Consider the following 57671-nt stretch of genomic DNA (forward strand, 5'->3'; position numbering starts at 1 on the left):
ACTTCAGACCTACGCCGTACGCCGCGCCTTCGGCCAGTACGGGCGATGGGAAGCCGTGCAGTTGACGATGCCGGATCTGCTCGCGCCCGATGCGTCGTATCAGGTGGTCACCGGCAATGGATTCGTTGTCGCCGCCGCCATGGGTGTCTCGGAGCTCTATCGGTACACCTGGAATCCGCGCTCGAAGCAGTGGGTGTCCAATCCGCTATATATCTCCACGGTACTCGCCGGCGAATGGACGCTCGGCGCGGCGAACAACTTCTTCACGGTCTGCCAGTATCAGCCCGGCGCACCGCTATCGTTGTCGTTCTACTACTACGACGTGGCGACGCTCGCATGGAACGACAATCTTCCTCCGCTCGACAGTCTTCCAACCTATGTCTGGCAGAAGGACCTGCCGAAGCTCTCGTGGAGCCTTTCCGATACCTTTGCGACTGCCACGTTCATCACGAGTGCGAACTCCGTTCAGGAGACCTTCAACTACGAAGTCCGCATCTATCCGTGGGACATCCGTTTTCAGGCTTTGCCGTCACCGAATCCGATCGTCGGCACGAATATTCCAGCGAGCACGCTGGAGCCGGTTGCGGTTTCGCTGGCCGACGGCAGCATGATTGGCAATGTGGGCAATCTGCGCCGGTTTGACGGCATCAGCTGGAATTCGGGCACGCTCGGGCAATTCGGTTCTGGCACGGACGTTGCGCAGTTTGCGTTTGGGGACGATCTGGCGGTCGGCATCAGCTCGGTGCGGGGCGTAATCGGCGTTTACAACTCCTACCAGGGCACGTTCACTCAAGTCTCGGTGGCCGCGGGATCAGGCGGGCCGGCTGCGCCGACCATCAACGCACCCTATGTGACGGTGCGCAACCTGATCTATCAGCAGATGCCAACCGGCGACCTCAGGCTGCTGAATGAGCAACTGCCGCTGGATGCCGTGTCGATCTCGAATCAGGCGCCGCTGTTTCTCGCCTATGGGCGGGCCGACGGCAGTTCGTTCGTGTGGACGATGAAGAACGGCGTGCTGGCTGCGAATCCTGTACAGGTGCAAGGCAGCATCTTCCCGAGCAACGATGGGGCGGGTACGGACCTGACCGGAGCCTTTGCCTTCGCCACGTTCACCGGCGTGTCATTCAACTCGCCCAGCAGCATTACGCTGCACCGGGTGTTGTTCCAGTCGTATCGCGGGCCGATGTACAGCTTCGTGGTGTCGTCGGTCGAAATGACGGATGGCATGGGTGTCACATCGGGGTCCGTATTCGATTACAACACCCCAGGGGCAACCGGAACAGTCAGTCCCTATGGCCTGTCGACACAGTTTTCCTGCGTGAAGGCGGCGATGGGCACGACGCAGGCAGGCACCGCCCCGTTTGGCTATTCGATATACCGCTACTTCGACGGCATGAGTCCGCATCCGGATTCGGATGCCACCCTGTATTCGATGCTGAACGGCCTGCTGCGGGAAGTCGACGGCTACGACAGTCGGGGCAATCAGGTGGCGCGTACCTGCAGAAGCTGGGACGTCGTCCGGACCGCCGTCAACGCTGCGACAGGAGCGACCGTCAATCTCATCGGCGGTTACGTACGGATGCGTCAGTCGATGGAAACCATTTTCGACGTCAATCCGATGTCATTGCCGGCGCAGCCGCCGCTGGATGTACCCACGACGCTCATCTATAACGACGCAAACGGCCAGCCGCGCACGAAGCAGACCCAATACTACGACGGGACGCTGGGCCAGCTTATCCAGGTTCAGGAGAGCTACACGTTTGCCTATGAGAAGTATCCGGCGCTGGCCGCGCCGGAAGTCAATCAGATTGCACCGTCGGTCCTCAAGACCGTCACCGTCGGCAACACGGTGACGCAGATCGAAGCGACGACGTGGAGTACTGCGAATCCGGGTTCGACCTGGGCGCCCTACCGGCGGTACCGCGCATTGTCGGCCAGCGCGACCTTCACGCCGGACAACTGGAACAACACCACCGACCCCGATCCCCTCGCATGGCGCAGGATGTGGCAGATCACCGCCCGAGACAGGCGGGGAGAGATTGCAGAATACATCGCGGCAGACGGGCGCTCCAACTCGGTGATCACCGATACCTCGCAGGAGCTGGTGCTCGCGGTGGCGGGCAACGCGAGCGTCACGAAACAGCAGGTTCTCTCTCTGGGATTCGAGGTCTATGAGGACTTGACCGGGTGGACGCTGGCAGGTAGCGCATCCAATCTGCCAGGCGCGATCCAGGCCGACGATTCGTTCACAGGATCCCGCGCCCTGGTCATGGGCGGGTCGGGTGTCGCCAACTCTTCGCCGCTGGCACGGACCCTGACCGTCACGGAAGCCGTGGGCCGTCAATATGTCCTCACCTGCTGGTTCAAGACGCCAGCCGGATTTGGAGAGCTTCCGGGTGTCGCCAACTGGACCATTACCGGCACGGCAGCGGGAACCGTGACGGCAGATGTCCCCGACACGGAAGGCGCATGGCAAGCGTTCTGCGTGCTGTTCGATCTGGCGGCCAATGTTTCGCCACAGAGCATCGCGCTGACGCTGACCAATACCAAAGCGGCAGCAGTCAAAGTCGACGATCTGCGCTTCTCGCCATCCCGCGCCGGATTTACAGCGAATGTCTATAGCCCGTCGTGGCTCGTGACGACAGCGTCCATGGAGAGCTCCAGCCGGACGACCCGAACCGTGCGTGGCGACTTTGAGGAGCTGCTTGCCTATGTTGACGCCGAGGAATCGATCGGCACGATCACGGATTCCTATCTCTCGCGCAGGGGAAACCTCGGCAGGTTCTCCGCCGTGGATCCGAACGCCAGGCTGACGATTACGCCGCGTGAGTTTGCCTTCTATCAGAGCTTCAACATCGGAGATATTTTCGAAGGGGACTGGAGCAGCACCGCGCAAGCCAAATGGGCAACGGGAAGCGGGAAGCTGATCCACAGCGCCGGCGCACGCGACAGCATCTCCTATACCGGCTATCCGGAAGCGGCGGCAGGCATCAATGCCTTCGGCGCTTCGATACGGGGAACGCCGTCAGGCGCGGTGACGGCTGCCACCGGAATCGAAATCAGCGCAGGGTTCCAGATTGCGTGGAGTCCGCAAGCGGCTGCGTGGACGTTGACGGATAGCGCGTCGAACACCACGGTGACGGCGAGCGTTCGCACCTTGCTCGATGTGTCGTTTGCCACGTACGCCGCCAATCTGAACGCCAGCGTGCTGCCAACTGATTTCCCGTCGCTTTTCTCGGCTGCCGGATTGCCGCTTGCACCGCTGTCCACCGTCACGGCGGTCGCGGCCAATGCCCAATGGCGCGTCAGTGACTCCGCGAGCGCGCTGATCTATTACCTGGTGCGTTCGCCATCGGACAACACGAAGATTCAGGTCGTGGCGTTTCCGCGGCAGTGGACCGTGGTGGTGGTGGACAAGAATATTGCGTTCTTCGCCGATGGCGGTCGCGTGTTGAGTTATCGCGCCCCGACCGCGCCGGAGCGCAGCTTCACGCTGTTCGCGACAGACGCGATTGGCTTCGATAACGCGCTCTTTTTCGCGGGTCACGAGGTGCAGCTCAGCTACCTGGATGGTGATGCCCGGGTCCGGCAGGAACTGGTCGTCTCGGGCACGCAGACGGCGCCAAACCAGTGGACCGCGAAGGCCACGATCTACGATGCGCTGGGACGCGACGCCATCCATACCCAGGGCGCGACGCTGACGCCGACTGCAGCGACCTGGGGCGGCTACGAAGCGGACCTTGCCAGCTTCGACTGGCCGTCGATGAGGATCACCGGACTGGTGAAGACGGACAACCCGCAGTCCGGCGACTATCCATACTGGCGCACGCGCTACGAAGACTCTCCGCTCGGACGCAAGGCGGAACTGGGCCTGCCCGGAAATGACTATGCGATCAATCCGGGCAACGTGCCCGCGCATACGGCGCGCTTCTATTACGGGCTAAACAACGGCACGCTGGGATACGCAGCGGGAAAATACACGCACGCCACGACGGTCGACCCGAATGGCACGACAGGCGTCGAGTTGACGGACGAGCGAAAGTCGACCGTCGCGAAGGCGGTGCTGACGAATCCGGGGGCCGCCAATCCGCAGTGGAGCGCCACCAAGCAACAATTCGATGCATTCGCCAATCTCGTCACCGCCACCAGTCCGATGGGGTGGAGCGATACCTTCACCTACGACTATCTCGGCAATGCAATCACAGCCAACCGGGCCAATGAAGGCCAGACGCGGTCGATGTATGACTCGGCGGGGCGCCTGCGATTCCAGATGGATGCACGGGGAGCGGCAGCATCTTCTCCCTATATCAAGTACTGGAAATACGATGCGCTCTCGCGCGTCTTCGAGGAAGGATGCAGCATACAGACGTGGCCCGGTACGCTGCCACAGCACGTAAACGACCAGGGCTTTCCGGCGGCGACACCGTCCAACCAGTATGGGTACGACTTCGAAGTCAACGAGGGGAATTCGCCTGCGTCGATGATCGCCGCTGGCAAACTGACGCAGATCGTCAGCGCCAATGAAGTGGCCGTGCCGGGGACGACAGATCCATTCTCGGCGACGGAATGCCTCTATTACGATATCTGGGCGGAGGTCATCCAGCATTCGATTTCGTTTGCCGGCAACGCGACCCCCTACATAACGAACTACTCGTTCAATTATCAAGGCGAAGTCATCGAGATTGCGTATCCGGGTCCAACCGCGATGGCGGTGCAGTATGAGCTGGATTCGATCGGGCGTGTCGCGTCGATCGGCGTCGATGGCAACCGGTGCGTCGCGTACACCTACGACCAGAACGGAAAGGCCGCCACGGAAACGATGTTTTCTTCCGCTGGTCAGCAAGTGGGGGCAACGCGAGCGCTGGAGTATGCGCCACCGGGATGGCTGTCAGACACCGCCGGCACGGCGTTCACGGAGACAACGGTTTATGCACCGGCGAACGAGGGGGCGCCCGGATACTTCGATGGCTCGCCGACCCAGATCATCACCGCACCGCGCGGTTCCCGCGGTCAAATCACGGCCAGCTACACCTACGATCCACAGGGACGTGTTCAATCGGCGCAGTTCAATGCAGGTACGGTAAACTCCTTCAACTACGACGCGAATGGCAATATCAAGCAGGTCGGGGCGGCCACCAACTCCTATCTGAGCGCGACGAAAGACCTGGTGCAGTCGACGCAGGCGCCTGGAAGCCAGCGGACGTACCGGTACGATCCCGCCGGCGAACTGAACGCCCGCATCTCCAGCGATACCCCGGCCGTCGGTCTTGCGCTCTCGTGGGATGGCTTCCGCGGCCTCCCGCTGCAAGCGGTGGTTGGCCCGGCTGGCACGCAATCGACCGTGAATGTCCGATATGGCCATCGCGGACGCCGTGTGCTGAAGACGGTCGCAGTGAACGGGAATGCGGCGAGCACGCTCTACTACCTGCGCGGTGCAGGCGACGATGCGCTGGTCGAAGTCAGTTCGTCGGGGGCAGTGAATCAGTATGTCGTGGGACCCGCCGGGCTGGTTCACTTCCGGCAGGACGGCACGGAGTTTTTTGTATCGAGGGACCGGCTCGGCTCGGTTCGAGCGGTGCTCGATCCGTCGGCTAATCTTGTCACCGGACGCGACTACCTGCCGTATGGATTGGACAATGGCGCCGCCCTCGGCACCAATCCGGACATCCTGCGCTATCGGTATCTGGCCCGCGAACTGGAGGAGACTGGACTCTATGACTTCCGCGCCCGACTGTATGACGCGCTGCAGGCGCGGTTCATGTCGCCCGATCCGCAGCGGCAGTACCTCAGCCCCTACCTCTATGCGGGCAACAATCCCTTGCTGCTGTCGGACCCGAACGGTAGCTTCGCGTTTATACCGCTGATACTGGCTTTCCTCGCGGAGGCTGCGGAAATCATCGAGGCGATGACGGTGATCGGTGCCGGCGTCGGGCTCGTGACCGGTGTCGTGCAGGGCGCGGAAGCGATCGCGCAGAACGATCTCAGTGGCGCGGAAGCAGCGGGGGTATTCTTTGGCTCCGTGGTGCTCAGTACCATCGGTGGCGGCCTGAGCGGTGGCGCGGGGGCGGTGACGGGTGCACTGGTTGAGGGCGTCACGCTGGCCTCGGCCGCGGCGATCGCCGCGGGCGTCGTGACACAGGCCGCGCTTGCCTCCGCCCAGTCGGCCGCGCAAGCGGCACTGGTGGGTGACGATCCTGGCGACGCAGCCTGGAAAAACGCTATCGCCGGCGGAACATCGTTCCTTGCCGGCAGCCTGGTGACCGCGGGTGTCAGCACCGCGCTTGAACGAGCCGCTTTCGCGGCAACCTGGAAGGGGACCACCAAGAGCGTGATCACCGGGGCGACGTCCGGGGCGGCGGGGGGCGTGGTCGGCAGCAGCGTGACATCGGCGCTCAACGATGCGGATGCCAACGTCGCACTCTCCGACGTGTTGCAGGGCATTGCCTTTGGCGTACTGGGAGGCGTCTTTCCGGAAGTGGTCGCCTACAAGCTTGAAAAGCGGAACTTCCTTATCCAGCAACGGACACAGGCCGCACAACGGCTGGAGTCCAACATCGACCTCTACCCATTATGATCAGCGCCTGCGAGGCTGCCATCGACAGTGGCGTCGCCTTCCTGCGCGGACGGCAGCGCGAGTGGGGCGAGTTTGCCTGCCACAAGTTCACCAATGCGCAATTGCGCGGGGAGGGTCGCCTCGATTCCTCGCCGTTCGCCACGACGCTGGTGCTGCACGCGTTGAGCTTCGTCAGGCACGCCTCGATTGACGAGATGCGATCGAAGGCGATCGGCTTCCTGCTCGATGAACGGGAAGAGCCGGGCGTCTGGCGCTACTGGTCCTCCCGTAACGGCGCACCCATCGACCCCGATCTCGATGACACCTGCTGCGCTTCCTTTGCACTGAGGCAGGCGGGCGTCGACGCGCAAGGGCTGACGTCCAATGTCCGCTGCATTCTTGACAACCGCCATGGCAGCGGCCTGTTCAAGACGTGGCTGCGCAACGCCGACGCCGACAACGATGTCGACGGCGCGGTGAATGCGAATGTCCTGCTGTATCTCGGCGAACGTCAGGAGACGATGGCGGCGCGCGATATCGTCATCGAAGCCATCCTTGCGGATCGCGAAGATGAGGCATCGTGGTACTACACCAGCCCCTTGGCCCTCTACTACATGGTGTCCAGGGCATGCTTCCACGGCGTGACGGGCTTCCGCACATGCCGTGATGCGGTGATTGAAAAGACAAGGGTCTACGCGCGCGGTGCCTCCCAACAGCCGATGTCCGTAGCGCTTGCACTCTGCATCCTGGCGAACTACGGCGTGCCGGACGGGGGTATCGCGGCAGGTATCGGATTGCTCCTCCGGCAGCAAGACAAGGAGGGCGCATGGGCGAGATCGGCATTCTACAGAGGGCCTGAACCACCGGTAGCGCATTCGGTCTGGTGGGGCTCGGAAGAACTCAGCACGGCGCTGTGCGTCGAGGCGCTTGCACGCTCGGCGGTGGCACGATGACACGCACGGTGATTGCGTTCTCGGGATGCACGCCAATTCGGCGGGAGCCGATGCGATCCCTGATGCAACGCGAAGCGCGCTTCGCCGAAACGCTCGCGCGGTGCGATTCGATTCTCGTGGAAGAAGCCGGTTGGAGCATGCGGAAACTGTGGGAGCGGGATGGCGAAGTGACTGACCTGCCGAGAAATTTTCCGCTGATGGTCGCTTTCCAGATCGGCCTGTTTGAATTGCTGGTGCATCACGGTATCCGGCCCGATGCGGTGATCGGCATGAGTTGCGGCGAGGTATCCGCTGCCTATGCCACGGGCGCGATCGGACTTCGCGACGCGCTGCGAATCGCCGTGCATGGCGGGAAGTCGATGGAGCCCGTGGCCACGCAATGCCGCATGGCCCTGGTCTGGCTGCCTGCCGCAGCGTGTCGCGCAATGACGGATCGAATCAGCATCGCGGCGATCATGGCGCCGGAACTCACGGTTATCTCCGGTTTGAAAGAGGACGTGATGTCTGTCAGTCATCGATTGGCGGAAAGACGTGTACCTGTCCATCCTCTTCCCCTGCCATGGGGCGTTCACACGCCGCTGCTACCGCAGCGGCATCCGCTGTTCGAGGCATCTGTAGGGAAACTCGCCCCCGGTCCCGCACGATGCCAGGCGTTTTCGACTTCGGGGGGAGATTGGACGTCATTTGATTTCGATGCCGCACGATGGTGGCGCATGTTTCGGGCGCCGGTGCTGTTCGCACCCGGAATTCGCGCGTTCGCCGAGCGAGGAATCACGACATTCATAGAAGCGGGGCCGTCTTCGACGCTCGATTCGCTGTTGCCGCGATTGGGGGCATCGGCGGTTTCATTCACGGACGCGTTGGCGGTGGGCTCATGATGACGGCGCAATCGCTTCGCACATTGCCCGCTCCTTACCGGGAGTACGCCAGGCTGCGGCGAGAGATGCCGGTCTTCCATGATGCTGAAGCCGACGTCTGGATCGTCAGCCGGTTTGATGATGTGCGGACCGTGCTGCGGGAACATCGGCATTTCAGCTCCTGTGTTCTCGGTCAGGACAGTTTTGAGATCCGGTCGCCAGCAGACGGCTCTATCCTGCCGAATGAGGAGACGCTCCTGGCATCCGATCCCCCTCGGCATGATGCATTGCGAATGCACGTCGGACGGCTGTTTGCACCGAACCGGATTGCGGCGTGCGAGGCGGCTGCTTGTCGTGAACTGGATTGCGTTGTCGGGAAGCTTGTGCAGGGCGATCGATTCGAGATAGTGCAGGATGTCTGCAAACCGGTTGTCGCTGCCGTGATGGCCTCGGTCTTCGGCCTCGACACGCGCTGGCGTGCATGCGTCGCACAATGGCTGCAAGTCAGCGGCCAGTGCAATGCGCGTTCCCGGCCCGCATCGCTCAAGGCAAGGTTTGACGCCATGCTCGACGAGATATGGCGCGCCGCGGTGCATTGTCCCGATGCCGGCCTGGGTACTTTCATGGCGGCCTGTCACCGTGGCGAAGTCGATGCTCGGCACGTACTGGACCTGACGGTTACGCTGTTGAAAGGCGGGGCGGATACGACGACTTACCTGGTCGGAAATGTTCTGGCGCTGCTGGCGGAGCAACCCTGCCTGGTGTCCGACATACGCCGCGATGCGGCGTTGATTCCCGCGCTGATCGAGGCATCGCTGCGGCGTGATTCGCCGGTGCAGCTGACGGTCCGGGTGACGACTGCCGAGGTTGAGCTGGCCGGACACCGCATTCCCGCAAACTCGCGCGTGATGCTGTTGCTCGGTTCCGCCAATCGCGACGAGGCAGTGTTCGGAAGCGAGGACGAAATTCATCTTGACCGGAGGGCGAAGTCCCATCTCGCCTTCGGGGCGGGTCCGCATCGATGCCCGGGCGTGGCGCTGGCAAGGATGCAGGGCAGGGTGATTGTTCAGGCGCTGATGACACGGCTACCCGCTTTCAGGTTGGTGCCGGAGAATGCCCGGGAGGTTGAGCTCAGAGCCCTACGTGGCTTCGACCGCATGGACGCGGAATTCCTGGCTTTGTCGCAGTAAGCCCTTACTGCGACACAACCCCTCTCACTATCGTCCCACGGCTGCCGGCGGTCTCGTCGACGTGCCGCCGGCCGGTTCATACTGCGGCTTTCCCACAGAGCCTGAATCTGTCTGCGTTCCCGGGCCAGGCCACAAATTGATGCTGAAGCCGACCGGCGCTGGACGCGGTTTCCACAGCCGCTGCTCGGCTTCGTCGGCCCAGCGCGACAGGACACGTGCGTCCACGCGCTGCGGCGCAGGCGGAGCGCGATTTCCTGTGGCTGAAAGCGCAAGGTTCTCTGTGAGCGCAACGGGCAACCATGCTCCACTGACACCCGGTGCACAGAGCACCCGACCTTGACGAACATAGACGGTGACGGCCCCGGGTGCCGCCGTCTGATAGCCGCCAATCCGGCGCACGCCGTATTCCGTGCCCTCTACTGATGCCGACACCTCGTTGGTCACCACTTGGCCGCCACCCTCCTTGAGTATGCTCTTGATCCTGGCAAAGAGTTCGCCAACAAACAGCGTGATGGAACCCAGCTGCACTCGCGTTGCGCGATTGAGCATGACAGTGCTGCCATCGTCGTAGTCGATGACCGCCTGGCCGCCAGCCGTGTCGATGCTGTCACCAGCGTAGACCTCCATGCCTGGCGTATTGGCGATCTTCCCTTGGCCCGGGCGTTCTACGGTGACTTCCGGATCGGCATAGAGCAGTATCCCGGTCCGCGGCAGTCCCAGGGCACAACCGGCAAGCAGGCTGACGGACAGCACGGTTGTGACGATAACAACAAGCGTGTTGGGACGCTGATCAGTTCCGGTCATGAGACCACCTCCGTTCCAGTGCCGCCAACGCCCACCAGGTCGCGACGAAGGCGGCGAGGTGATACAGGCTGTCCATCAGCAAGCGGAGCTTGCCATACAGCAACACCATGATGGCCAGGTAGGCGAGGCACGCCGCGGGCAGGACAAGCCAGTCAAGCCGCCGCGATTTGCCCACGCGCCACAGGCGATATGCAATGGCAGCGACGATCATCACGACCGACAACATCCATTGCACAAGGAATCCCACAGGCGTCACGATCGCGCCGGTCATGATGGCATTCACCGCATCGGCCTGGATCTCGAAGCCATAGCGCTCGGGCCCCTCCGGATCCAGGCGTGTTTGAAGCAGATCGAGCGAGTGCTCCGCGCCGACGACAATCACCTTGCCTCGCCACGTTCCGGCCGGGATCGGGGGATTTGCGAGCAAAGCCTCTGCGCGCACTCGCCTGCGCGGATCGCGCAGGCGTTCGCGATGTGACATGGGGAAATAGAAGCGCGCCATGACGGCATCAACCGGCTCGGCAGGGCACTCCTTGTCCGGGCGGTCGGATACCTCGCGCACTGAGAAGGGGACGGCTTTCTCGGCGTCGCCCACGCTCCACTGCAGCCACCTCTCCGAGGCAGGAATAGGTTCGATGCTCACTGCGCCATGGACGGCGTACAGTGCAAACGACCCGTAAACGCGCTTTCCCACCTGCATGGCGAGTGTGCCGAGGACGACCTTGTCGAGTTTCTGCCCGATACAGGTAAGCCCGAGCGCGGCGCCGGCGTCGCCGAGTCCCGGAAGTGTGACCGGACTCCCGTCGGGGGCGAGCGCGTTGAAGCCAAACACCACCCGCGTGCCACGCTCACGCGCGGCACGCACGGCTCCGATCAGTGCGGCATCGGCAGGGCTTGCATCTTCCAACGTGATATCGAAGGCGATTGCTTTGACCTTCTGCTCCGTTGCCATGGCGATCAGGCGCGCGTACGCGGCGCGGCGTTCGGTGGCGAGGCGCCTCGTTTCGCCGGGGAGCGGCGCGATGCCAACGAGTAACAGGTCGTCCGAAAGCGCCGGCTCAAACAACACGTCGCCCACGAGCATGGTCCAGCTTGCGGTCCGCGTATCCAGGCCAAGCAGATCAAACAGGCTGACCCAGCCGAGACCGAGCACCGCCGCGCCGATTGCCACGGTCAGACCCACGCTTGCCTTGAGAAGGCGGAGCTTTTGCTTGACACGACTGAGGAAGTTGACCAGGCCGTCACCTTCCACCGCAACGGCAATTGCGGCAATGTCCCGATCGCGGGTGTCGCGCATCAGCGGCATCGTCTGCAAACGCGCGAACTGCGTGAGGTCGGCGGGCAATTCGCTGGCCGGGGGGAGTTGCACCCCGTCGATCAGGATGGGGATGACGCGCTTGTTCTGGCGGAGCGCCTCGGTCACTTCCCACCGGACGAAGTCGCTATTGGCATTCTCCGCCCGCTGCCTGAGTATGGTGAGCCATGCAGGGCCGACAACGGCCAGCACCACATCGTATTCCCTGAGTCTCTCCGACAGGATCCTCTGCCAGTCGGCGCCTGCGGGTATGTCCTGGACGTCGAGGAACACACGGTCCCGAGGAAACAAGTCAGCGAGGCGAATGCGCAGGAGCTCGCTCGTTGCGGAGCTATCCTCGCGCCGGTAGCTGATGAAAATATCAGGCATGGGGCGCGAGCCGGCTCACGCCGCAGCCCTTCGGCAGAGAGAGTGACGGCGTCACCCCCAGGAGCGCTGCGACGCCGTTCGTCCAGGACCACGCATTACGATCAGCAAGGCTTGTCATCGAAGCTGCCCTTGGTACCCCCGATCAGTTTCGGTTCCTGGAAGGTTTTCCACTCGGCAGGCAGCGAGCTCTTGTACGGGGGCAGGTGTCCACGAGCCTCGCGAGCGTGCAGGGCATCGCCTCGCGCAAGGAATTCCGCCTGGAAGAAGCGCATGAACGCCGCGTTTTCCTGCAAGGCGATCTCGAATATCGCCTGCCGCGACAGCAGGGAATCGCGTAGCTCGGGATGAGCGGCCGCCAGCCGCCGGAGTTCCATCAGCCTGGCGCGTATGCGCCGTGCCAGCCGGTCCTTGAGGGCCTGCACCTGGTTGAAGCAGTCGACCATGTGGTGCATCTCGTGGTTGAACGTATCGCCGCCGGGGGCTTCGCTGGGCGTGAACATCACGAATGCCACAGGGAAGGTAGTGACCGACAGCGCCACCGGCGATTGGAACCTCACGCCGCCCAACTGCTGGCTGGTGAACTGCGGCGTGGCGCGGAAGGTGAACTCGTTGCGTGAGAACAGCCGCACACAGCCTTCAGTGCGCATCGTCGGGTCGACGCAGACCTGGTCGATGTTGACACCCGACACGGTGAAGTTGTAGCAGTACCGCTCCCGCTCCATGCTTACCTGCACATCGGGCCAGAACCCCGGGTCATAGTCGCCAGGATTGGTGCGCAACTGTTCCGCGCTGCGCTCCAGTTCCTGCCCTTCCCGTATCCGTGCCAGCAAGCCGATGCCATGTGACGGGGCAAAGGGGTTGGCGTCCCCCTGACTGGCGCGGCGGCGGCTGAAGGACGGCAGGGGGCGCAGCGCGGTCGGGATGCCCGCGCTGATGTCCGGCACGCCTGGTGCGGCCACCAGGTCGGGCCGCAGCCGAATGGTGAATTCCCGCCCCAGCTGCTCTCGTCCACCTTCGCCTACGCCTACGCGCTCATCGGCCGGCCCGGTCTCCTCGACCGTGGTGGCATGGCGGGCTGGCGTGTCCAGGATCAGGCGGCCGGAATTCCGATCGAAGCGCACCCGTACCATCAGCGGCCCGTCCAGGTGCAAGGCGATGCGCAAAGGCTCCAGTTCATCGGCTGCCTCACGCACGCGGCGGCGGATCTCTTCCAGGTCGGCCGCATTGGCGACGCTGCCGCGTGGGACCGGCGGCGACACACGCACCAGTCGCCAGGACGGGGGCATCTCGGCCGGTGTGGGGCCGGCGAGTTGCATCGGCGAGGCGTCGGTCAGCGGCGTGGTATCGATGTCGGACGCATAGCTGGCCTTGGCGCGGGTGCCGATCATGCCCAGGTCCATCGAGAATGTCACCTTGTGGCCCCGGATGAAATGCGTGGAGAAGCGATCCAGCGGCGCATCATCGCGGCGTGCGGCCACCCAGGTGTTGAAGGTGGTGCGCACCGTAGCCTGGGCCAGGTCGTTGCCCTGCTGGCGCAAATCCGTTCCCGGCGGCACCCGGCCACGCCGGCTGAAGTCGAGCAGCGTGAACGCCATCGAGGCGGCAGGAGAGTCCGACAGCCCGATCGTGGCCTGGCCGCTGCTGTCCAGCGTCGCCACCGTGGGCGGCATGAACCACGGTGGGGGTGCCAGGCCCCGCGGGGGACCGTCGCGTATCGGCGTGGGCACGGCAAGGTGGACAGCATCGCCGCTGACGTAGGTCACGACGGTCTCGTCTGCCACGATGGTTTGCAGGTAGCCAACCTGGTAGCGTGGGAACTGCGAGGCATCGCCGCTTGCCTGCACCGTTGCGTCAAGACGGAAGGCCCCCCGTGGCGAAGCGATCCGCACGACGTTCTGATCCGGGTCGACCTGCGCCTGGATCGGCGCGGCGCCACCTTCGGTGCGGCTGTCAGTGATGGCGAAGGTCAGCGGCACGGCGGGATGCGCCGGCTGGCGTTGCGGATCGATCGGGCCGGGCAAGGGCTGGTCAGGGCACCCGGTCGGGATATTGGCCAGCGGATCGCCCGTAGGCCGGCTCCACCAGGGCCGTGCCGGATCGACCATCTGGCTTGGGTCGAGCGGGTTGGGTGTACCAGGCGTCTCGCAGGGCGGAATGCCCGCCTGCTCGACGAAGAACAGCGCGGCCTGATGCAGGATTCCTGTGTTGCCCACCGGAACATTCAGGCTGTCATGGACGAAGTGATGGAAGCCGAGGTCGAGGATGCGTGCCATGGCGCATAGCACGGGGTCGCTCGATTCGGTGAACACGCCCGAGCCCAGCCAGATTTCGCGCAAGCCCTTGGGCACCGCCTGGCCCATGCGGTTCGGCTTGACGTCGTTGGGTGCCTCCCCTTGGAGCTTGATGGTCAGCCGGCTCACCATCTCGGCGGCATTGGGCATGCGGCCACAGGTCCAGCGCGACAGGTAGGCATCCGCGCCCAGCCGGTAATCACGCGCGGTGATCCGGGCCACGGCGCGGTCCACGATCGCGCGCGGCGTGGCCGGTGCGGGACCGCTTGGCGTGACCTGTCCGGCCGGCGCATAGGCCCCCACCAGCACAGTCTGGTTGTCGGCCGGATTGGGTCCGAAATCCGAGGTTTCACCCTGCGCCGCCAGTTCGATCTGCTGCGAAGGCACGCCCGCGTTCTGCAGTTCGCGCGCCGCCCGCTTCGCGCGATGACAGGACAGGTTGAGGTTGTAGCCGGCCTTGCCCACCGTGCTGGCATATCCATGCACCTTGAAGATGGAGTCGGCGCGCTGGCTGCGGGCGAAGCTGCGCAGGTTGTCGCTCTGCGCCTGGTCCTTGAAGACATCGGAGTCCAGGCAGAACTGGAAGTGCATACCGGCGATGCTTTCGGCGCTGGACGGGCAGGGCGGGTCCGGCTGCAGGTTGCCCAGGCCCGTCGGCACGGGCGGGCAGGCCGGTTCGCCGGTGCGCTCGCCGAACTCCGGTGGCGGCGTGGTCAGCGTGGTGGAGGGCTCGACCTGGCCGACATCGATATCGTCGTCGCTTTCACCCTCCATCTCGCCCTGCTGGCGCTGCACGATGTTCCTGCGCGCCACGCCGGCGCCCGCCGCGGACTGCTGCACCACATGGGTCAGTTCGTGGGCAAGCAGGTGCTGCCCCGCTGTGGTGCGCGGCGCGTACTGGCCACTGCCGAACACGATATCGCGGCCAACCGTGTAGGCCCTGGCGTTCACCTCGCGCGCCGAGCGATTGGCGGCGGCGTCGGCATGCACCCGTACCGTGGCAAAGTCCTGCCCGAAGCGCGGCTCGAAGAAGGCGCGCGCGCGGGCATCGAGCGCATGGCCGTGGGATCGCAGGACTTCGGCGACGCTTGCCGGCGCGTCCGCAGGCATGTTTAAGGCCCGACCGGCAGGCTTCCTTTGCACCTTCGCGTCGTCCTCGTCGATCTCCACGCCGCACCGTTCGCACTTGCGCTGCACGCTTGCGGCAGCTGGCCGGATGTTGCCCCGGGCAGGCTCCATGCGCATGACCCGATGCGCCATCTGGTCCGCCTCGCGCTCAAACACATCATCGGTGGGTCCGATCGTCAGGCCAGCAGCCTTTGCCTTGCAGCGCGGGCAGGAGCCGCCGCAGGCGCAGGCGGCCTTGCGCTGCAGCAGCGAGGCTGGCGCCTGGTGCGGCACCGGCACAGGTGCCGGCGCCGGCGCGGGTTTCCGCGTCGGTTGCCGGGACATTGCCGGCTTTGGTGCTGGATTTTGGCGGGCTGGCGCGAACATGAGCAGCACCTATGGCTTGTCGCTCCTTGTCTTCTTCCGCCGAGCTGCGGAAGGGGCAGGAGCGGTTTCAGGCCCGGTGCGCGCCACGGAGAAATCCGCCGGCACGATGCTTCTCGCCTGATCCAGCAGTTTCGCCGCCACGGCGCGGTCGCCGACAATCTCGGCCACCCTGGCCGGGTCGGCTTCGAGGATGCCTTCGACGTCGACAATGCCACCTTTGTCGAGTCGCTTGCGCGTGGTGGCATCGATCTCGAGCTTGTCCAGTGGTGTCCTGGGTGCTGAGGAGGCGGGGGGCGTTGGCGCCGGTCCTGCTCCTGCTCCTGCTCCTGGTGCTGGTGCTGGTGTTGGCGCCGGCGCAGCGACCGGGGGCGGCGTGGTGCACACGCCACCATCGCGCGCGCCCAGTACGATGATGCGGAAGTCGACCTGGCCAAGCACAGGATGCAACGGTACTGCCTCGACCTGCAGCGTCTTCTGCGCGGCATCCAGCACATGGATGCGTGCATTCAATTGCGCAGCAGTAGCGGCCCGGGTCGTCGGCTTCGCGTCCGTTTCCCCGGCGGCCGCCATGTTGACGGTAGTCCCGGTGCCATTCCGCTGCCCGCCCTGGTAGCGCAGCAGGAAATAGCCTTGCGCGTCGGTGCAGCCAAAGCCGATTTCGCGGATCCAGTTGCCCTTGTCGTCGTAGAGGGCAACAGTCAGGTCAGGCAAGCCCTTGCCCTGCCGGTCCCGCACGAAGCCGTGGAATACATAGCCGTCCTGGTCCACGGCCGGCACACCGGTGCCGGCGCGGGTCTGTTCGAAGCCGATGTCGCGCAGCAGTCCTGCGTTGCTCCTGATTCGGTCGGCCAGCGCGCCCACCCGCGGATTGTCGCTGCCGTACTTGAGTGCCAGCCGCCGCTGCTCGCGCGCGTAGCCGCTGGCGCGGGTGGTGCGCACGGTCTGCAGGCCGGCGAAGGCGGCAGCGCGCTGCGGGTCGAGGCTGGCGATCTGGCCTTCCAGCGATTTCTCCACCGTCTCGTCCGGGATGCCGCTGGCATCGCAGCTACGTGTGTTGTCAGCCATTGCTGATGACTCCAGTGGTCTTGCCGAAATTGGTCAGGATCCGCCCGTTGCCTTCGCACAGGCCGGTACCCAGCGGATCGACCAGCACGGTATTCGGACCGCCCTGCAGGTAGGCGGGGAAGAAGGCGCGCGCCAGTATGCAGTGCGTGGTCTGGTTGAAGGTGGTGGCGTTGAGCATGCCCAGCGTCACCGCGGAGAATTTCGCGCGCAGCAGCGACTCCTTGAGCCGGTTGTTGCAGGCTCGCAGCGAAAAGCCGAACAGGAGCGCATGCACCAGCACCACGTCGTCGAGCAGGTTGCAGTCGCACTGGTTGTCGGCAAAGGCAACGTCGTCGAGGCTGAAAACGGCGATCGAAGACAGCGACAACGTGGCACCGGTCTCGACCAGGTCCAGCAGGCACTGGTTGTCCGCGAACAGCACATTGCCGCCGGCCAGGTAGGCGCCCAGCCGCTCGTCGTCCAGTCCCGGCCGCGCGGAGAAGCCGGTGGTGGCCAGTGCCCCCTTTGCAATCGAGGAGAAGGCGAGGAACTGCAGGTACAGCTCGGCCGACATGCCGAGGTTCAGGATCGCCACCGTGGCCGCTGCGAAGGTCGCCCCCGCGCCGCGCACGATCGCATGGCTGGTCAGCTGGTTGCCGTGCACCGACACGGGTCCCAGCGCCGTCACACTGAGCGCCTGGCCCAACGGCGCGCTGACGATATTGCCGTGCATGGTGAGCGCTGGTTCGCCGCTCTGGACCGGCAGCACCTGCGCGCCCACGCGCACCGGCATCACCGGCGCGACCGCATAGACGATATTGACGCCACCGCGCCGGCCGATCCTGGCGGCAGCGCTGCTGGCGACGCTGGTGGTCGTGTTGGTGGTTACATTGCCCGGAGCGGCTCTGGCGCCGTTGCCTGCAATGTGGTTGCGCGATATCTCCAGCCCCTGCGCATGCAGCACGAAAATGCCGCAGACCGGCTCCAGGTGGCTGGGGCCATTGTCGTCGATCACGTTGTCGCGAATGACAAGCCGCTCGACGTCGGACAGCGCGATGCCGCCATAGCCCATGCTGTCGATCATCGCCTCCGGGATCTCGGACAGCGGACGCCGCAGGCAGCCGCGGATGTCGTTGCCGGCGATGGCCAGTCCCTCCACCGTGACGAACTCGTCGGCCTCGGCCAGGTTGAAGAAGCCGGCCACGCCGATGCCGTTCATGCCCATCTGGTGGATGCGGTTGTCAGCGATCTCGATCTCGCTCAGCGTACCGGCCGAGGCCACCCGCACCCGGCCTTCGCCGATGTCCACCGGGATGGCCACCAGCACGCTGCTGGCCGGCATCCTGGGATCGCAGGGGTCGACGGGGCGCGGGCGCGGCCAGCGTATCGGCGGCACCGGCTCGTTGCGGTCGTCGATAAAGATCAGGCTGCCGAGCGTGATGCCATTGCCCGCGCCGCCGCGGATCAGGTTGCCGGCAATGCGCACCCGGTCCGAGGTGCCGCCGATCTGCAGGCCGCCCCGGCTCAGCGATCCGGGCGCGAAAGCCATGGCCGCCATGGTCGCCGTGGCAGCCGTGACGGCCGTCGCCGCCGGCACCTCCGCTGTCAGCACCGGCTCATCGGTTCTGGGCTGGCCAGCCGCAACCTCGATCCGGTTGCGTTCGATCAGCATGTCATCGCCTAATGCGAACACGGCCGGATCCAGGCAGGCACTGTCGCGCATGCGGATCCGGCACCCGCTCAGCATGAGCTGGCGCGCATTGAGCACGCGGATGGCGCTGGCGGCAGCGGCGCTGATGTCGAGTTCCTGCAGGATCACGCCGACCAGCGCATCTGGCACCGGCTGGTCGCGCCCGAAATTCGGATCACCGCCTTCCAGCACCAGTCCCGGCCCGCGTTCATGCGCCAGCACGGCAAGCGAATCGATGCGGATGTTCTGTCCGCCGCGCACGTGGAACACGGGCGGCGCGCTGTCCGCCTCGCCGCGCGGCGGGGCACCATGGACACGGCTGCGCGCGCCGCAGCCGGTCACGGTGACATTGCGGCGGCGAACGATCTCGATGCTCTCGGTGAAATCGCCGGGCAGCACGCAGACCTGGCCGCCTTCGGCCGGCAGCGCGTTGATTGCCTGCTGGATCGACTCAAAGTCGCCGAAGCTGCGCCGCCCGTCGCCGACGCGATAGGTGCAGCAGGTCTGCAGCCGGGTAAGGGGGCGAAAGCGCTGGCGGCAGTCCTCGATACTGCCCGAGATCGTGGTATTGCGGCGCCCGGTCCAGTTGATCTCGGCCAGCGCGGCGCGGTGGCGGACCACGCCGGTCGGGGGTGCATCATCGATCAACACCGCCGGATTGGGAATTTCGCCGGCACGTACGCTGAAGGTCCAGTAGTCGCCGGGCTGGAAGTTCCCGGCGGCTGGCGTGTCGAAGGCCAGCCGGATGCCATCGCGCAACTCGACCGGATTGGCGGCGTTGGTGAAATCGGCAATATCGCGTAGCCCGTTCCACAGCCGGAAGAAAACCGGTTCGGTGGTTGCGGGCAGGGCGCCATACCCCGGGGGCACCGCCAGTTCGAGATCGTGGTCGGTATTGAGGGTCGCGGTGCTCGCGTAGACGACGCTCCATGCACCATCCAGCTCGTCATATTGCAGCGCTTCCAGGTACCAGTCGGCCAGGCCGGCGTTGACAATGGCGGCGCGGCCGGCGTCGATCACCACGCGCGGCGGGTTCAGCGTGGCGTCGAAGCGGCCGCGTCCGGCCAGTCCGCCGTTCCACTGGCTCCATTTGAAGCGCGCCGGGGCACCCGTCTCGCCTTGCGCGATCTCGATGCGATAGAGGTTGTGCTCGAAGCCAAGGTAGCCACCTCCGCCCACCACCGGGCAATCACCCGGAATCGCCGTGACGGGGGCCAGCGTCACGCTGAGCCGGCCCTTGCGGGCAGGGTCGTCGCGCAGTCGCCCGGCGATCGATGCGCAGTCCTCGCCTTCGGCCAGCCGCAGCAGGCGGAAGCGCACATTGACAAAGGCGCGCTCTGCCGTATCGGGGCCGCCCAACGCCGGCTCGATCAGCCGTTCCGGATACTGGAAGCCGTGCAATGCTTCCTCGGAAACCTCGACGATGACCGCGTCGCGAACGCCATCGTCGATCTGGTCGGGCGTTGGCAGCGGGTCGGCCAGCGGTGGTCCGTAGTAGCGGACCCGCCGCTCGAGAGGCGCATCAGGGGCGGCCGCCGCGCCGGGCAACCGTGTCAGGATGCCATCGACCCACGCGCGTCCCGGCCTGACGGTGACATGCACTTCGCCATCCTCGACGAAGGACGAGGTGACGGCGAAACTCTGTGGTTCTGCCGCAGGCACCGCGCACACGCCTTCGCCGATGATGTCGCGGCCGGCCTGGCCGTGCCACGACAGCGCAAGCAGCTGGCCCTCGGTCAGGTCGGCGTCATCCATCACGCGGCCTTGCTGGTGCAGCACGCCCTCGATATTGCGCAGCGGCCCCTGCGCGGGCGCGCTCACGCCGCGCTCATGCTCGTGAGGGTCGAAATAGAGAGCAGAGAAGTCGCCTTGCATGGCAGCCCCGTTCAGTTTGCAGTCATTTTTCTAGGTCACCGGCAGCAGCAGCGGCCGCACGCCGATGGGCATGAATTCCCGCAACCTCACCTGCAGATTGGTCCATTTGTGCGCCTCGAAGAGAAAGCCGAACGCACCCATCGCATCGTCGCCGGGCCCGAGGGTGCGGATGCGCGCATCGGATTCGCGCGCAATCTGCGCATAGCCGGGATCGTTGAACCTGCGCGACGTGAAGACCAGCCGCGCGTCGCGCCCATCCAGGCAGAAGTGGTTGGGCGGCAACCGGTCGCCGTCGCCGCTGAACCAGCTCCATTTGATGCAGCCATGCTGGTTGTCCAGCACGGCGAAACGCTGCGAGAAGATCCCGCCGAGCCCGCCGACCGCGCTGGTGCGCGCCGCGCCGAAGCAGGTCAGTCCGTCAAACTGCAATGGCGCGCCCCAGTTGTTGGCGGCATCGGTGGCGGCGGCGATCGCGAAGACGGTGTCGGGCGCATCATCGTCACGCGGCGAGGCATCGACAATGCAGTGCTGCAGGTCGAGCCGGTAGCGGTCGTCGATGGCGAGGCTGCCGCAAATGCTGTCGGCGATCACGATGTCAGGCGTCGGCGCGAACGCGAGCACATCGTCGGGGTCGGCAAAGCCATAACCGTTGGCCAGCCGCATGGCGGCCCTGCGTGGCGCCTGGCTGCCATCGCGCAGCGCATGACCACCCGGTGCCAGGGTGCAGCCGACAATTTCGAGCCGCGCGAGCGCCGCGCGGCCGATCAACGGGCCATCGGCCGGGAACGGCGCCGCTTCGTCGGCGGCCAGGTACAGCCCTTCGAGCCGGACTGCAGGAGCGACCGTGGTCGCCGCAGCGGCGGCCACCGGCCGGAATCCCAGGGGCTGCGCCAGCAGCACGACCGGGCGCTGGCCGCCGGCAGCACGGATCGTCAGGGATCTCGCCAGCCGCAACGAGAGCCCGCCGTCGACGCTGGTGCCGCCAAGTGCCGCCAGGTCGATGCGATGCACATGGCTGTCGCTGATCTCGATCACCACGGGGCGCGTCACGGTGTCGAGCCCGTCAAGCGCGTCCTGCAGCGAGATGCCTCCGCTGACCGCGCCCACCGTCCGCAATTCGACACTGTCATCGGCCGGGAACACCCGGGACACGGGATGCGCGCCCACCGGCCCGACCGCGCCGTAGGTAAAGCTTGCGTAGATACCGGGAACCCCCTGGGGCGTGATCAGCAGGTCGGCCTGGGCCGTGCTACCCATGCCGATCATCACGCGCCCCAGGTCGGGATCGATCACGATCTCGCCATGACGCAACGGCCGACGCAGCCCGCTTTCCCAGGCGCACAGGTTGTCACCGCGGAAGAGCCATTGCCACGCAGTCTGCGGCGGCGGCGGAATCAGCAGAGGCGCAAGCGATTGCGGCAGGAACAGATGCAGGCCCGCATCGCCGAGATCGAAGCCGGTGGGGGGACTCGCAGCCTCGTTGAAAAAGTCCACCGCCACGTAGGCCTGTGGCCTGGCGCCGGGGGAGCCCGTCGTCAGGCGTGCGTCGGCCATCGGGCCGGGCACTGCGTCCGCCTCGGTCAGCGGGGCGATGATGCCGCCCGATGTGTTTTGCCGCAGGAACCCCGGGCGGCTGGTGTTGAACAGCCGCACCGGCAGGTCCAGCGGATGCAGGTCGAAGCGCAGCGCGAAGCGGGCCAGCCCGGCTGGCTGGGGCCCAAGGTCGCCGACGCCCTTGGCCAGGGGCTGCGCGGGCTGCAGCCGGTAGGCGGCCAGGCGCCACAGGAACACCGCCAGGTTTGGCAGGTTGACATGGCGTGTGTCGCTGAAGGCGGGCTTGACGTCGGCACTGTATGCGAAGGGATCGAAAGGCGTGCCCAGCAGCGCCAGCGTGGCCGGGTCACGCAGCGCAGCGGTGCCGCCGCGATCCGGCCGCTGGTGGTTCAGGTGCTGCGCCCAGCCGAGGTTCTCGCGCAGCTCGACGGCGCGACAGGCCCAGGCGGTAAGGTTGACCGCAAGCCGTTCCACGGCGCCCAGCGTGCCCTTGCGCCGGCGCAACGCGATGGTGTCGGCGACGTCCGCGCGCAGCGTCCGCGGCTCGCCCTTTAGGTGGCTGGTGCCCAGCAGGTCGGCCAGGTAAGGAATGACCCAGTCGTCACAGGTGTCGATGAACAGGTCCTCGTACAACTGGGCAATGTTCCCGTGCAAGGCCCCGAACGCGCCTTCGACCGCGCCCAGGTAGGCACGCAGCGGGTCCGGCGGCGACTGCTCGGTGTCGCGGCTGCGGTAGATTTCCGGCAGCCGGTCGAACAGCGGCACGCGCGGCATGGTGGACCGATCGCCTGGATCACTCATTCGCACTCTCCGCTGACGGGTTCGGCCGCGACGCCCAGCGTCAGGTGTGTGCCGGCCAGTTGCAGCAGTTCGGCTGGCGCACAACCGAGCCTGGCGGCCAGCGGGCGCGGAGCTGGGGGCAAGGGCTGCGTGACCGGAGCCGTCGCGGCGGCGGCGGCGGCCGGCGTCGGAAAGCGGCCGAACGCGGCCACCTTGCACCACAGTACGCCGTGCACATTCTGCACGCGGCCCTCGACACGGCTGGCATATTCGCCATCGCCCAGACGGCGCGCATGCAGGCCGAACAGCCCGGTACGCTCGTTTGCGGTATCGCCCGCCAGCCCCAGCGCGGCTCGCAGCGAGTCTTCCACCACTTCGCGCCGCAAGCGCGGATCGCAGGCATAGACCAGGTCAAGGAACACGTGGCGCAGCCTGGCCTGCTCGATCACCAGCGCGAAGCGATCCGGGCCGCGGCAGCGCTGGGCCTTGACGATGGCGGCGCGCACGGTGCTGAACTCCGCCTCGCGCCCGGCTGCCAGCAGGACGCGCAGGATCACGGCCGGCACCCCGGCATGCAGGTCCCATGAGGCCGTGGCGGTGACCACGCCCGGAATCGACAGTGTCTCCGTTTCATAGTCGCGCAGGCTGACCAGCCGGCCCAGGCTTTGCACCTTTCCCGGTGCCGCCTCCCGGGCCTTTTCCAGGTCCTCCGGGTCGGCGCCGCCTGAGACGATGCCGGCCAGCGCAAGCTTGTCGAAGCCTGGCGGCCGCTCGCTCGCGGTCGGGGTGGGGCCGGCCTTGAGGGCGCCGCGCGCACCGGTGCCGCTGCGATAGATGGCGCGCACATTCTTGACGCCCGAAGGCAGCCGCACCCCGGTCTCGCCGTCCCCGAACTGCACGAAGCTGCGCTGCTGCGCGTCTTCGCGAACGATGTAGACCGTATCGGCGGGCCCACGCCCGAACAGGGAATCGACCCGCGTCCACAGCCGGTCATTGACCCAGACCTGCAGTTCGGGCAGTTGCGGCGGCGTGGCGCCCGCTTCCAGCAGATACGTCAGGGGCGCCTTCGGCAAGGGGAAAGTCTGGAAGCGTTGGCGGCTGTCGCCATTGCCAAGGAAGGCCTCGCGTTCGGTCTTGCCCTGCGAGGCGTCGGCGAGATTGCCGAACACCGTCACGGTGGGTTTGGTCTCGTCGAAGTCGGCCCGCGTGAATGGCGCTGGCGCGCGGTCAAAGCTCAGCGGCCACAGGCGCGGCGGGTCCGGGTCGAGCGCGGGGAAATCGTCCGGTGCGTCGAGGCAGACCAGGTCGAGGCCGCGGCCATCCGCATGGGACAGTGACAGGCGTCGCCCGGCCAGCGCCCGCGCTTGCGCCGCGGTGCCATAGAAGCGCAGCGCCCGGGTGCCGCTGCCGAACGCCGTGGCAAGCGGATCGGACACGGGGCGCAGGCCCAGCACCGGACTGGTGACTTCGTGGATGCGCCAGTCGCGCACGTCAGACAGCGGCCATGGCGACATCACCTGCCTGACCAGCGGTGCGTCCAGCGTCAGCACGGTGGTGGGTCCGTTGAGATTGCCGAAGCCCAGCGCCCCCGCGCGCAGCGTGCGCAGCATGCGCGCGACGCACAGCGCGAAGCGCGTGCCGGAGGCGGTCGCCGCCACGCGGGTCTGCACAATCAGGCGGGTGCCAGGCACCAGGTCGCTGACTTCCACGTCGAGCGGCACATCGGCTGGCGCCAGCGGGAAGGAGGCACTGCTGTTGGTGCAGTCGTGGCTGGCATCGACATGGCGGTCGAACGAAGTTGCCGAGATGCGCGTGCCCGTGACGGCCCCGCCGGGACCGGTGGTGGGCGTCGCGATCTGTGGCGGGGCGCTATGCCCGAAATGGCGGAACGAACGGCCGATGCGGTATGCCGTAACCGGGGCATCCCAGGCTTCGTCCAGCCCGCCGTCGAGATCGACCAGCACGCGGTCAAGCAGGCGCGTGACCTTGGAGATCTTGACCAGCTGCGCTGCCTTCTGTGCCGACAGCGTCGAGCCGGCGCTGGTCCAGCCAGGCTCGGGGGGCAACAGCAGCATCCTGTCGCCCGGCTTGAGCTCGAACGCGCCCAGGCTGATGCTGTCGCCCGCACCCGCTACGCTGGCCAGTTCGAGGCGGCGCGTGCCAGCCGGCAGCGTGGCGGCATAGCGCCGCGGCCGGTACAGATGGAAGCGGCCCAGATGTGGCCAGGCGGTGAGTTCGGCATCCGTTTCAAAATCCGCCGGGGTGGGGTTACCGGCCAGGTCGGCCTTGACCGCGAAGCCGGCGCGGATCGTCACCGGCGCTTCGCCGCGTACCTCGAAGGCCAGTGTGGCGCGCCCGCCGATGCCTGGAGCCAGCCTGTAGCCGGTCAGGCGCACCAGCTCCGCCACGCTTTCGCGCCAGGCAGCCGTGCGCAGGAAGGCCTCGTTGGCGTAGTGCTCCTGGTAGAAGGTCAGGATATCGCCCAGGATGGCTGCGCCCTGCAGCAGCGCGATAGCCGGATCATCGGCATCGCGGTGTGTCCATCCCGCGAGCGCGGGGGCGGCGTCGATGGCCCGGATCATGGCCTCGGCGAAGTCATCGTAGCGGCCGATGCGATAGGCAATGCGCGGCAGCCCCGGGCGGTTCTGCACGCGGCGCGGGAAGATGAAGGGATCGGTGATCAGGGGATCGCAGGGCATCTCGCGCTCCGGTGGCCCGCCTATTGCCGCCCGCCCTGCACCTCGAAGCGGATCAGGCCGCGTTCGAGGTGGTCGGGGTCGTTGCTCAGCAGCACGACTTCATCGAAGCCCATTTCCAGCACCGCGGTGCCTGGTGCGCCCGGGGTGGGTGCGTTGAAGCGCTTCATGGCGATGCTGACCACATGGCGGATGCCGGCCACCCGCTGGATCCGGCCTTCGATGGCGCTGCGGTGCAGGGCCTGGCCAAAGGTCCACTGGTCCGGGTGGAAGAAGCCCGGGCGGCCGTCAGTGGTCCAGCCGTCCGAGAATTCCTGCTCCAGCACAAAGCGCAGGTCCTCGCGCCAGTAGCCGGGTTCGGCGCAGACGGTGACGCGCACGTCGAGCGGGACATAGCGGGGAGGGCGCAGTTCGAGGTCCTCGCCAATCAGCCGTACCGCTTCCAGGTGTGCCGCCACATCCGCGCGCAGCCGATCGTCAAGGGTTCCGCCGGAGGCCACCGTGCCTGCGGGGTCGATCACCACCCGCACGGTGCGCCAGCTGCCGGTCCACGCATAACGTGCCACCGCGCGCGAAACGCCCGGGACCTCCTCTGCGCGGCCTACATAGTCCGCCAACGTGACGGCACGCAGCTGGCGCGCGCGGTAAGCCTCGGGGGCATTGCGGCGGACCTTCTCCACCGGCTCCGGGTCACGTCCGTCGGTCACGTCGAAGGGGTTCCAGGCCGCGGTCACGGCGCCGCCGAGCGTGCCCGCCAGTTCCTGCACGAAGGTGAGCTGGCCGGCGCCGACATTGCCCGAGACACCTCCGCCGACCTGGTAGCCGGCTTCGACGACGGCGCCCGCCGGCAGCAGCCGCCCGTTGCGGCCATTGCCGAAACGCAGCGTGCTGCGGCGTCTTTCATCGGTCTCGACCATGAAGTGATCGCCCTGTTCGGGGGAGTCGTCGCTATGCACCAGGCTTTCGACTTCATCCCACGCATCGGTCGTGCCATCCGTGGTCGTGACCTCGACACGCAGGGTGGACCGTGCTGGAATTTCGCCCTCGGCCCGCCCTGGCACGCCGTAGGCGGCGGCCGGCAGGTAGGCCAGCGGCCCCTCGTCGGGCAAGGCGGCCAGGATCCAGTCGTGGTCATCGCCATGCCGGTTCATCCTGTGGTAGTGGCGATGCTTGAGCGTGGCCGAATCGCCGGGCAGGGTTGTGCCCGCGTCGTGGAAACGCACCGTGATCGGACGACCCTCGTAGACCGGCAGCAGGTTGCCGAAGAACAGCGAGATGTCGGGCACCGCGACCCCATCGCAGAAGGTGGTGAAGCTGTAGTCGAAGCGCAGTGCGTCCTCGTCGCGCCAGCGCAGCCGCACCAGCCAGGTCTGCATCACCGGGTCGAACAGCGTGTCGGCGGCATCGTTGCCGGCGCGCAGCCGCAGCCACTGACGCTTGCGCGGATTGCGGCCCGGCGGCGCTCCTGTCAGCGGATTGCGCATCTCCGCGATGGCGAAGTCGCGCCAGGCGCCGGTGCGGACCAGATCACGCAGCGCCTCGGCCTGCGCCTGCGTGGCCAGGCCGCCCACGGGCACCAGGTCGGCCTCGGTGCTGCCCGCGCGCAGCGCCGGCTGCGCGTCGCGCCAGGTGTGCAGGCGCAGGCGGTTCAGCAGCGGATCCAGGCGCTGGCGCGCCGCCTCCGGCAGGTAACGCTGGCGGCTGGCGAACGAGATGGTGCCGGCCACGACCGGGCTGGGGCCGGTGCTGACGATTAGTTCCTGGTCATCCAGCGTGAAGGGTGCCTGGCCTGCGGCAATGTCGAGCGCCAGCCAGGTACTGGCCTGGTTGCCTTCGTGCAGGTGGTAATCCATCAGGCGCGCATGGCGCGCCAGCGACACGCGCTTGCGCACCGTGGCAAGGTACGCCTCGGCCATCACGCGGTCCTGGTAGTCGGACAGTTCGTCGGCGGCAGCGGCGAAGAGGTCGATCAGCACCTGATCGAGGTCCGCTTCGCTGGTGCTGTTCCAGCCGGGCACGCGCTGCGCCATCGCCGTCAGCAGCGTGTGGCGGAACGAGTCATAGTCCTTGGCAAGGTAGTCGATCGCCGGGCCGGGCGACAGCGGACGGCCCTCCTGCGGCGGCGCGCAGTCATTGGTGAAGCAGCCGGGCCGAAACTTGAAGCCGAGGCTGCTGAAGAAAGGATCGATGCGGCTGGCGTCCCACACCAGTTCGAGCGTATAGGTGGAATAGTCGCCTACCGGCTCCACCCGCAGCCCCAGCCGCGTGTTGTCGATGCCCGTCACCGCCGTGACCCTGACCTGCCCCTCGGCGGGGCCGCCCCGCACGCGTGTGCCGCCGCGCACACGGAAGATCTGGCCGGCGCGCGCGGGCTCTGCAGCGATCTCGGCGAGAATGTCGGCGAGGTGCAGGTCATTGAAGAACCGCAGGTCGAGATCGGCCTGGGCCGGCTGCGGGCCTGCCGCCAGGGCGACCAGCGCCAGGCGCATGCCGTTCAGGCCGTGCGCCTGGAGCACATCGGCGCGGTCGTCGGCGTTGTCCTGGTGGATCACCGTGGTCATAGCCCGGTCCTCTGGAACCTGATCACGCGCGAATCCGGACTGCCGGCGGGCCGGTACTTGACCGTCACCTCCAGCCCGCCGGTCAGCGCATCGAGCAGCAGCTCGGGCTGCGTGCCGGGCACCGCTGCCTCGTCGCCGAAGCGCACGTCGATCAGTTCGACCACCACCCGGTGGCCAAGCCAGCGCGACAGCGCCTGCGTGATGCGCGACTTCACCACGCCGCGCAGCACATCGGAAGCGGGCTCGAACACCAGCGTGCGCACGCCTCCCCCGAACTCCGGCAGGAACAGCCGTTCTCCCGGCCCGGTCAGCAGCAGTTGCAGCACCTCGTCGCGAACGTGCTCGGCATCGCTGCCCGGCGCGGCGGTGCGGCCGTCGTCGCCGATGCGGAAAGGGAAGGCCAGATGGCGGCCATTGGAAAGTGCCATGATCAGACTCCGAACGCCCGTGCCTGCACCTGCACCACGATGGCCGGCCCTTGCGGCACCTGCGCCGCGTTCAGGCACAGGCCAACGCTGTTCTGCAGCAGCACGGGCACGTTGCGCACCTTGGTCTGCACGGCGGCGGTGACCCACCGGATCGTCAGGCAGGGCGTGTACACGCCGCCGGGCGCGAAGGTACAGCCGACGATGGGGTGCACGTCGGTCTGCAACAGCGCGGGGCAACCATCGATCAGCGCCTCGGTGTTGCTGGTGATCAGCACTGCCTGGCCTGCGTGCGGGCACATCACAGTGCTGGTGCTGGTCAGGATGGGAATCATGGCGGCACTCCGAACGCCATCGCGCCGTTGACCAGGCTGACCCCTGCCAGCCCGATCTTGATCTGCCCGTTGTTCAGCGAGATATTGGTTGCGCTGATGGTGATCTCGCATGCGCCGCAGCTCAGCACGATCTCGCTGCCGGTCAGCCTGATCTCAGGGCCACCGGTGCTGCCGTGGACCAGTTTCAGCTCGTCGCCCTCGTCATCGAGGATCACCTTGTGACCATGGGAGGACACAATCACGCGCACCTTCGCGCCCTGGGGGGCGGGGCGCTGGCCGCTGGCCCACCAGGCGCCGGACCAGATCGGACTGTCCAGGCGTCCAGCCTCGAACTCGATCCATACGCCCGAACCCACTTCGGGCAGCATCACCATGCCGTGACCGTCACCACCGAACGGCGACACCGGCAGCGCCCACCCGGTGTCCTGGCCGTGCAGCACGCTGTCCACCCGGGCCTTGATCCGGCACAGGTTCTCGGGGTCGTCGACGCTGGTGACGATGCCGCGGTACTTGCCGAAATAGCTGGTCCCCGTGCGCTCGACCAGGCCCTCGATAATGGATTCCGTGACATCGATCATCAGAAGATCTCCACACTGGCTGACACCGACAGCGTCAGGCCGCCGCCGAGCGCCTCGGCGACCTGAGCGCCCGATACCTCGGTGAGCGAATCGGACTTGGCTTCGAGCCGCTGGGTATGCACTGACGGCGTGATGCGGTGGACCACCTTGGTGATCAGGTAATCGCCGCTGTAGGGCGTTGCGCCGGCATCGACGCGCACCTTCAGATATGGCGCCAGCAGTGCGCCATAACAGCCGGGCACGGCCTCTCCGCTCAGGTGATAGACATAGCCATTGCGCCGGGCTTGCGCGATCGCCACCGCGGCAGGGTCGTCACGCGCGCTGTCCGGCCCCGGCAGCAGGCGGCGCGGGGCCAGGTCGACCGGTGTCGCCGGCAGCTGGCGCATCAGGCCCAGATCGGCGGCGCTGGTCTCGAACGTGGTGACGCCCTGGTCGTCCACCCGCAATACCCTGGCCTGCGTGATCTCGCCACCGTCGGGATCCTGGCTGATGCTGGCGTTGGCCAGCGTGCGGCGATCACCCAGCATCAGCAGTGGCGGCAGGTCGGCGGCGTCAGCCGGGTCCGGCAGGAAGCAGCCGATGCTGGCGCCGCGCTCACTGCCCGGCAGCACATAAGCATGGCGGTCATTGAGCCGGGCCAGCTCGCGCAGGAACTGCAGCACCGTACCCCGTCGCACGGTGGTTTCCGGCGTAGCGCTGGTGCCTTCAATCCGTGTGTCGCGGATCGCGTCGAAGCGGCGGAACAGTTCGTCGGCCAGGTCGCTGTGCCGGCGATGCTCGAAGGGCGGCTCGACTTCCTCGTCACGGTGGAGCAGGGCGCTGTCGTCGCGCACCACCATGGTCGCCGCGCTGCGGCCCGGCTGCCCGTCCAGGCTGGCGTCGAGGTTGACGAGGGGGCCATCGATCAATGGCGCGAAGCGGCCGTTGCCGATATCGAGCTCGATGCGCACGCGCGAGAATGGCGCGACCTTCTCGCCCGGCCAGTGCAGCCACCGGCCCCTTTCATCCAGGCACAGGGCCATGCGCAGATGGGCTTCCCAGAACGCGTCCATTTCCTGCGTGACCTCGATCTCTTCGATGCGCGCCAGCTCCTCCTCGCTCGCAGCGCGGTCACCGAACCAGATGCGCAGGCGCGGATCGCCCATGGCTGCCTCCCGCTCAGGTCGCCGGCACGTCGAGCTGGTCGCCGGGATTGGCTACCAGCGTGCGGCTGTCCAACGCGGTATTGGCATCGGCCACATGCCAGTGCTGCGTGGCATCGCCGGACTGCGACTGGGCGATCAGGTCGAGCCGGTCGCTGGCCTGCACCGTGCGGGGCTCGCCGGTGACAGGCGTCAGCCGCCGCAGCCGCAGCGCAACCACGGTTTCTCCGGTCGAGGTGGTGGTCGTGACGGTGGCGACCTTGGCGTAACGGGAATTGGCCAGGAACATGGTCTTGCCCTCAGTGGCGCTTGCCTTACAGCGGTATCAGATCGACGACCTGGTCGGCGGTATTGACGAGGTTGGCGATCGCCTGCGCCTCGCGCGCGATCGTGGTGTATTCCAGCGCGCCCTTTCCCAGCGCGTCATCCGAGCAGTCGTCGATCTCGATCACGCTGAGTTGCAGGTCGACTTCGGCGCGCAGGGGGTTCAACACGGCGTCGTACTCCAGTTCCGCGATCGTCATCGCGTCGATGGTGACTGGCACGACCCGCGTCAGGCCCCAGATGAACAGGATGCGCGGATACTTCTCGCGCGGGATCGGTTGCGCAGGCGCGTCGGCCGCCCCGCCCAGGCCCAGTGCATCGCCGATGGCGTCGAGCGCCTTGCCGAGCAGGCCGGCAACCTTGGCACCAGGCAGCACCATCTTCTCCAGTGCGCACAGTTGCGGGCCGATGCCGAACATCCTGGCCACCGCCTTGTCCTCGTCGAGCAGGTTGGCGGCGCTGAAGTGCGCCTTGAAGGAGATCTTCTCGAAGGTCCGCTCGCCGGCCTGGCTGGTCTCGCGCCGCGACACGCCGCTGGGGCGTGGGGGAATCTGCAGGCTGCGCGACAGCGATTCCGGATTGAACTGGAAGATCACAACGTTCGGTATCGGGCCGAGCAACTGGGTGCCATATTCGATCAGGGCGCCGCGCAGCATGGTCATTCTCCGTGGCCGGTGCTGGCGGCGATCCGTTGCGCCATGCGCGCCGCGAGCGTGGCGGCGTCGGGCGCGGCCTCCAGGCCGATGCGGCCGGCTTCGATACGGGTCGTCCCGGGGCGAGCGCCGACCGGCACCGGGTGCAGCGCCAGCGCCTGTGCCAGCGCCTGCTCCAACGCGTGGGGCAGCAGGCGGGCCGCCTCCCCGGCGGTAAGCGCGGAAACGCCGCGCAGGTCGAGTTCGAGGCGGTCGATATGCAGGCGCCGCGGCGGGCGCGCCTTCCTGTCCGTGGTCATCGCAGGCTCCTTTCCGCTGCCACCAGCGGCGCATAGGGTCCGTACTGATCGAGGCTGCTGGCGCGCTCCAGCTTGTCGTACTCGCGCTGCACGGCGCGGATCACGGCCGGCATGGTCAGGGTCCTGGGCGCGCCCTCGGCGGCGCTCTGCAGGCAGGCATGAAACACAATGGCGCGGATATGCCCGCCGGCAAGGGCGAAGCGGCGCATCAGGAAATCGAAGTCAAGCGCGCTCGCATCCACGCCGGGCGGAATCACGCTGCGCCAGATGCGCAACCGTTCCTCGGGCCCCGGCAGTGGAAATTCGACGGCGAAGCGCAGCCGCCGCAGGAAAGCCTCGTCGAGGTCCTTGCGGCGATTGGTGGCGAGAATGGCCAGGCCCTTGAAACGTTCCATGCGCTCCAGCAGGTAGCTGATCTCCAGGTTGGCAAAGCGGTCATGCGCATCCCTGACCTCGGTGCGCCGGCCGAACAGCGCGTCGGCTTCGTCGAAGAAGAGCATGACGTCCGAGGTGTCGGCGGCATCAAACAGCCTGCGCAGGTTCTTCTCGGTCTCGCCAATGTATTTGTTGACCACCTGGGACAGGTCGATCCGGTACAACGGAAGTTCCAGCGTCTTTGCCAGCGCCTCGGCGCACATCGTCTTGCCGGTGCCGGGCGGGCCTGAGAACAGCACGGCCAGCCCGCCGTCGTTCCAGGCTCTTGCCGTTCCCCACTCGTAGTGGACGCGGGTCAGGTTGCGCATCGCCACAACGATCTCGTCGATCTGGCGTGCCTGCGCCGGCGGCAGCATCAGTTCGCCGAGGTCGAAGCGAGGCACCACGGGCTGGGCCAGCGTGCCCATGTCGAGATCGGCGCGCGCTGCGGCAAACAGCGCTTCGCTGGTCGGCGCATGGCCCAGCGACGCCAACTCGGCGCCGACCCGGGCAATGCCACCGTGCTCGTAGCGGAAGCGCCGTGCCACTTCCGCCAGCGCAGGATGCCGGGCCATCGATGGCACCGCGGCGCGCCAGTATGCAAGCCGTTCGGCATAGGAGGAGGGCGGCAACGTGACGGTGGGCAGCACTTCAGCGCCGCGGTCCAGCATCGCAGCCAGTGTTGCCACCAGCCCCGTCCCCGCGGTCGTAGCGGCTTCAGCCTGATCCTGCAGGCCAATAAACACGGTCAGCGGCAGGCTGGAGAGCGGCGTGGAATCGGCCACCGCTTCATGGCCCGGCACGGCGTCGCCGGCCACGCCCAGCCATTTGCCTGGCAGATACAGGGCATGGCCGCGCAGCCATGCCACGGTCAGCAACTGTGGCAGATGCTCGCGCGCGCATCCGGGTGCCGGCCGCACGGTGGCGATATCCAACGTGGCGGTGCAGGCGGCCAGCCATTGCGCGAGCGGTGCCCCGGCGGCACCGGCCAGCGGCACGATGCGCAGGCGGTGCGACGAGGACGGTGTCCGCAATGTCGCCGACACGCGGGCGGCCAGCATCCCCGCCGCTGCAGGCGGCGCCAGCGCGTCGACGCATTCGAGCGCATCGGGCAGGGCGCCGGCTGGAAACAGAAGCTCTCGCGCCACCAGCGGCGCGACGGTCATCGGCGCCTGCCAGAGCGCGTGCCCGGGCCCGGCCACCAGTGCCAGCAGGCCGTGGCGGGCCAGCACATGCCCGGGGCCAAGTTCGCGAACCACCGCGTCCGGCTCGTCCCACAGCCTCTGCGCCAGCGCCAGTGTCGGGTCGCCACGCTGCGCATCGCCATTGCAGGTCGCGATCACGTGCGAGCTGGCGCTGTCGAGGCAGGGTAGCAGCGCCAGGGCCAGCAGGAAGCACTCCACGGGCTGCAGCCGCAGGGTCTCGGTTACCCAGCCAAATGAGCCACGGGCACAGGCGGATGGAAGCGGTGGCGGCAGCGCAATGCGTTCGCTCAGGTAGCGCGCCGTGACGTCGTTGTCGAAGAACTCGCGCTTCTTGCGCGCATAACGTGCCAGGTCAAGGGCAACGAGCGTACGGTCGGCGAAGTCAGGCCGTGCCGCCGCCTCTTCGCCAACTGCCTGCTGCAGCCCCTGCTCGCCCCACAGCCAGCAGATTTCACGGCGCAGGCGCAGCGTCACCTGGCGCAGCCAATAGCGGGCGAGCGCATCGCCGCCTTGCGCGCCGGGAATGAAGGCGACGGGTTCGAGCCATTCCTCGACGGGAAGCCGGTCCATGGTCAGGGCACCGTCACCAGGGGGCTGGCTTTCGCCTGCTGGCTGTTTACGCACAGGATCACGCGGTAGTCGCCAGCGGATATGCCGGTGATCGCACCGGAGATGGTCAGGGTCTGCTGGTCGGGCGCACTGGCAAACGTGTCGAAGCTGCGTACCGTGACACCGTCGGCCGGACGGTAAAGCGAAACGACGATGTCGTCGGTCTGGTTGCCCAGCAGCAGGCCAGTCAGCGTCAGGTCTCCTCCGGCGATCGCGGCGTCTTCCAGTGTCGGCAGCAGGCGCACGGGCAGCAGGTTGCCGGAACGGGTGCGCGTGGCCGACAGCCGGCGCCGTGCGACCAGCGGCAGCTCGCCCGCCGATAGCGACGTGCCGGCGGCGATGGGTCCCTGCGGATTGCCACCCGGATCGCCCTCGGCGGTGACGCGCAGCCGGTCAGGCAACCGTTGCACCGGCGTGAGCACGATATTGCCCAGCACGATTTCCAGGTCGTCGCCGGTAAGCTCGTCGCCGAACAGCTCGATCGTCTCTCCGGCTTCGAAAGCGCCGGGCTCGATGCGCGCCAGGCGGGGCCCGAGCGTGGGCAGCACGGTGATGGCGATGCCGTCCTCGCCGATTACCGTCTGCAGCGCGGTCCGGTAGTCGATGCCCACCAGCAGCGAGTTGCGTGGCGGATGGCTCGGTACGATCATGACCGGCCGCATCTGGAAGGCAGCGGACAGGCGGTAGCGCTCGTCGGTGCCTTGCATGACCTTGGACAGCAGTTCCACGCCGGATTCATCGAATGTCAGCTTGAGCGGCTCCGGGTTGGCTTGAAGGGCGAGCCGCACGTCGGGCGCCACCAGCGGGTCGAGGCGCAGGTAGTTCAGCTCCTGCAAGGCCGCCATGCCCTGGCCAAGCATTTCGTGCGCGGCTGCGCTGTCGCTCTCCTCGCGGTCATCGAAGGCGGTCAGCAGGTACTTCAGCACCAGCCACAGCGGCGGCGGCTCGCCTTCGTGCAGGGACTGGTTGCGCAGCGTCGCATCGAAGGCGGCTTCATAGAGGAAGAGGTTCAGCTTGGCGGTGGTATTTGTCTCGGCGGCCAGCTCTGGCTTGCCGACGCTGACTTCGAAGCTGCGGCGGATCAGGTGGTCCCGCAGCAGGCGGGTCACCGCGCCGATCGCCCTGCCGGTGTCAGCCAGCGCCATGGCTCAAATCCTGCGCAGGGCGCGCCGCGACAGGCCGGAACGAAGGGCCGGCGCGGGGGGTTGCTGCGGCGCAGCCGGGCTGGCCGGCGCGACGGGCGGCGGGGCGTCCACACGCAGGTGAATCGCGCCGATCGAGACGGCCACCGTGTCGGGCGCGGCCGCCGCTACCGGCGGCTCGGCCCATTCCGGTTCGGGCCGCAACCACGCTGCATTGCTGTCACCTGGTACGGAAAGGGGCATTGCGGGCGCGGCTTCCGGCAGGTTGGCGCTGGCCTCTTCCATGTACGCGCTTGTCTGTGTGGCACCGCGTAGCGCTTGCGCCCCGGATGCCCGGGCGGGCGCGGACTCCTCCGGCTCCGCGCTGGAGATCCAGCGCAGCGCGGCCGCGATCATTGCCTGCGCCGTCGGAGGCGTGCCGGCGCGCGCAGCTTCAGGCGCAGCGGCCAATGCCGTGGGCGACGCCTCGCGTTCTGGGGCGGTGGGGACCAGGCCTGCCGCGGATGCTGGCACCGGCGGTGTTGGCAACTCGACGCGCTGCCGTGGTATCTCACCGGGCATGCCCGCCGCAATTGACCTGGCCTCCGTCAGGGGCTGGCTGGCGGCCGCCGCGGCGGGCCGGGCCGTGGACTTCGGCTCGTCCACCAGTTGTACCGGCCCGTCGGCGCCCGGCGCGGCATCGGGGCCAGCATCGTCCGGGCCTGCCTCGGCGAGCGTCGCAGTGACGGGCCGTGCCGGTGATTCGCCCGACCCGACGTGAATCCCGCCGGCTTGCATCAGCGCGCCAAAGTAGTCGCTCATGGCGTATCCCCAATCCAGTCCAGGTAGCGCTTGCGGCGTGCTGGCGGTACCGCCAGCACCTCGCGCTCGCTCCAGCCAAAGTGCGTGGCCAGCAGGTGGATTTCGCGCAGCAGCGCAGTCTGACAGCGGCGCAGCCGCGCCAGCACGATCTGCTCCAGGTCGACACGCACCTCATTGCTCTCGCCGCACACCGGGCAGTGGCAGGCGACTGTGAACGCCACCAGCGGATCCAGCGCCGCCAGCGTCTCCGCGAGCTCCGCTTCATCGTCGATGGTTATCTCGCCTTCGACGATCAGGCTGTCGAGCATTGCCCTGACGGCGGCCTGGCGCGTGCCTGCGGGGCAGGCCTGCCGCCACGCCCGCAGGTCGGCGCCACGGGGGCGTCGCACGGAAACCGCTCGGTGGTGGGCGTCATCGCCCAGCGTCAGCCGCACGACATCTTCTGCCGGGACCTGGGCCATCAACATGGCCAGCGGCAGCTCGAATTCGAACCGTTCGGCGCATGCGCTGCTGCCGCAGGCGGCCTGCAGTTCGAGCCGGTCGGTCGCCTCCGTCGTCGCCAGCACGCGCAGCAGCGCGCCGATGCGCGCGCTCACCGGTTGTGCCCACCAGTAACGGGCATCGCGCGGGGCGGCGCACGACGCCAGCAGGGTCGTCACCAGCGCCTGGCGGTCGTCGGTGCCAAAATCCACATCCAGATCATCGGCGCCGCCGAACGCACGCCAGCCGGCGCGCCGCCTGTGCTGCGCGAGCCGCTGCGGCGTGGCCATGAGTTCAAGCTCCCGTGACCGGCTCGGCCGGTTCGGTCACATCCAGGTCGCGCTCCCAGCCTTCGTTTTCGAGCTTCAGGGTCTGGATCAGTACCGCGTTGGCATTGGCGTCGAGGTCGGCCACCGCCTGGAACTCCGAGACCCAGCAGCGGTATACCTTGTAGGCGAGGACCACCTGCCCGGTCTCGTTCATGATCTCGATCAGCACGTCCTTGCGGAAGTCCTTCAGGCTGACCTCGGCGCCGAGCCCGCCGCCGACATGCCAGATCTTGTTGGCCCAGTTCTCGAACTCCGGGTCGTGGGTGACACCGCGTTCCAGCGTCAGCGCCTCGTACTTGGTGCGTCCGGGCGACTTGCGCGAGGTGGACGGGTCCCCGCCTTCGCGGTGCTCGACCACTTCCGTGCTGCGCTTGAGCGCGCCGATCTTGCTGACGCCGGCGACATAGCGCCCGTCCCACTTGATGCGGAATTTGAAGTTCTTGTACGGATCGAAGCGGTGGGTATTGACGGAAAACTGTGCCATGATCCGACTCCCTTACGGTTCCAGCGCGCCGGCGATCTGCTGGATCGTGATGACGACGAACTCCGCGGGCTTCAGCGGGGCGAACCCGACTTCGATATTGACGATGCCGCGGTTGCGATCGTCCTGCGTCGTGGTTTCCTTGTCACACCTGACGTAATACGCCTCCTGCCGCGTCATTCCCTGGAACGCCCCCTGGCGGAACAGCCCGTTCATGAACACGCCTACATTGAGGCGGATCTGCGCCCACAGCGGCTCGTCATTGGGTTCGAACACGACCCACTTCGTGCCGCGGAACAGCGACTCCTCAATGAACAGCGCCAGGCGCACGATAGGGATGTACTTCCATTCGCTGGCGAGCTGGTCGGCGCCGTCCAGCGTACGAGCGCCCCAGCAGAGGTTGCCGTACACCGGGAAGGTCCGCAGGCAGTTCGCCGCCAGTGGATTGAGCACGCCGTTCTGCAGGTCGGTCAGCTGATAGGCCAGCGCCTGCACGTTCTGCAGGCGGGCATCGGTACCGGCGGGGGCTTTCCATACACCGCGGCTGGCGTCCGTGCGCGCATAAAGCCCGGCGATGGTGCCCGACGCGGCGATGCTCCTGAGCCGGTTGTTGTTGGCGGGGTCGGGCGCGAACGTACGCGGGAAATAGACCGCCGCGTTCTTGTTGCGCAGGCCGTCGTTGTCGGCGAGCCAGGTCTGCATGGCTTCCAGGGTGGCGGTGGTCTCGGGGATGTCGATCAGCAGGAAGCCGCGCCGCGCGGCGATATAGGTGGTCGCTTCGCTGTACAGCGCGGACATCTCGTTCGGCGCCAGGTCAGCGGCGCGAGGAATGCAGAGGATGTTGACCAGGTCGACATCCTCCAGCGCGTACAGCCCGGTCTTGGTCAACGCCTCGCCAGTCAGCGCGGGCCCCTCGACCGGCGCAATGCCGTCCTGTCCTCCGGCGAGCTGGTGTTGCTGTATGTTGGGGTTCAGGCCGGCGGGGAAGCCGAGGTCGCCCGAGGCGGGCCCCACCACGTCGAGCGTGGCCCCCGCCAGGTAGGTGGGGCTGGTGCGTCCGCCCTGTACCAGGAAGCGGAATGGCGCGCTGGCGCTGCCGTTGCCGCGCAAGACCACGGTGGCGCCGGCCAGCACGGCGCGCTCCGAGTCCGCTGTCACCGCAGGCAACAGCGCGGTGGCGCGGATGGCGGCTTCGACGAAGGGGCGCACGGCCTGGTATGTGGTGGGCGTGGCGCCGCCGTAGTCCAGCGTGGCGGTGTGCGACACGCGAACCACGGCCGGGGAAACATCGCCATTGACGGTGACCGTGAAGGTATCCCCATCGTCGGGGATGTCGGGCGCGCCTGCCGCCAGCTCGTTGCCGAGCGTGCCGGTCGCGGCCGGTCGCGTCAGCGGGTCGGGCAGGTCCGCCATATCGGCCGATCCGTCCAGCACGCGCCGATCCAGCTGCACGATGCGCGAGCCCGCATTGACCACCGCCAGCGCGAAGTTCGGACTGGCGCTGTCCATCGTCAGGTTGCGAAAGGTTTCGCTGCGCAGCAGTCGGCGCACGCCGTTCTGGAGCACGACCTCGCTGACGTGCAGGTTGAAGGTGTTGGCCGGGTCGCTGGTCTCGTAGTCGATATCGAGCATCACAGCGTTGCCCCAACTGCCGGGATTGACCGCGACGGCACCGCGGATCTGCCGGCCGGCCAGCACGCGGAACATCGGATCGCCGCTGCCCGCGGGCCCGTCGGTGACCACTGCCCGTGCTTCCACGGCATTTTCGGTTGCCGTGGCGCTGCCGGTGGTACCGACTCGCACCACCCAGCATTCGCTGCCGCCGTTCTGGAAGAACTGCTTGATGCCATAGCTGGCGGGGCTGTCGATATGGATGCCGCCGAACTCGCGCTCGAAGTCGGCATACGACAGGCACTGCACCGCCTCGTCGAGGGGACCTCGCGGGAACCAGTCGATGAACGCGGCAATGGATGTCGCCACGCCGGTGATGGTCCGTACGCCGCTGGACTTTTCCTGGATGTACACACCGGGGTAGCTGACCGTTACCATAGCCTCTCTCCTGGAGCCCGTCTCGGCCCTGTCTAAGATAGTGGTAGCGCTCGCCCGGTGAATTGAATTTAATTTTCTTCTGATCAAGACGCGGGTGAAAACGTATCATCCGCGAAACTCGCTCGATCGGCTCGTCAATTGCCGCTTGCGGGGAACCGCATCCTGGTATTAGTTGGTCCTGTGACATGCCGAAAGCCCGCGTGAGGCGCTGTTGGGAATCGCCATCCCGGACTGAAAGCCGTTCGACTCTGGCCTCGACTCGCGAATTTCCCCCGAGGAGATGGGCGTGCGTGCAATCTTCATCAGCTATCGCCGGGATGATGCCGAGGGCCAGGCCGGGCGCCTGTTTGACGATCTCACCGAACATTTTGGTGACGACGCAGTGTTCATGGACGTCGCTGGCATCGAGCCCGGCCGCGACTTTCGCAGTGTGATTGACCAACACGTCGCCTCTTGCGGTGTTCTGCTTTCGATTATTGGCAAGAGCTGGCTTACGACTTGCGACGAATCGGGCGCGCGGCGGCTCGATGATCCGGCAGATTTTGTCCGCCTTGAAACGGCATCGGCACTTCGGCGTGACATTCCGGTCATACCCGTTCTGGTGCATGGCGCGACGATGCCCCGTGCAGAGGACTTGCCCGAGGACATGAGAGAGTTGGCGTTTCGCAACGGCGTCGAGCTAACGCACGCACGTTGGGAATCTGACGTTCAGCTACTCGTGAAGGCTCTGCGTCCCTATGTGCAGTCGAAGCAGTTGCCGACAAGGCAGGATCGCGAGACCACGCCGCCGGCGCGGTCCGCGCTGGCGCCCGGTACCCGTATGGTCCTGGCAGGCGTCGGAGCAGGACTGGTGCTGGCGGCCGGCAGCTATTTGTGGCATCAGCGCTCTGTCAATGAGGCATTAGCGCCCGAACCGCAGCACGGGGAGCGCGCCAGTCATCCTGTCCCGGCTCGTGCTCCTGCCAATGCTCCTGGTACCGCGCCGGTGACCGCCCCGGACTCAGTACGTCCGCCTTCGCCCCAGAGTCCCCGTGAGCCGCGTTTCGCAACCATCTGGGAAATCGCGCAGGGCCAGGCCTGGGAGGCCCGGCACGGGCTGACGTCAGAAGAGCTTCAGCACGAACTGGACACGCTTGCTGGCCAGGGATATCGGCTTGTGGATCTGAGCGGCTACGCTGTCGGAGGGCAGGAACGCTACGCCGCGATCTGGCAAAAGGGATCGGGTCCTCCCCGGGAAGCGCGGCATGGCTTGACTGCGAATCGATACCAGCAAGAGTTTGACCGCCTGGTCGCTCAAGGATATCGCCCTGTCCATGTCAGTGGCTACGCTGTCGGTGACCAGGTTCGCTTTGCAGCCATCTGGGAAAAGGACGCGGGCGTCGCGTGGGTTGCACGACATGACTTGACGCCAGGTCAGTTTCAGCGCCAGTTCGAGCGGCTCACCACAGATGGCTATCGGCTCGTCGATGTCAGTGGGTACGTGCGTGAGGGGCAGGATCGCTACGCCGCTATCTGGGAGAAGAGGCCTGGCCCCGACTGGGAAACGCATCACGGCATGTCGCCGGAACTCTACAAGCAGGAATATGACCGGCTGGCCCGGCAGGGCTATCGTCCCGTACGGATCAGCGCGTGGGGTGCCGGGAATACGACACATTACGCCGCTATCTGGGAGAAAGGGGAAGGATCCAAATGGGCCGCTGAACATAGCGTGCCGTCAGGGCAGTATCAGGCGGCATTCACTTCAATGAAGCGGGCGGGCTATCAACTCATGAGCGTCACCGGCTATCAGCCAGGCATTGAGTAGCAGGTGCGGGCACATTCTCGCCAATGTGGCGAAAACAAATTAAATCCTGAGGTCAATAAAAGTGAAAGTGTTACATAAATGAAATTTTGTGTGAGCGGACGCATTTGCATCTTGATGGTTGCCTTTTTGCTAATAAAGTAAATAGATCCATCTTTTCGGGGCATCTGGCGAGACCCTTGATAAGTCAGACAAAGGGAAGCAGGGATGCCGATATTCGGATGGATCGACCCTGAGAGGTCATAGAGTCTCCTGCGAGGAGACCAGACAGCGAGTCTCTGTTCTTGTCCACCGTCTTGGGGGATCGGTGGGCAAGGCGCCACGAAGCAGGCCGCCATGGCCGGCTTGCGGCCGACCGGCGCACCCTGATGTCATTCCCCAGTACCGACGGACCTTCTGGACGGCTGCGTTGACGCCATCCTCAGCAAGGGAAGTCAGATGGACTGCCTACAAGGGGATCGCACATGTCTTCCTTCGACGAACTGCTCGCTGAAACGATTAGCACTCCGGGGCTGCTCGGGGCTTCTGACATGTCGCAGGATGAGGAACGCAAGCTCTTCGAGAGCGAGAATCCGCCCCCGGAGACCTCGATGCTGCTCGGTACGGCCATCGTCTCCACTCGCGCAATGGACATGATCGTCGCGTTCGAGGTGAGCAGCGAAGCCGCCTACACCCGGTTGTATCGCCATCCGGTATGGCCACACGGCAAGTCAGGCGTCACGATCGGGATCGGCTACGACATCGGCTATGTGACCGCGGACGTGCTGGCGACCGACTGGACCGGCGCGATCGGCGATCCTGCCGTCGGCACGCTGAAGCCCGCATGCGGAAAAACCGGCGAGGCTGCCCACCAGATCCTGCCGCAGATGAAGTCGGTAGACGTGCCGTTCACCGCCGCGGACGCGGTATTCAAGAAAACCGTCATGCCGCGCTTCATCGGCCGGACACTCGCGGCGCTGCCGCCTGCCGCGGAGAACCTGACGCCCGATTGCCTGGGCGCGCTGGTGTCGCTGACCTATAACCGGGGAGCTTCCTTCAACGCCGCCGGGGATCGCTACCAGGAGATGCGCGCCATCCGTGACGATATTCAGGCGGGACGCCTTGCCGACATCCCGGCGCAGATCCGTGCGATGAAGCGCCTGTGGGCGGGCAAGCCGGAGATGGCGGGCCTGCTGCGACGGCGCGACCTGGAAGCCCTGTTGTTCGAGCAGGGACTGGCCTGAACCACCGCCGCAGGCTGGTGCCTGCGCGCCAACGGGGACAGAGCGTGCGCCGGGGCGCTGGGCAACCCGGCCGGTGAGAGGGAGGCTGCCATGCCGATTCGCCAGATAGCCGGTACTGATATCGAGTATTTCCTGGTGCTGTTCGACGAGGAGGGACGCGAACGGCCGGAGCCTGACGGCTCGCTGCTCAGCGCCGCCATTTGCCAGCGGCTCTCCGACCCCGGCGTGCCGGTGACCGACGTATTCGTCTGCAGTCATGGCTGGCAGGGCGACGTGCCTGCCGCCATTGCCCAGTACGACAACTGGATCCGCGCCATGGCCGCCTCCGAGGCTGATCTGGCTGTGATGCAGGTCAACCACGCGGGCTTCAACCCCCTGGTGATCGGCATTCACTGGCCCAGCCTGCCGTGGGGCATGGAGACGGTACCCGCGGAAGGGGCGGCCGTGCTGTCTGCCGGACACGATGCTGACGTCAACGCCCTGGCCGCGCAACTCGGCGAGAACGCGCGCGAGACCATCGCGAAAATCTTCGCCTATGCGGAGACGGCCAGCAGCACCGCGCTGACGGCCGCCATCGAGGATGATTTCGCGGCACTCTTCCAGCTTTCCGGCCTGCGGACCGGCAGTGCAAACGGGCGTCCGGGTGCGGACCAGGACGGCTTCGATGCGCAGGCCATCGTCGCGCAGGCTGAAGGGAGCGACGCTGGCGATGCGGCGAGGAATGTGCAAGTACTGGGCTTCGGCAGCCGGGCAAAGGATGCCATTCTGGCCCCGCTGCGCCAACTCTCCTTCTGGAAGATGAAGGATCGCGCGCGCCGCTTCGGCGAAACCGGCGCACATGGGTTGCTGATCGCCATGCAGGAAGCGGCTCCCAAGGCGCGCTTCCACCTGATGGGTCACAGCTTCGGCTGCATCGTCGTGTCCGGAACGGTGGCTGGCGAGTCGGGTGGTGCCGCGCTGCGGCGCCCGGTGGAATCTCTTTTCCTTGTCCAGGGCGCGCTTTCGTTATGGTCCTATGCCGACGATGTTCCTTATGCGCCAGGTACCCCAGGCTACTTCCGGCGTATCGTTGCAAACGGCATGGTGCGTGGGCCGATCCTGACCACGCGTTCAAGGCACGACACGGCGGTCGCCAAGTTCTATCCGCTGGGCGCTGGCGCCAAAGGACAGTTCCTGCTTGGCGACGACTTGCCGAAGTACGGCGGCATTGGCGCATTTGGCATCCAGGGGAGTACCGGCATCGTCGACATGCCGATGGCGGCCAGCGACTTGCCCTACGACTTCAGTGAAGGCAGCGTCTTTAACCTTGAGGCAAGCAACGTCATCTGCAACGGCGGTGGCGCGGCCGGCGCGCACAACGATATCGCGCATCCCGCTGTCGCGCATGCTTTCTGGGCCGCGGCGATACAGGGATCAGCCCGGCCCTCAGTGCTGGCGCCTGAGTGGGGAACAGCTTTCGAGCCCTCCACACCCCCGACAGGATTCGGCGTCGGCACGGGGACGCCTGGAGGCACGGGTACCGGGACAGGCACGGGGACTTCGCGAGGTGTCACGCCGGCGCCGTCTGTCCCGCCCGCGGACGGTCGAGGCCTTCTGGGCATCGACGAGGAGCTTCTCGCACCGCCAGCACCGGACCAGCAGCAGGCACCCGCCCCGGCCGAAGAGTCGGGGCCACCGCGCTGGATCCACGCTGAGTTCGAGGGACTCGCACCGGAGGCGCCGGTGGTGCAGGGCCAGTGGTACACACTTGCCTTTGACCTGGATGTCGTCCGGCGTGAAGCTGCACTTGTGATCGCGGATGTACCACTGCCAGAAAGCGGCCTGTTCGCGCCGGAAGCCAGGGACGTCGTGTTGACGGTGCAGTTGGACACCGATGACTTCGAGACGTCAGGCCACACCAGCCAGATGCGCGTGCCCCGCGTGGGCAAGGGCTTCACCAAAGCCCGTTTCGACGTGTCGCCACGGAAGAGCGGGCCATGCAAGCTCAAGGCAACCATCCTTAAGGATGGCCAGTTCATCCAGCAGATGGACCTGACGATCCTTGTGGGCGTGCCGGGTGCGCCCACTGAGGTCAAAACGCGCGGACGCGCGCTGAGCGGAGTCGCCGTGCTGCAGCCGCGCGATCTGAGCCTGCAGATCTATCCGGGCAGCGCCGGCAGCTACGAGTGCGTGGTGTGCGGCCCTGTGGCCACCCGGGTGCGGCTGCCGATCAATGCCGGCTTGATTGACAGCTATATCAACAGCGCCCGTGCGGAACTGATGAAGGTAGTGATGCACCAGGACCCTGCTGGCCGCTACGTGTTCCAGCGCGACATCGACATCGCCCCCGACGCGCAGGAAAAAGCCCTGCAGATCATGGCCCGGGCTGGCGCGCTGCTGATGCTCAAGCTCTTCGAAGGTGCGGGCGCGGGAGACGACGCCAGGGCGGTTGGCAGGGCCTTGCGCCAGTTGAGCACCAATCCGGACGTCCGCCTCAGGATCCAGGTTGTCGCCGAGACGCTGCCGATTCCCTGGCCACTGCTCTACATGGGAGACGTGAGCGGCGCAGCGCCGCTGGACTGGAACAATTTCCTTGGCATGCGTCACATCATCGAGCAGATTCCGCTGCAGAACCCGATGGCCGTGATGGCACCGGAAATCCCCAGCACCCCGGACCTGAAGGTCAGCCTGAACTTCAATGCGGGCATCGATGCGGCGATGGGCGTGGACTTCGTCCAGTCCCAGCGTAGCTTTTGGAAGGACCGCGCGGGCATCGCCGTGACAGACCGCGCCACGCCGACCGATTTTATCGGCGCGCTCAACAACCGGGACACGCCGGACCAGATTCTCTACCTGTACTGCCACGCGGTATCGCGGGGTCTGACGGAGGCTGGAGGACCCGGCGCATCGAGCCTGGCGCTGACTGACGAACTGATCAGCCTTAACGACCTCGATCTCACCGCGCCTCGCGCCGTGCGGCTGGGCGGCCAGCCGCTGGTCTTCATCAACGCGTGCGAATCTGCCGAGATGTCGCCAACGTTCTACGACGGCTTCGCACCCTACTTCATGGACAAGGGCGCGCGCGGCGTCATCGGCACGGAATGCAAGACGCCAGCCCTGTTCGCCAGGGCGTGGGCAGATCGATTCTTCGAGCGCTTCCTGCACGGCGAACCGCTGGGCGAAGTCGTGCTCGGCCTGCGGCAGGAGTTCCTCAAGGCGCATGGCAACCCGCTGGGGCTGCTGTACGCGGTGCACTGCGATGCCGACACTGTCATCCGGCCGGCGCTGAACTGAGCCCTTCCATGAAGCCACAAGATGGCGGCACGCGGGCCGTCCCGGCCCAGCTCGCCAACTCAGGCGATACCGGGCCAAAGCCCGACGGCGGGTTGACACGGGGCGCGACGCTCGGACAGAAACGCGCCGCCGGCGCGGCGGCCACCAGCGTGTCCGCCTTGCGTGTCGACGTTGTCAACGGCAACCTGAAATTCTTCGATGCCCCCGTGCTGGTGGGCCACTATCGCGGTAGCGCGCTGATGGGTACCGAGGCCGTCATGGACTGGCTGATCGGCAATGCCATGTCGACCTCGATGCGGCTGGGGCGCTATCCGCAGGAACTGAAGACGCAGCAGGTCTTCGTCAATACCAGCGCGGACAGGATCAACCCCCTGCGCGACGTGCCGCGTCCCAAGGGCATTGTCGTAGCCGGTCTCGGCGACGAGGGGCATCTGCGCGCCAGCGGGCTGGCCGAGACGGTGCGGCTCGGCGTCATCGCCTGGGCACAGCATCTGACTGAAGCCGCGCGCCCTCCGGGCGAGTCGGTGCCCTGGCCGGCTTCATTCTCGCTCGCCGCGACGCTGGTTGGCAGCGGCGGCACCGGGATGTCGCCCGGCCAGGCTGCGCGCTCGGTGGCCGAAGGAGTGCGTGAGGCCAACCGCCTGCTGGCTTCCGCGGGCTGGCCTGTGGTGGAGTGCCTGAGCCTGGTCGAGCTGTACCTGGACCGGGCCGCGGAGGCGTGGCGGGCACTGCAGCTGCTGGTCCAGGCCTGTCCGGGGCGCTTTGTCATCAAGCCCTTTATCCGCAGTAGCCCAGGTGCGCTGCTGCGGCCGCTGGATTCCAGCTATCGGGGCGCGGACTTCGACCTGATCACGGCGACCACGCAGGTCGACGTCCGAGGCGCTTCCTCCATCATCTATACGCTTGATACCCGGCGTGCACGTACCGAAGTGCGTGCCGTGGCGGCGCAGGGCCGCCTCCTGCGCGAACTGGTAAGCGTGGCGTCGTCGAATACCTGCAACGACGACAGTGTCGGACGTACGCTGTTCAAGTTGCTGGTTCCGGTCGAAGTGCGGCCGTTTCTTGCCGGCGCCAGCGAAATGCAGATCGAGCTGGACCCCGGAACCGCCGGTATTCCGTGGGAGATGCTCGACAGCGGGCGGGATGCCGACGCCGGCGAGAACGCCGACTACAAGCCGTGGGCGATCCGCGCCAAGCTGTTGCGCAAGCTGCGCACGCAAGAGTTCCGCCGGCAGGTGGAAGACGCCGGGCGGCGCGCGCCGATCCTCGTGATCGGTGATCCGTGCACGGACGACAAGCGCTATCCGCTGCTGCCCGGCGCGAGGCGAGAGGCGCGTGCGGTGTCGGCGCTCTTGTCAAGGCGGCTCGGCGCCGACCGTCAGGTAAAACTCCTTGCGGCGGCCAACGACATCGACCGCGGGCCAGACAGTCGACAGGTCGTGGCGACGCTACTCGACGGCGACTGGGGCATCGTTCACATTGCAGGCCACGGCCAGGCGGCCAGCGACGAGGCGGCGGCAGCGGACAACGGGGCAGGGCGGGCAGGTGGCGTCGTCCTTTCCAACGGGACTTTCCTCGGGCCAGAGGAACTCGCGAGGATGCAGCGCGTGCCCGAACTGGTGTTCATCAACTGCTGCCATCTGGCGAAGACGGATACGGCAAACCTGCTGGGCACCTGCCCGACGCCATCCTTTCATCGGCCGGATTTCGCCGCCAGCGTGGCCGAAGCCCTCATCAAGCTCGGCGTGCGCTGCGTGGTGGCCGCAGGTTGGGCCGTCGATGATGCGGCGGCCGAGATATTTGCCACCGCGTTCTATCGCGCCCTGCTGGACGGCCAGCGCTTCCTCGATGCGGTCGCGATTGCCAGGGAGGCGGCGTACAAGTTGCCCAGCAATACCTGGGCAGCCTATCAGTGCTACGGCGACCCGGACTGGTGCCTCCCGGGCTGGATGGACGTAGGCCCGGGCGGCGCCCGGGCGGCCAGCGAGGCACCAGAGGAAGAGAAGCAGCGCTTCGCAGCAGCCTATGCCGGCATTGCGTCGCCGCAGGGACTGCTCCTTGCCCTCGAGATGATCCAGATGGAATTGCGCGTGAGCGGGGCCAATGTGGAGCAGTCCGCCAGGCGCCTGCGCTATCTGCACGATACCTTTGGCGACCCGGAGCGCAACTGGGCACGCATGGGCGCAGTGGCCGAAGCGTTTGCAACGGCCTGGCGGGAGGCCGGCTTGCTCGAGGAAGCCGCCGCCTGGTATCAGGCCGCCTTTAAGGCGGCGGACGGTAAGGCGACCCTGCAGTCCGCCGAGCAGCTGGCGAACGTGCAGGTGCGGCTGGCATGGCAGCGCCTGCGCGCCGTCGCTGCCACTGCCGGCGCAGACGTCGCCGCGCTGCAATCTGCCGTCGACGCTTCCAGGGAACTGCTCCTTGCAACCATGGGGCAGCTGGCACAGCTGCTCGCGCTGCACCGGTCGATGGAGCGGCTCGCGCTGTGCGGCTCGGCCAGCAAGCGGCTGGCGATGGTCGAGCGCCTGGCCGGCCGCCGCGATGCCGAAATTGCTGCCATTGGTGAAACCGTGCGGTGGTACCGGGAAGCCGAGGCGGCCGCCATGGCGCACGGCGCTCGCAACGCCTACTACCCGGCCATTAATCGCTGCGCGGCGGAGCTTGTCGCGCACTGGACAGCGGGAACGGAGGGTGATTACGCGGGCGACTGGGAAGGGTTGGCGACGGCATCGCCGGAGCGGAACCATGCCGAGCCGGACTTCTGGAGCCGGTCGGCCTTGAGCGAGTTGTGGGTTTACCAGTGCGCCGCGCGGCGCACCCTGTCAGATGACTTGTCGTCGATCCTCGCGGACCTGGGCAAGCTGCACAGGAGCCTGCCGGCCATCAACAACTGGCGTACCGTGCGCGACCAGGCCGACTTCGTCCTGCCGGTCTACCAGCGGCATGCCGACGCGGCAGAGCGGGCCGCAGCCGAATCGCTGTTGCAATGCCTGGAGCGCTGGGCGGACCCCGCCCCGGCGGGCCATTGATGAGCGCCGTGCCTCCCGCCTTGCCTGCCGTGGTGGCCCTGGCGGGCCGACGCATCGATGCCGCGGGTGCGCAGCCGGCGCGTTTTCCACCAGCAAACGTGGAGCGCGTCGCGGAGCGCATCGCCGCCGGCTTCCGGCTGGTGGGGGCGGCCGCGCTGGTGTGCTCGGCGGCCTGCGGCGCGGACCTCATTGCGCTCGACGTGGCGGCAAAGCAGGGGCTGCGCCGCCGCATCGTGCTGCCGTTCGAGGCAAGCCGCTTTGTCGAGACCTCGGTGCGCGACCGTCAGGGCGATTGGAGCGCGGCTTTCTGGCGGCATGTCGGTGCCGCGGAGCGGGAGGGCGATCTGGTCGTGCTGCAGCCTTCCGGCGAAGACGACCAGGATTACCGGATGGCCAACACCAGGATCCTGGTCGAGGCTCAGGCGCTCGCACGAGCGTTCGCCCCGGCAAAGCCATCGCTGCACGCGTTCGCTGTCTGGGATGGACAGCCACGCCCCGGCGCGGACGCGACCATGGCATTCGTGGAGCTGGCCACGCTGTCGCACTTCCACATCGTGACCATTCCTTCGCTATAGGAGCAGGGCGGCAACTTGCGCTTGCTAGAGATCGGGGAGCTGGCTGATGAACGACTTGCTATGCTGCGCGACGCGGTTGCCAAGCTCTGGCTCCAGCGCGTCGAGGATGCCGACATTGATCTCGGCCCTGGAGTCGTAATGCGTGAACTCCACATCATTGCTGCTCGCCTTGAAGAAGAGCACCTGCGTGACCGCCGAGCCTGCCTTCAGCGCGAAGGCCATCATGGATACGACGAAGCGTCCGTCGGCGGCCTCCTCCGCCAGCGCCACCTGGAAGCTGGACACGCTGGAAGCACTTGTCTCGCGGCTGAAGATGGTGATCCACGGCTTGCTCTTGTCCATGCTGGCCAACCCGTCGAGAGTGGTCTGGACCAGCGCGAGCGCGCCGGGGGCGCCCGGGCCGAGCAGCAGCGCCGCCACGGACATGACGGCCTTGTGCGTCTCGAACCTGTCGCTGCCCTCGACATAGCGGGTGGCCGTCGTGCTTTCGATCAGCCAGCCGATATTGGCCAGCACCCGCACGTACTCCTTGTACCAGGCTTCGACGTTGTCCGGATCGCCTGCGGTGCGCCTTGCAACCAGTTGCGCCAACAGCAGCGAGTTTGCCACCGCAGTGCGGCGCTCGGCCGGCACTCCCCTGGAAAAGGTCAGGACGCCAGAACCTATCACGACGGCCTGGTCCTTGTTTTCATCGAACTGCGGCGTGTCGCCGTCCAGCAGCATCGGATCGCGCGAGTGATCCACCGGGGGAAGTTCCGCGTCAAGCAAGAACGTCTTGGCGCTGTCGATCGTGACGTCTGGCATGGGGATCTCCGGCAAGTTGAGAGGTTCGTTCATTCTAGGTCGGCAGCAGGGATTCGCCACCATTGGCGACCTCGTGGCAAGAAGCCTGGTATTGGGAGCAGGAAATGACCTCAATATTCATTAGCCACAGCAGCGCCGACAACATGGCGGCGGCTGATATGAAAGCGTGGCTGGAAGCGCAGGGCCACGCTTCGCTGTTCCTGGATTTCGACCCGGAGGCCGGAATCAAGGGCGGCGCCGGATGGGAGCAGACGCTTTATCAGAACCTGCGCCAGTCGCAGGCGGTGATCGCGTTACTGACTCCGAACTGGCTGGCCTCCAAATGGTGTTTTGCCGAGCTGGTACAGGCACGGGAGCGCGGCAAAGCGATTTTCCCGGTCAAGGTGCAAGCCTGCGATGCAAGCGGCATCTTCAGCGATATCCAGCACATCGATCTGACGGCCCAGCCGGAGGAAGGCTATAAGCGACTCAGGATCGGCCTCCTGGAAAGGGGGCTCGATCCGTTGGATGTTTTCGACTGGGACCCCAGACGGCCACCTTATCCGGGGCTCCTGGCATTCGAGGAACAGGACGCGGCCATCTTCTTTGGGCGTGGCGAGGACATTCTCAAGACGCTCGAAACCCTGGATGCGCTACGCCGTCAGGGCAGCGAGGCAGCGCGATTCGTGCTCTTGCTCGGCGCATCGGGCAGCGGAAAGTCGTCGCTGGCAAGGGCGGGCGTCATCCCCCGGCTCAGGAAGAAGCCTGCCGAATGGCTTGCAACCCCGCCTTTCCGGCCCCAGGTCGAACCGCTCGACGAGTTGGCCGTAGCGCTGGCCGCGAGCTTCGATGCCCAGGGGACGCCGCGCGACTGGAGAACGATTCGAACCGAGCTGCACACGGCGGCGGCACAAATTCCCCCGGATGGCCAGGCACTGCTCGGCTTTGCCCGGGATCTGGCGATTGCCGCCAAACGTCAGGAAGCGACGGTATTGCTGACCATCGACCAGGCCGAAGAGCTGTTTGGCTACACGCCAGCGGAGGCAGCCACGCGTTTTCTCCGGCTCCTACGTGCCGGGCTGGAGATCGGCGACCGGCGGCTGATGGCAATCGCCACGCTGCGCTCGGACTTTCTCGGCGATTTCCAGAACCACCCGGCGCTGCAGGACAACGACTATCCACATCATTTCCGCTATCGGGCCGTTCCCATTGACCCAATGCCGCTGCGAAGCTTCCCGGAGATCATCCGGGGGCCAGCCCGGTTAGCCGGATTGCAACTTGCCGATGGCCTGGTAGAGGCCATGGTGAGTGATACCGGTACCCGCGATGCGCTGCCCCTGCTGGCCTTCACGCTGAGGAGACTCTACGAGCGCAGCGGCGGCAGCGGCCGCCTGGCGCTGGACGAATATGAACGTCTCGGCCGCTTGGAAGGGGCGGTCCGGGAAGAGGCAGAACGAATCATCGCAGAGACAAAGCCCGCCCCGGACGAACTTGACGCGCTACACGCCGCCTTTGTGCCAACGATGGTGCGGATCAATGCCGAGGGCGCCTATTCGCGCCGGCGTGCCCTGGTCGACGATCTGCCACGCCGCGTCCTGGCGCTGCTGCGGCGATTCATAGACGCGCGTCTCCTGGTCACCGACCGTGATTCCCAGGGCCGGGAGACCAGCGAAGTTGCGCACGAGGCGCTGTTGCGTACCTGGCCCCAGCTGAGCAACTGGCTGATGGAGGATCGGGACAAGCTGCGTACGCTGGAAAGCCTGCAACGTGCCGCGGAAGAGTGGGACCAGGGAGGGCGACGTGGCGATCTCCTGGTCCACCGCGAGGGCCGCCTGAGCGATGCCGAGGCGCTGCTGACGAACTCGCGTTTCACCATGCCGGAAGCGTCCGTGGAACGGGCTTACCTCAACGCCTGTAGCGCGGCGCAACGTGCCCGTGACGCGGCCGAGAAGGAGGAGCAGGAACGGCGGATCAGGGACGCCGAGCGGATCGCGGCGGAGCAAACGAAGGCGGCGGAGGCGCAGAGGCGAGCAGCAAGGATTTCCCGCATGTTTACCTTCGTTGCTTTGGGCTTGCTTTCAGTCGCGACTGTCGCCGCTGTGGTGGCGACATGGCAATACCGTGAGGCGACAGCCGCCAACAAGAGGGTAGGCGAAGTGCAACAGCTCGCCCGGCATACCAGCGATATCGGAACGAACCCGCAGCGTAGCCTGCTCCTGAGCGTGCAGGCCGCCTCCCTGAGCAAGGATAGCCCGGACGGAACATTGCTTGCCATCGATGGCCTCCGACACCAACTACGGGCGACCGGCGGCCGCCCGTTGGGAGGGCACGGAAAGTCGTCCCGCGTTGCCGCCTTTTCGCTCGACCGGCACTGGCTCGCCACCGGGAGCGACGACGGCGCCATTCGACTTTGGGATCTCAATACTGTCGATCCGACGAGCCGCTCATTCCTGCTCGACGGACATAAGGGCGCCGTTCACGGCCTGGCATTCAGCCCCGACGGCCGATGGCTGGTCAGCGGAGCTGCCGATGGCTCGGTTCGACTCTGGCGTTTGACGGCGGAAGGGGCAAAAGCTGGTCCGATATTTGGCGGCGGCCAGTATGGTGCCATTCACGCTGTGGCGATCAGCCCGAACGGTGAGTGGCTGGTGATCGGCACACAGAGCGGCAATATCTGCATCTGGAAGATGTCCGTCGAAGGGCCGCTGGAAACACCCTGCGACGCCTGGAAGGATGAAGTTCCCGTCATGAATGTTGTGTTCAGTCCCAAGGGACGCTGGCTCGCGACCAGCTGCACGGGTGGGTGCAAAGCGTTCGGGGCCCCGGTTCGCCTGTGGGACCTGTCGGCTGGCTTTCCCGATCAGGAACCCAGGCGCCTTTCCCATGCAACGGAACTACATGAGGACTCCCTCCTGGCCATTGCCTTCAACGGCGACGAGACACGCCTGGCGGTTGCCTATGGCTATGCCGTGGAGGTTTGGGATCTGACACAGGAGAACCCGCCGCAGGTTGTCGTGGGGCGGTATGGTGGCAGTGGCGGGTGGATCGGCACTGTGGGCCTAAGCCCTGACAACAGGTGGCTGGCGATCGGCAGCGGCAGTGGGGCGGCCGTCATGCTGTGGGACCTGACGGGAACGCGCAAGGAGCCGGTTGCCCTGAAGGGGCATAGTGCCGCAGTCAATTCCGTCGTATTCAGCGATGATGGGCGGTGGCTTGCGACGGGCGGACAGGACGCAACGGCGCGCCTGTGGGATCTGGCTGACTTGACGATACCCTCCACGATCCTGCGCGGCCAGGAACTGCCCGTGAAGCATGTCATGTTTAGCCCTGGCGCAGAGCCGCGCCACCTTGTCACCCTAGGGGAAGATGCAAGTGCACGGCTATGGAGTATCCCCGATGCCATTGCGGACCCGCTCGTGCTGCGGGGCAAGGTCAAACCTTCCATCGTCGGGATGGCTGTCAGTCCGGACGGCAACTGGATCGCAGCTTCGAGTCAGGAGGACAAGAAACTCGTGCTCTGGTCCACCAGGGATCCTCGTCAACCGGCCCGTGAACTGCCCTTGCCCGGTGCCTCGCACGCCATCGCATTCAGCCCGGATGGGCGCTGGCTGGCGGCCAAAAGCCAGGATCAGGGGGTGATCAGCCTCTGGCGCCTGACGGAGCTCTCCAGGAAGCCGCTGGTTCTCGTTGAGCAACAGTGGGGAGACGTGAGGACGCTGGTGTTCAGCCCAGACAGCCGGTGGCTGGTGAGCGGGACGTGGCAAGGTGGTATCGTGAATATCTGGGACGTCTCCACCGATAGTCCTTCCCTGGAGCCACGCCATCGTTGCAGCCAGGGCGAGCCGGTGCGGGAGCCAGCGTTCAGCGCGGACGGGCGCTATCTGGCAACGGCCGCCCACGGTACCAACGCGCGTATATGGGACCTGGCCTCTCCCAATCCCTGCGCGAGCCCGCGTCTGCTCCCGCATGGAGACGTTGTGTACCAGGTCGTGTTCAGCCCCGACTCGCGATGGGCTGCAACGGCAAGTATGGATACCAAGGGGCGGCTTTGGGATCTCAGCGCCGGTCCCGAACCCAAATTGGTATCGGTACTGACGTTTTCGGATCGCGTTCTGGAAGCAACCTTTAGCCCCGATGGCCATTGGGTAGCCTTTGGCTCCTGGGACAGGACGCTCAAGCTGCTCGACCTGACAAAATCCGGAACATCGAAGCCGATTGAACTCACCGGGCACGCAGGGAGAATCTTGTCGGCGTCATTTAGTCCGGACAGCAAGTGGTTGGCCGCGGGCGGCGAAGATCGAACGACCCGTCTCTGGGATCCAACGAATCCGAGTGCGGCGCCCGTCGTGCTGCGAGGGCATGAAGCGACTGTGGCCCATATTGGCTTCACGAAGGACAGTCGCTGGGTCATTACGGGTGCTTACGACGGGACAGTAAGACTGTGGCGGCTGACATTACCTGACCTCGTGGGTATCGCCTGCCAGACCGCAGGGCGAGACCTCACCCCCGAGGAGGCCGAGGCGTTCCTGGGAGAGCGTGCCAGGAGGTCCTGTACCGATCGCCAGGCAATGCAGCCGTTGAGTGCGAAGTAGCGGTCCGGAGCCTTGCCGTTCTCAGTCCAGCGTCACCCCGGTATCGGCGGTCAGCTTCATCACCACCGGCAGGTACGCCTTGTAGCCGCTTTCGGCTTCGGCAGGCAGATTGCCGATGGGCTCGGCGCCCATGTCCTCGATGCGCTGCGAGAACTCCGGGCTTTTCACCAGCGCGCTGACCTCGCGGCCCAGGCGGTCGATGATGGGCTGGGGCGTCCTGGCCGGGGCCATCAGGGTGATCGGTCCGGTAAGGCGGTAAGCCTCGTCGGGATAGCCGGCCTCGGCAAAGGTGGGCACGTTGGGCAGCGCCCTGGCGCGATGCGAGCCGGCAACCGCCAGGGGCCTTAGCCGGCCGCCGGCGAAGTGCTGCTGCAGGGCGGTGACCGAACCCACCGTGACATTAATCTGGCCGGCCAGCAGGTCGGTCACCATCGGGCCCTCGCCACGGTAGGGCACGTGGAGAATGTCCACCCCATACGTCTTGGCCATGTAGGTCTGGATGGTGTGCGGCTGGGTGCCGGGTCCCCAGGAACCCATGCGCAGCTTCCCGGGTTCCTTTTTCGCATAGGCGATCAAGTCACTCACGGTCCTGACCGGCACGGCGGTGTTGACCGCCAGCACGGTGCGCGCGGTGGCCACGTCGGAAATCGGGCGCAGGTCGGTGCGCGGGTCGTAGGGCAGTTTCTTGTACAGGGCCAGGTTGGCGGTGATCGGGCCAGGGATGGTCAGCAGCAGCGTGTAGCCGTCGGGCGGCGACTTGGCCGCCTGGTCGGTGCCGATGATGCCGCCCGCGCCGCCCTTGTTCTCCACCACCAGGGTCTGGCCCAGGCGCTTGCCCAGGCCGTCTGCCAGCGCGCGCGCCAGGGTGTCGGTCAGGCCACCGGCCGGGTAGGCCACGATCAGGCGCACCGGCTTGCTCGGGTAGCTGCCCTGGGCCCGTGCGCCAAGCGGCAGCACGCACAGGGCCGCCGCCGTGAACAGGACGGCACGCCGCCCGCCTGACAGGCTGCGGATTTTCATGTTCTGTCTCCTGGAAAAAGGTGGAATCAGCCCGGGATGGTCCATGACCCCGTTCAGGTTTCCCGCTCCGGTTTCGAATCTCTGTTCGATGCCACAGAACATAGGGGTGGCCCGCAAGGCAGGTCAAGGCGATGGCCTATATTTCCAATATGTGGAAATTGATTCCGCTTTTTGACACAGGATGGACAGCTGTCCAGACTGGATAAACGGGAGACGCCATGAACATTCCAGTCGAACAATTCATCGCCGAGCGCCGCCGCGAGGACCCGTCCTTCGGCGGCCTGCTGGCCAAGGGCTTTGCCTTGCTGCGCTGCTTCATCGATGAGCCGCGTCCCCAGGGCAACGGCGAGCTGGCGCAGCGCCTGCAGCTGCCGCGCGCCACGGTGTCGCGCATCTGCCGCACGCTGTTCGAGCTGGGCTACCTGGACTGGGACCCCAAGCTCGACAAGTACTTCGTCAGCGCCCAGGTGCTCGCACTGGGCTATCCCTACCTGACCGGGCTGCAGGTGCGACACGTGGCCCGGCCGCTGATGCAGGCCCTGGCCGACCGCATCGAGGGCGCTGTGTCGATGGGGGTGGCGCACCGGCTTGACGTGACCTATCTGCAGTCCTGCACCCACAACGAGGGCACGCCGGCGCGGCCCGGAACCGGTGCCGTGCGCTCGGTGCTCAGCACGGCCATGGGCCGGGCCTACCTGTGCACTTTGTCGAAGGCCCAGTTTGAAAGCCTGATGGCGGCCGCCCGCGAGGAGCGGCCCGAGGAATATGCAGCGTTCTACGACACGCTCTGCCATAACGTGGCGCATTACCCCAAGCGCGGCTTCGCGCTCAACGAGGGCGACGCAGGTATCGGCGTGCACGGCGTGGGTGTCTATTCGCGCATCCACTACCTGAATCGCCCGCTGCTGTTCAATTGCGCGCTGTCCGGCTCCCAGGTGAAGCGCGGAATGATGGAAAAGAAGGTGGCGCCGCTGCTGATGGAGATGGTCCGCTCCATCGAGGCCGCCACCGGCCTGCGGCAATAGCGGGCGCAGGCCACCCCTGCAACGGACAGGACCCGGAGACTTCCACATGGTTGACCTGAATTCCCTGCTGTACCCGCGTTCGATCGCGGTGGTCGGTGCTTCCACCCAGCCGGACAAAGTGGGCGGCATGCCCATCCGGCTGCTGCGCGAACTCGGCTACGAGGGGCGCCTCTATCCGGTCAACCCGTCCGCTGGCGAAGTACAGGGCCTGCGCGCCTACGGTTCGCTGTCAGACATCGGCGAACCCGTGGATCTGGCTATCGTGGCGGTACCGGCCAGCGCCAGCCAGGACGTGATGGCGCAGCTGGCCGGCAACGGCACGCGGGCAGCGGTGGTCTTCACCTCGGGCTTCGCCGAGGCGGGGGAGGCGGGCGTGCGCATGCAGGACATGCTGGCCCGGAGCGCGCACGAGGCCGGCGTGACGCTGCTTGGGCCCAACTGCCTGGGCGCGATGAACCTGCGCGAGCGCATGTTCGCCACGTTCTCGCCGATCCCGCTCAGCGGCGTGCCGCCGGTCGGCGAAGTGGGCCTGGTCAGCCAGAGCGGCGCCTTCGGGGCCTATGCATACGCCCTGGCGCGCGAAGCGGGCCTGGGCCTGAGCCACTGGGTCACCACCGGCAACGAGGCCGGGCTGCAGGTGGCCGACGTGATCGCATGGCTGGCCAATGACCCGAACACGCGCGTGATCCTCGCCTACATCGAAGGCTGCCGCGACGGCGCGCGCCTGCGCCAGGCGCTGGACGCCGCGCGTGCGGCCGGCAAGCCGGTCGTGATCACCAAGGTCGGGACCACGGCCGCCGGGGCGCGCTCGGCGCAGTCGCACACGGCCAGCCTGACCGGGGAAGATGCGGTGTACCAGGCGGTGTTCGACGCCTACGGCGTGCACCGGGCCCATACGCTGGAGGCGTTCTTTCGGCTGGGCTATGTGTTGTCCAGAGGGCGGCGGCCCGCGCTCTGGCATTGTCCGGACGGCCTCGATGCCAGTGCCGTCACACCGCTCGCGGTCGTCACTGTCTCCGGTGGCGTGGGCATCATGATGGCTGATCGCGCCGAAG

Annotated in this window: 34 protein-coding genes and 1 pseudogene (2 of these 35 cut by a window edge); 12 read left to right on the forward strand and 23 right to left on the reverse strand. The window is 66.4% G+C overall.

Annotated elements, in window-relative coordinates:
• The 4 genes from ABNX08_RS09920 to ABNX08_RS09935 form a co-directional block, all read left to right on the forward strand.
• Window positions 1-6577: the 3' portion of an RHS repeat-associated core domain-containing protein gene (locus ABNX08_RS09920; protein ID WP_349607257.1), read on the forward strand. 1505 nt of this gene lie to the left of the window's left edge; only the last 6577 of its 8082 coding nucleotides appear in the window; the start codon falls outside the window, past its left edge; its stop codon occupies window positions 6575-6577.
• A complete protein-coding gene (locus tag ABNX08_RS09925; protein WP_349607256.1) occupies window positions 6574-7509 on the forward strand; it encodes a hypothetical protein in 936 nt (311 codons plus the stop codon). Before ABNX08_RS09920 ends, ABNX08_RS09925 begins: the two co-directional genes overlap by 4 nt.
• A gap of 62 nt (window positions 7510-7571) precedes the next feature.
• Window positions 7572-8387 carry an acyltransferase domain-containing protein gene (locus tag ABNX08_RS09930; protein WP_349607255.1) on the forward strand — a complete coding sequence of 272 codons (816 nt, stop codon included), beginning with the start codon at window positions 7572-7574 and terminating at the stop codon, window positions 8385-8387.
• Window positions 8384-9556 carry a cytochrome P450 gene (locus tag ABNX08_RS09935; RefSeq protein ID WP_349607254.1) on the forward strand — a complete coding sequence of 391 codons (1173 nt, stop codon included), beginning with the start codon at window positions 8384-8386 and terminating at the stop codon, window positions 9554-9556. The genes ABNX08_RS09930 and ABNX08_RS09935 overlap by 4 nt, the downstream gene beginning before the upstream one ends.
• A 27-nt stretch (window positions 9557-9583) precedes the next feature.
• Here the strand turns inward: ABNX08_RS09935 and ABNX08_RS09940 are convergent, their stop codons facing one another.
• From ABNX08_RS09940 to ABNX08_RS10040, 21 genes are all read right to left on the reverse strand, one after another.
• On the reverse strand, window positions 9584-10360 hold the full coding sequence (locus ABNX08_RS09940; protein ID WP_349607253.1) for a FecR domain-containing protein: 777 nt from the start codon (window positions 10358-10360) through the stop codon (window positions 9584-9586).
• Window positions 10347-12044 carry a CHASE2 domain-containing protein gene (locus ABNX08_RS09945; protein ID WP_349607252.1) on the reverse strand — a complete coding sequence of 566 codons (1698 nt, stop codon included), beginning with the start codon at window positions 12042-12044 and terminating at the stop codon, window positions 10347-10349. Before ABNX08_RS09945 ends, ABNX08_RS09940 begins: the two co-directional genes overlap by 14 nt.
• Before the next feature lie 101 nt (window positions 12045-12145).
• A complete protein-coding gene (locus tag ABNX08_RS09950; RefSeq protein WP_349607251.1) occupies window positions 12146-15787 on the reverse strand; it encodes a DUF4157 domain-containing protein in 3642 nt (1213 codons plus the stop codon).
• A gap of 51 nt (window positions 15788-15838) precedes the next feature.
• A complete protein-coding gene (locus tag ABNX08_RS09955) occupies window positions 15839-16894 on the reverse strand; it encodes a hypothetical protein (RefSeq protein WP_349607250.1) in 1056 nt (351 codons plus the stop codon).
• A complete protein-coding gene (locus tag ABNX08_RS09960) occupies window positions 16887-20438 on the reverse strand; it encodes a hypothetical protein (protein ID WP_349607249.1) in 3552 nt (1183 codons plus the stop codon). The genes ABNX08_RS09955 and ABNX08_RS09960 overlap by 8 nt, the downstream gene beginning before the upstream one ends.
• 30 nt (window positions 20439-20468) lie before the next feature.
• Window positions 20469-22793 carry a phage tail protein gene (locus tag ABNX08_RS09965; RefSeq protein ID WP_349607248.1) on the reverse strand — a complete coding sequence of 775 codons (2325 nt, stop codon included), beginning with the start codon at window positions 22791-22793 and terminating at the stop codon, window positions 20469-20471.
• Window positions 22790-25471: a hypothetical protein gene (locus ABNX08_RS09970; RefSeq protein WP_349607247.1), complete on the reverse strand. Its 2682-nt coding sequence runs from the start codon at window positions 25469-25471 to the stop codon at window positions 22790-22792. Before ABNX08_RS09970 ends, ABNX08_RS09965 begins: the two co-directional genes overlap by 4 nt.
• Before the next feature lie 20 nt (window positions 25472-25491).
• Window positions 25492-28029, reverse strand: a complete 2538-nt coding sequence (locus ABNX08_RS09975; protein WP_349607246.1) for a putative baseplate assembly protein — start codon at window positions 28027-28029, stop codon at window positions 25492-25494.
• The gene (locus ABNX08_RS09980; RefSeq protein WP_022535065.1) at window positions 28026-28457 is read right to left on the reverse strand and encodes a GPW/gp25 family protein; all 432 of its coding nucleotides are present in this window, start codon (window positions 28455-28457) and stop codon (window positions 28026-28028) included. The genes ABNX08_RS09975 and ABNX08_RS09980 overlap by 4 nt, the downstream gene beginning before the upstream one ends.
• A gap of 2 nt (window positions 28458-28459) precedes the next feature.
• On the reverse strand, window positions 28460-28789 hold the full coding sequence (locus ABNX08_RS09985) for a hypothetical protein (protein WP_022535066.1): 330 nt from the start codon (window positions 28787-28789) through the stop codon (window positions 28460-28462).
• Window positions 28786-29367 (reverse strand): phage baseplate assembly protein V, encoded by a 582-nt coding sequence (locus ABNX08_RS09990; protein ID WP_022535067.1) that lies wholly within the window; start codon window positions 29365-29367, stop codon window positions 28786-28788. The genes ABNX08_RS09985 and ABNX08_RS09990 overlap by 4 nt, the downstream gene beginning before the upstream one ends.
• Window positions 29367-30512, reverse strand: coding sequence for a hypothetical protein (locus ABNX08_RS09995; protein WP_349607245.1), 1146 nt, complete (start codon window positions 30510-30512; stop codon window positions 29367-29369). Before ABNX08_RS09995 ends, ABNX08_RS09990 begins: the two co-directional genes overlap by 1 nt.
• Before the next feature lie 13 nt (window positions 30513-30525).
• Window positions 30526-30798: a hypothetical protein gene (locus tag ABNX08_RS10000; protein WP_022535069.1), complete on the reverse strand. Its 273-nt coding sequence runs from the start codon at window positions 30796-30798 to the stop codon at window positions 30526-30528.
• A gap of 25 nt (window positions 30799-30823) precedes the next feature.
• Window positions 30824-31489, reverse strand: a complete 666-nt coding sequence (locus ABNX08_RS10005) for a hypothetical protein (RefSeq protein WP_022535070.1) — start codon at window positions 31487-31489, stop codon at window positions 30824-30826.
• Between the two features lie 2 nt (window positions 31490-31491).
• Window positions 31492-31785, reverse strand: coding sequence for a hypothetical protein (locus ABNX08_RS10010; RefSeq protein ID WP_022535071.1), 294 nt, complete (start codon window positions 31783-31785; stop codon window positions 31492-31494).
• On the reverse strand, window positions 31782-33974 hold the full coding sequence (locus ABNX08_RS10015; protein WP_349607244.1) for an ATP-binding protein: 2193 nt from the start codon (window positions 33972-33974) through the stop codon (window positions 31782-31784). The genes ABNX08_RS10010 and ABNX08_RS10015 overlap by 4 nt, the downstream gene beginning before the upstream one ends.
• Before the next feature lie 2 nt (window positions 33975-33976).
• Window positions 33977-35158 (reverse strand): DUF4255 domain-containing protein, encoded by a 1182-nt coding sequence (locus tag ABNX08_RS10020; RefSeq protein WP_349607243.1) that lies wholly within the window; start codon window positions 35156-35158, stop codon window positions 33977-33979.
• A 3-nt stretch (window positions 35159-35161) separates the two neighbouring features.
• The gene (locus tag ABNX08_RS10025) at window positions 35162-35956 is read right to left on the reverse strand and encodes a hypothetical protein (protein ID WP_349607242.1); all 795 of its coding nucleotides are present in this window, start codon (window positions 35954-35956) and stop codon (window positions 35162-35164) included.
• Window positions 35953-36726: a hypothetical protein gene (locus ABNX08_RS10030; protein WP_022535075.1), complete on the reverse strand. Its 774-nt coding sequence runs from the start codon at window positions 36724-36726 to the stop codon at window positions 35953-35955. Before ABNX08_RS10030 ends, ABNX08_RS10025 begins: the two co-directional genes overlap by 4 nt.
• Before the next feature lie 4 nt (window positions 36727-36730).
• Window positions 36731-37249: a phage tail protein gene (locus ABNX08_RS10035; RefSeq protein WP_022535076.1), complete on the reverse strand. Its 519-nt coding sequence runs from the start codon at window positions 37247-37249 to the stop codon at window positions 36731-36733.
• Window positions 37250-37261: 12 nt separating this feature from the next.
• Complete coding sequence (locus ABNX08_RS10040; protein ID WP_022535077.1) at window positions 37262-39295, reverse strand: phage tail sheath C-terminal domain-containing protein; 2034 nt, start codon at window positions 39293-39295, stop codon at window positions 37262-37264.
• Between the two features lie 286 nt (window positions 39296-39581).
• Here ABNX08_RS10040 and ABNX08_RS10045 point away from each other — a divergent pair, with 286 nt between their 5' ends.
• From ABNX08_RS10045 to ABNX08_RS10065, 5 genes are all read left to right on the forward strand, one after another.
• Entirely contained in the window at window positions 39582-41099 is a 1518-nt protein-coding gene (locus ABNX08_RS10045; protein ID WP_349607241.1) for a TIR domain-containing protein, read from the forward strand.
• 461 nt (window positions 41100-41560) lie between these two features.
• On the forward strand, window positions 41561-42319 hold the full coding sequence (locus tag ABNX08_RS10050) for a hypothetical protein (protein WP_349607240.1): 759 nt from the start codon (window positions 41561-41563) through the stop codon (window positions 42317-42319).
• A 90-nt stretch (window positions 42320-42409) separates the two neighbouring features.
• On the forward strand, window positions 42410-45592 hold the full coding sequence (locus ABNX08_RS10055) for a CHAT domain-containing protein (RefSeq protein ID WP_349607239.1): 3183 nt from the start codon (window positions 42410-42412) through the stop codon (window positions 45590-45592).
• Window positions 45593-45600: 8 nt separating this feature from the next.
• The gene (locus ABNX08_RS10060) at window positions 45601-48621 is read left to right on the forward strand and encodes a CHAT domain-containing protein (protein WP_022535081.1); all 3021 of its coding nucleotides are present in this window, start codon (window positions 45601-45603) and stop codon (window positions 48619-48621) included.
• Window positions 48621-49196 (forward strand): hypothetical protein, encoded by a 576-nt coding sequence (locus ABNX08_RS10065; protein WP_041681052.1) that lies wholly within the window; start codon window positions 48621-48623, stop codon window positions 49194-49196. Before ABNX08_RS10060 ends, ABNX08_RS10065 begins: the two co-directional genes overlap by 1 nt.
• Before the next feature lie 24 nt (window positions 49197-49220).
• Here ABNX08_RS10065 and ABNX08_RS10070 read toward each other — a convergent pair whose 3' ends face one another.
• Window positions 49221-50015, reverse strand: coding sequence for a hypothetical protein (locus ABNX08_RS10070; protein ID WP_349607237.1), 795 nt, complete (start codon window positions 50013-50015; stop codon window positions 49221-49223).
• 89 nt (window positions 50016-50104) lie between these two features.
• On the opposite strand from ABNX08_RS10070, the gene ABNX08_RS10075 reads away from it, so the two are divergent.
• Window positions 50105-54571 (forward strand): TIR domain-containing protein, encoded by a 4467-nt coding sequence (locus ABNX08_RS10075; protein WP_349607236.1) that lies wholly within the window; start codon window positions 50105-50107, stop codon window positions 54569-54571.
• A gap of 21 nt (window positions 54572-54592) precedes the next feature.
• Here ABNX08_RS10075 and ABNX08_RS10080 read toward each other — a convergent pair whose 3' ends face one another.
• On the reverse strand, window positions 54593-55591 hold the full coding sequence (locus tag ABNX08_RS10080; RefSeq protein ID WP_022535085.1) for a tripartite tricarboxylate transporter substrate binding protein: 999 nt from the start codon (window positions 55589-55591) through the stop codon (window positions 54593-54595).
• A 218-nt stretch (window positions 55592-55809) separates the two neighbouring features.
• Here ABNX08_RS10080 and ABNX08_RS10085 point away from each other — a divergent pair, with 218 nt between their 5' ends.
• Window positions 55810-56616, forward strand: a complete 807-nt coding sequence (locus tag ABNX08_RS10085; RefSeq protein ID WP_022535086.1) for an IclR family transcriptional regulator — start codon at window positions 55810-55812, stop codon at window positions 56614-56616.
• Between the two features lie 127 nt (window positions 56617-56743).
• A pseudogene (locus ABNX08_RS10090) lies at window positions 56744-57671 on the forward strand (acetate--CoA ligase family protein) (its annotated part continues 659 nt past the right edge of the window); the annotation flags it as partial.

It is taken from the genome of Cupriavidus sp. DF5525, from assembly GCF_040149425.2.
Taxonomy (GTDB): Bacteria; Pseudomonadota; Gammaproteobacteria; order Burkholderiales; family Burkholderiaceae; genus Cupriavidus; species Cupriavidus pickettii_A.

Coding starts and splice junctions, on each gene's coding strand:
- ABNX08_RS09925 (WP_349607256.1), top strand. CDS start 6,574: ATGATCAGCGCCTGCGAGGCTGCCATCGACAGTGGCGTCGCCTTCCTG.
- ABNX08_RS09930 (WP_349607255.1), top strand. CDS start 7,572: ATGCAACGCGAAGCGCGCTTCGCCGAAACGCTCGCGCGGTGCGATTCG.
- ABNX08_RS09935 (WP_349607254.1), top strand. CDS start 8,384: ATGATGACGGCGCAATCGCTTCGCACATTGCCCGCTCCTTACCGGGAG.
- ABNX08_RS09940 (WP_349607253.1), bottom strand. CDS start 10,360: ATGACCGGAACTGATCAGCGTCCCAACACGCTTGTTGTTATCGTCACA.
- ABNX08_RS09945 (WP_349607252.1), bottom strand. CDS start 12,044: ATGCCTGATATTTTCATCAGCTACCGGCGCGAGGATAGCTCCGCAACG.
- ABNX08_RS09950 (WP_349607251.1), bottom strand. CDS start 15,787: ATGTCCCGGCAACCGACGCGGAAACCCGCGCCGGCGCCGGCACCTGTG.
- ABNX08_RS09955 (WP_349607250.1), bottom strand. CDS start 16,894: ATGGCTGACAACACACGTAGCTGCGATGCCAGCGGCATCCCGGACGAG.
- ABNX08_RS09960 (WP_349607249.1), bottom strand. CDS start 20,438: ATGCAAGGCGACTTCTCTGCTCTCTATTTCGACCCTCACGAGCATGAG.
- ABNX08_RS09965 (WP_349607248.1), bottom strand. CDS start 22,793: ATGAGTGATCCAGGCGATCGGTCCACCATGCCGCGCGTGCCGCTGTTC.
- ABNX08_RS09970 (WP_349607247.1), bottom strand. CDS start 25,471: ATGCCCTGCGATCCCCTGATCACCGATCCCTTCATCTTCCCGCGCCGC.
- ABNX08_RS09975 (WP_349607246.1), bottom strand. CDS start 28,029: ATGACCACGGTGATCCACCAGGACAACGCCGACGACCGCGCCGATGTG.
- ABNX08_RS09980 (WP_022535065.1), bottom strand. CDS start 28,457: ATGGCACTTTCCAATGGCCGCCATCTGGCCTTCCCTTTCCGCATCGGC.
- ABNX08_RS09985 (WP_022535066.1), bottom strand. CDS start 28,789: ATGATTCCCATCCTGACCAGCACCAGCACTGTGATGTGCCCGCACGCA.
- ABNX08_RS09990 (WP_022535067.1), bottom strand. CDS start 29,367: ATGATCGATGTCACGGAATCCATTATCGAGGGCCTGGTCGAGCGCACG.
- ABNX08_RS09995 (WP_349607245.1), bottom strand. CDS start 30,512: ATGGGCGATCCGCGCCTGCGCATCTGGTTCGGTGACCGCGCTGCGAGC.
- ABNX08_RS10000 (WP_022535069.1), bottom strand. CDS start 30,798: ATGTTCCTGGCCAATTCCCGTTACGCCAAGGTCGCCACCGTCACGACC.
- ABNX08_RS10005 (WP_022535070.1), bottom strand. CDS start 31,489: ATGCTGCGCGGCGCCCTGATCGAATATGGCACCCAGTTGCTCGGCCCG.
- ABNX08_RS10010 (WP_022535071.1), bottom strand. CDS start 31,785: ATGACCACGGACAGGAAGGCGCGCCCGCCGCGGCGCCTGCATATCGAC.
- ABNX08_RS10015 (WP_349607244.1), bottom strand. CDS start 33,974: ATGGACCGGCTTCCCGTCGAGGAATGGCTCGAACCCGTCGCCTTCATT.
- ABNX08_RS10020 (WP_349607243.1), bottom strand. CDS start 35,158: ATGGCGCTGGCTGACACCGGCAGGGCGATCGGCGCGGTGACCCGCCTG.
- ABNX08_RS10025 (WP_349607242.1), bottom strand. CDS start 35,956: ATGAGCGACTACTTTGGCGCGCTGATGCAAGCCGGCGGGATTCACGTC.
- ABNX08_RS10030 (WP_022535075.1), bottom strand. CDS start 36,726: ATGGCCACGCCGCAGCGGCTCGCGCAGCACAGGCGGCGCGCCGGCTGG.
- ABNX08_RS10035 (WP_022535076.1), bottom strand. CDS start 37,249: ATGGCACAGTTTTCCGTCAATACCCACCGCTTCGATCCGTACAAGAAC.
- ABNX08_RS10040 (WP_022535077.1), bottom strand. CDS start 39,295: ATGGTAACGGTCAGCTACCCCGGTGTGTACATCCAGGAAAAGTCCAGC.
- ABNX08_RS10050 (WP_349607240.1), top strand. CDS start 41,561: ATGTCTTCCTTCGACGAACTGCTCGCTGAAACGATTAGCACTCCGGGG.
- ABNX08_RS10055 (WP_349607239.1), top strand. CDS start 42,410: ATGCCGATTCGCCAGATAGCCGGTACTGATATCGAGTATTTCCTGGTG.
- ABNX08_RS10060 (WP_022535081.1), top strand. CDS start 45,601: ATGAAGCCACAAGATGGCGGCACGCGGGCCGTCCCGGCCCAGCTCGCC.
- ABNX08_RS10065 (WP_041681052.1), top strand. CDS start 48,621: ATGAGCGCCGTGCCTCCCGCCTTGCCTGCCGTGGTGGCCCTGGCGGGC.
- ABNX08_RS10075 (WP_349607236.1), top strand. CDS start 50,105: ATGACCTCAATATTCATTAGCCACAGCAGCGCCGACAACATGGCGGCG.
- ABNX08_RS10080 (WP_022535085.1), bottom strand. CDS start 55,591: ATGAAAATCCGCAGCCTGTCAGGCGGGCGGCGTGCCGTCCTGTTCACG.
- ABNX08_RS10085 (WP_022535086.1), top strand. CDS start 55,810: ATGAACATTCCAGTCGAACAATTCATCGCCGAGCGCCGCCGCGAGGAC.